The organism is Streptomyces sp. NPDC051020 (genome assembly GCF_040683105.1).
Classification (GTDB): Bacteria; Actinomycetota; Actinomycetes; order Streptomycetales; family Streptomycetaceae; genus Streptomyces.
Window position 1 is genome coordinate 1 of sequence record NZ_JBFBCG010000064.1, and the last position, 43,467, is coordinate 43,467.

At 70.7% G+C, this 43,467-nt stretch carries 30 protein-coding genes; 17 read left to right on the top strand and 13 right to left on the bottom strand.

The window, feature by feature from the left end:
• Positions 1 to 113 precede the first annotated feature (113 nt).
• Entirely contained in the window at positions 114 to 1,067 is a 954-nt protein-coding gene (locus tag AB0N06_RS28210) for an IS481 family transposase (protein WP_366137495.1), read from the bottom strand.
• 348 nt (positions 1,068 to 1,415) lie between these two features.
• Positions 1,416 to 1,595, bottom strand: a complete 180-nt coding sequence (locus AB0N06_RS28215) for a DUF6104 family protein (protein ID WP_023586593.1) — start codon at positions 1,593 to 1,595, stop codon at positions 1,416 to 1,418.
• A 197-nt stretch (positions 1,596 to 1,792) separates the two neighbouring features.
• On the opposite strand from AB0N06_RS28215, the gene AB0N06_RS28220 reads away from it, so the two are divergent.
• From AB0N06_RS28220 to fxsT, 8 genes are all read left to right on the top strand, one after another.
• Positions 1,793 to 2,428, top strand: coding sequence for a CU044_2847 family protein (locus AB0N06_RS28220; protein ID WP_366137496.1), 636 nt, complete (start codon positions 1,793 to 1,795; stop codon positions 2,426 to 2,428).
• 56 nt (positions 2,429 to 2,484) lie between these two features.
• Entirely contained in the window at positions 2,485 to 4,509 is a 2,025-nt protein-coding gene (locus AB0N06_RS28225) for a trypsin-like peptidase domain-containing protein (protein ID WP_366137497.1), read from the top strand.
• Positions 4,510 to 4,623: 114 nt separating this feature from the next.
• Positions 4,624 to 5,670: a MoxR family ATPase gene (locus AB0N06_RS28230; RefSeq protein ID WP_366137498.1), complete on the top strand. Its 1,047-nt coding sequence runs from the start codon at positions 4,624 to 4,626 to the stop codon at positions 5,668 to 5,670.
• Between the two features lie 7 nt (positions 5,671 to 5,677).
• Positions 5,678 to 9,121: an SAV_2336 N-terminal domain-related protein gene (locus AB0N06_RS28235; protein WP_366137499.1), complete on the top strand. Its 3,444-nt coding sequence runs from the start codon at positions 5,678 to 5,680 to the stop codon at positions 9,119 to 9,121.
• Between the two features lie 217 nt (positions 9,122 to 9,338).
• Entirely contained in the window at positions 9,339 to 9,551 is a 213-nt protein-coding gene (gene fxsA, locus AB0N06_RS28240) for an FxSxx-COOH cyclophane-containing RiPP peptide (RefSeq protein WP_366137500.1), read from the top strand.
• A 241-nt stretch (positions 9,552 to 9,792) separates the two neighbouring features.
• Positions 9,793 to 10,992, top strand: a complete 1,200-nt coding sequence (locus AB0N06_RS28245; protein WP_366137501.1) for an FxsB family cyclophane-forming radical SAM/SPASM peptide maturase — start codon at positions 9,793 to 9,795, stop codon at positions 10,990 to 10,992.
• Complete coding sequence (locus AB0N06_RS28250; RefSeq protein WP_366137502.1) at positions 10,989 to 12,377, top strand: HEXXH motif-containing putative peptide modification protein; 1,389 nt, start codon at positions 10,989 to 10,991, stop codon at positions 12,375 to 12,377. The genes AB0N06_RS28245 and AB0N06_RS28250 overlap by 4 nt, the downstream gene beginning before the upstream one ends.
• Before the next feature lie 103 nt (positions 12,378 to 12,480).
• Positions 12,481 to 15,477 (top strand): FxSxx-COOH system tetratricopeptide repeat protein, encoded by a 2,997-nt coding sequence (gene fxsT, locus AB0N06_RS28255; RefSeq protein WP_366137503.1) that lies wholly within the window; start codon positions 12,481 to 12,483, stop codon positions 15,475 to 15,477.
• An 88-nt stretch (positions 15,478 to 15,565) separates the two neighbouring features.
• Here fxsT and AB0N06_RS28260 read toward each other — a convergent pair whose 3' ends face one another.
• From AB0N06_RS28260 to AB0N06_RS28280, 5 genes are all read right to left on the bottom strand, one after another.
• Positions 15,566 to 19,348 (bottom strand): multifunctional oxoglutarate decarboxylase/oxoglutarate dehydrogenase thiamine pyrophosphate-binding subunit/dihydrolipoyllysine-residue succinyltransferase subunit, encoded by a 3,783-nt coding sequence (locus AB0N06_RS28260; RefSeq protein WP_366137505.1) that lies wholly within the window; start codon positions 19,346 to 19,348, stop codon positions 15,566 to 15,568.
• A 260-nt stretch (positions 19,349 to 19,608) separates the two neighbouring features.
• Entirely contained in the window at positions 19,609 to 20,685 is a 1,077-nt protein-coding gene (locus AB0N06_RS28265) for an ATP-binding protein (protein ID WP_366137506.1), read from the bottom strand.
• On the bottom strand, positions 20,682 to 21,419 hold the full coding sequence (locus AB0N06_RS28270; RefSeq protein WP_366137507.1) for a response regulator transcription factor: 738 nt from the start codon (positions 21,417 to 21,419) through the stop codon (positions 20,682 to 20,684). The genes AB0N06_RS28265 and AB0N06_RS28270 overlap by 4 nt, the downstream gene beginning before the upstream one ends.
• 234 nt (positions 21,420 to 21,653) lie before the next feature.
• Positions 21,654 to 22,346: a spermidine synthase gene (locus AB0N06_RS28275; protein ID WP_366137523.1), complete on the bottom strand. Its 693-nt coding sequence runs from the start codon at positions 22,344 to 22,346 to the stop codon at positions 21,654 to 21,656.
• Positions 22,347 to 22,678: 332 nt separating this feature from the next.
• The gene (locus tag AB0N06_RS28280) at positions 22,679 to 23,098 is read right to left on the bottom strand and encodes a hypothetical protein (protein WP_366137508.1); all 420 of its coding nucleotides are present in this window, start codon (positions 23,096 to 23,098) and stop codon (positions 22,679 to 22,681) included.
• 40 nt (positions 23,099 to 23,138) lie between these two features.
• Here AB0N06_RS28280 and lon point away from each other — a divergent pair, with 40 nt between their 5' ends.
• Positions 23,139 to 25,559 carry an endopeptidase La gene (gene lon / locus AB0N06_RS28285; RefSeq protein ID WP_366137509.1) on the top strand — a complete coding sequence of 807 codons (2,421 nt, stop codon included), beginning with the start codon at positions 23,139 to 23,141 and terminating at the stop codon, positions 25,557 to 25,559.
• 235 nt (positions 25,560 to 25,794) lie between these two features.
• On the opposite strand, the gene AB0N06_RS28290 is transcribed toward lon, so the two are convergent.
• Positions 25,795 to 26,646: a lysozyme gene (locus tag AB0N06_RS28290; RefSeq protein WP_366137510.1), complete on the bottom strand. Its 852-nt coding sequence runs from the start codon at positions 26,644 to 26,646 to the stop codon at positions 25,795 to 25,797.
• A gap of 242 nt (positions 26,647 to 26,888) precedes the next feature.
• On the opposite strand from AB0N06_RS28290, the gene AB0N06_RS28295 reads away from it, so the two are divergent.
• Positions 26,889 to 27,371, top strand: coding sequence for a MarR family transcriptional regulator (locus AB0N06_RS28295; protein ID WP_366137512.1), 483 nt, complete (start codon positions 26,889 to 26,891; stop codon positions 27,369 to 27,371).
• Between the two features lie 108 nt (positions 27,372 to 27,479).
• Here AB0N06_RS28295 and AB0N06_RS28300 read toward each other — a convergent pair whose 3' ends face one another.
• Positions 27,480 to 28,265, bottom strand: coding sequence for a hypothetical protein (locus AB0N06_RS28300; protein WP_366137513.1), 786 nt, complete (start codon positions 28,263 to 28,265; stop codon positions 27,480 to 27,482).
• Positions 28,266 to 28,630: 365 nt separating this feature from the next.
• Here AB0N06_RS28300 and AB0N06_RS28305 point away from each other — a divergent pair, with 365 nt between their 5' ends.
• The 5 genes from AB0N06_RS28305 to AB0N06_RS28325 all read left to right on the top strand — a co-directional run bounded on the left by AB0N06_RS28305 (position 28,631) and on the right by AB0N06_RS28325 (position 34,377).
• On the top strand, positions 28,631 to 31,489 hold the full coding sequence (locus tag AB0N06_RS28305; RefSeq protein WP_366137524.1) for a nitrate- and nitrite sensing domain-containing protein: 2,859 nt from the start codon (positions 28,631 to 28,633) through the stop codon (positions 31,487 to 31,489).
• A complete protein-coding gene (locus AB0N06_RS28310) occupies positions 31,486 to 31,968 on the top strand; it encodes a roadblock/LC7 domain-containing protein (RefSeq protein ID WP_366137514.1) in 483 nt (160 codons plus the stop codon). The genes AB0N06_RS28305 and AB0N06_RS28310 overlap by 4 nt, the downstream gene beginning before the upstream one ends.
• On the top strand, positions 31,965 to 32,378 hold the full coding sequence (locus AB0N06_RS28315; protein WP_366137515.1) for a DUF742 domain-containing protein: 414 nt from the start codon (positions 31,965 to 31,967) through the stop codon (positions 32,376 to 32,378). The genes AB0N06_RS28310 and AB0N06_RS28315 overlap by 4 nt, the downstream gene beginning before the upstream one ends.
• Positions 32,359 to 33,009 carry an ATP/GTP-binding protein gene (locus AB0N06_RS28320; RefSeq protein ID WP_366137516.1) on the top strand — a complete coding sequence of 217 codons (651 nt, stop codon included), beginning with the start codon at positions 32,359 to 32,361 and terminating at the stop codon, positions 33,007 to 33,009. Before AB0N06_RS28315 ends, AB0N06_RS28320 begins: the two co-directional genes overlap by 20 nt.
• Before the next feature lie 129 nt (positions 33,010 to 33,138).
• Positions 33,139 to 34,377, top strand: coding sequence for a styrene monooxygenase/indole monooxygenase family protein (locus AB0N06_RS28325; protein WP_366137517.1), 1,239 nt, complete (start codon positions 33,139 to 33,141; stop codon positions 34,375 to 34,377).
• 931 nt (positions 34,378 to 35,308) lie between these two features.
• Here AB0N06_RS28325 and AB0N06_RS28330 read toward each other — a convergent pair.
• The 4 genes from AB0N06_RS28330 to AB0N06_RS28345 form a co-directional block, all read right to left on the bottom strand.
• On the bottom strand, positions 35,309 to 36,478 hold the full coding sequence (locus AB0N06_RS28330) for an NlpC/P60 family protein (protein ID WP_366137518.1): 1,170 nt from the start codon (positions 36,476 to 36,478) through the stop codon (positions 35,309 to 35,311).
• 196 nt (positions 36,479 to 36,674) lie between these two features.
• Positions 36,675 to 39,284 (bottom strand): PQQ-binding-like beta-propeller repeat protein, encoded by a 2,610-nt coding sequence (locus AB0N06_RS28335; RefSeq protein ID WP_366137519.1) that lies wholly within the window; start codon positions 39,282 to 39,284, stop codon positions 36,675 to 36,677.
• A 100-nt stretch (positions 39,285 to 39,384) separates the two neighbouring features.
• Entirely contained in the window at positions 39,385 to 39,651 is a 267-nt protein-coding gene (locus tag AB0N06_RS28340) for a hypothetical protein (RefSeq protein WP_327244355.1), read from the bottom strand.
• Between the two features lie 238 nt (positions 39,652 to 39,889).
• Positions 39,890 to 40,825 (bottom strand): diiron oxygenase, encoded by a 936-nt coding sequence (locus AB0N06_RS28345; RefSeq protein ID WP_366137520.1) that lies wholly within the window; start codon positions 40,823 to 40,825, stop codon positions 39,890 to 39,892.
• Between the two features lie 178 nt (positions 40,826 to 41,003).
• Between AB0N06_RS28345 and AB0N06_RS28350 the strand changes: the two genes are divergently transcribed.
• Both AB0N06_RS28350 and AB0N06_RS28355 read left to right on the top strand, forming a co-directional pair.
• Positions 41,004 to 42,107, top strand: a complete 1,104-nt coding sequence (locus tag AB0N06_RS28350) for a ferritin-like domain-containing protein (RefSeq protein WP_366137521.1) — start codon at positions 41,004 to 41,006, stop codon at positions 42,105 to 42,107.
• A gap of 90 nt (positions 42,108 to 42,197) precedes the next feature.
• Positions 42,198 to 42,662 carry a hypothetical protein gene (locus AB0N06_RS28355; RefSeq protein ID WP_366137522.1) on the top strand — a complete coding sequence of 155 codons (465 nt, stop codon included), beginning with the start codon at positions 42,198 to 42,200 and terminating at the stop codon, positions 42,660 to 42,662.
• Positions 42,663 to 43,467 lie beyond the last annotated feature (805 nt).

Genomic DNA, 43,467 nt, shown 5'->3' on the forward strand with positions numbered 1-43,467 from the left:
TCGGGCCGCCCCGGTACGCCCAGTATCGGGGCGGCCCTCCGCCTTGCGATCGCACGCACCAGACGCCGCCCGGCCCGCCCTACGGGCGGACGACGCTCCTTTCGAAACACGCCCTAGGTGTACTGACCCGTGAGGTTGGGGACGCGGCTGACGGGTGGCTGGCCCTTGAGCGCGGTGTGTCCGCGGTGGTGATCGTAGGTGTGTAGCCAGGCCGGGTAGGCGGCACGTCTGTCGGCCTCGGTCCGGTAGGGCCGCGCGTAGGCCCATTCGTCCAGGAGGGTGCGATTGAACCTCTCGACCTTCCCGTTGGTCTGGGGCCGGTAGGGGCGAGTCCGCTTGTGTGAAATGCCCTGAGCGGTGAGGGAGTTGCGCCACAGGTGACTCTTGTAGCAGGAGCCGTTGTCGGTCAGGACGCGTTCGACGGTGATCCCGGCCTGGGTGAAGAAGGCGTGGGCCCGCTGCCAGAAGGCGACGGCGGTCTCTTTCTTCTCGTCGGCGAGGATCTCGCTGTAGGCGAGGCGGGAGTGGTCGTCGACGGCGTTGTGGAGGTAGCTGTAGCCGGCGCCGGAGCGGGTTTTGCGGCCCGCCTGGCGCCCGAGGGTTTTGTGTCCGCCGCCGTCGGGGATGTTGCCGAGCTTTTTGATGTCGACGTGTACGAGTTCGCCGGGCCGGTTGCGTTCGTAGCGGCGTATGACGCGGCCGGTGGCACGGTCCAGGTGGGTCAGGCGGGCCAGGTGGTAGCGGGTCAGGACCCGGTGGACGGTGGCCGGGTTCAGGCCCAGGAGGTAGGCGATGCGGGCCGGTCCCCAGCGGCGCAGGACGCGGACCTTGATGATCCTGCGCTCGGTGCGGGTCGGGGTCCGGCGCGGGCTGTGGTGCGGGCGGCTGGAGCGGTCACTCATGCCCGCCTCGCCCAGCTCGCGGTAGCGGTCGGCCCACCGCTTGGCCGTGGTCGGGGAGACCTGGAAGCGTTCGGCGGCCGAGCGCAGGGGCCAGCCGTCCTCGACCACGCAGCGGGCCAGACGCAGCCGTCCGGTCTCGGTCAGGGGTGCATTACGGTGGGGCACGAGGGCCTTTCTGGTCGCCGGTGCAGATGTCGCAATCCACACCAGGCCAGAAGGCCCTCACCCATTTCAAGACCAATCAGCCGTGAACCCTGTCACCAACCTCCGTGGACAGAACACCTAGGCCCCAAGGCGCGTGCGCTCGCCACCGCCCAGCTCGCCGCGGGAGTACCGCTCGTCACCCGGGGGATCGGGCGCCGCAGCGGAGGGTGGGCGTTCGCGGGAGCGCTGCTGATCGTGTACGGGGCACTCGGTCTTGCGTACGACCGGATCCGGGCCGACGGTCGCTGATCCGGGACGAGGGGGCTGATCCGGGCCGACGGGGCCCGGCGGACGCCCCTGGGCGTCGCCCTATTCCTCGTCCTCGTCGTCCAGCCGGGCCAGCCAGGTGGCGAGGCGCTCGACGGGCACCTCGAAATCGGGATTGAGGTCGACGAACGTACGCAGCTGCTCGGCGAGCCACTCGAAAGTGACCTCCTCCTCGCCGCGCCGCTTCTCCAGCTCCTCGATGCCACGGTCGGTGAAGTACATGGCCGCAAGTTTAATGCCTGGTGGCAGCCCCCAGGGGGCTGGGAGCGCGGGCGCCGGGACCCTCGGCGGGGGGCGACGGAAGCCGGCCGGGAAACATCCGAGAACCGGCGCGCCCGGCCCCGGCGTCCTGACGGATGTGCATCGCATCGATCGCGTACTGCCGTTAACCTGCCGGGAGTTCGGGGAACGGGGGTGTCATGAGTGACAGCGGGGCCCGTATTGCACGCATTGAGATGCCGGACGGCACACCGGTCTGGGCCCGCATCTCAGGGGCCGAGGAACTTGAGCGACCGCCGGCCGGGAACGGGCTGTCCTACACGGACACCGGCTTCTCGGACTTCGCCGACCAGGTGCAGGCCCGGGTGGAGAGCCTGCAAGGGGTGGTGACCAGCGTCGCACGGTCGCTCGCCGAGCCGCTGCGGGCCGTGCGGCCGGACGAGGTCAGCGTCGAATTCGGCATCGAGCTCACCGCCAAGGCCGGCAAGGTGGTCGGACTCCTCGCGGACGGGGAGGCCAAGGGCGCCATCAAGGTCACGCTCACCTGGAGCGGTGGCGGCCCGCCCGTCGATCCGCCGATCACGCCGCAGGTGCCCGCACAGGCCGGCGCGCCACCCATGCCGTCCGCCCCGCCCGCACCCGCCGCCCCGCCCGCACCACCGGTGCCGCCGGGCCCGGCACCCGCGGGGCCCGCGCAGCCGGGGTCCGTGCGGCCCGGCCCCGCGTCCCCGCCGTCGCACGCCCCCGCATCCTCGGACGATGCGTCCGCCGGAGCATCCCCCGGCGCACCGGCGCACCCCGGCGGTGCCGCGACCGCCGACGGCGGCGGGTCATGACGGAGGAGACCGCCGGGGGCGCAGAAAGGGGCCCGGGGCTGGAGGAGGCTGCGCTCATGGACCTCGTGCGGGATGCCACCGTACGCATCCATCGCCGGGGGGACGGGTATGCCACTGACGGACCCGGCCCGGGCTTCCTCGGGAGTGGCTTTTTCATCGCCCCGAGCTGGGTCCTCACGTGCGCACATGTCGCCATGCAGGGGGAGGGGCGCGAGGTGAACGTGCTGTTCAGGGCCGACCCCTACGACGCCGGGCTGACCGAGGTCCCCGGCGTGGTGCTCGCCGCGCTGCCCGAGAACCGGCCGGCCGGCGCCCAGGGCTGGCCCGCGCCCGACCTCGCGCTCATTCAGCTGCGGCGGCCCGTCGAACACCCCTGTGTGTACGTCACCGAGCGCTCGGAGGCCATGCTCCGCGGCCGCAAGGTCCGCGTCGTTGGCTGGGCGCCCGCCCCGGGCGGCGGACTGACGACGCTCAGCGGCGACTGCGAGGTGAAGGGCACCTTCGGTGGCTGGGCCGATGCCGACCAGCAGATCCGGCTTGCCGAGGACTGGCTGGCGCCCGGGATGTCCGGCGGGCCCGTCGTGGACGTCACCCGCGGCGAGGTCGTCGGCGTGATCAAATCGCGGCTCGACGGCCACCAGGGCGGCACCGCCATCGGAATCGAGCGGCTCCGCTCCCTCACCGTGCCCGCCGGACCCGTGGAGACCGAGACGGACGACACGTACCAGGCTGTCTTCCACGCCCACGACCGCTACCACGCCGACCGGCACAACAGCCCCGCGTCCACCGAGCGGACCTGGGCCGATGTGCAGAGCGAGCTCCCCGGCCCGCCCGGCCGGGTGCTCAGCCCCAAGCGGCGGATCGATCTCCTGGGCAGGCTCGCCGAGTTCCCGCCGCCGGTCAGCACCCGCAATCTGCTGCGGCTGCTCGACGGCCTGCCGAACGTCCATGCGCGCGATCTGCGACCGGCGCCGCGCGGCTGGCGGGACGGACTCGGCGCGCTGTATGACGCCCGCGTCCGCGACCGCGACGCCGCACTCGAACTGATCCTGCGCTACTGCATGGGCGTCCTCGCCGCCGACCGCCCGTACGACGTGCCGTCCACCCGGGCCGCCACGAAGTCCCTGTGGGAATGGGTGAAACGGATCGCCGACGAGGACCTGTCCCGCGACTTCCGGCAGGAACTCGTGCTGCACTGGCGCGCCGTCCGGCAGAGCCGGGACCAGGAACACCAGCGGGCCCCCGAGCCGAGGGGTGAGCCGACCCGGTACGGCGAACGCGCCGTCGTCCTGCTGGAACTGGAACCGAGGGGATGGGAACGGGACCGTTACGACTGGCGGATCGGCGTCGCCCGCCGCACCGGGGAGGTCCTGCCCGTCGCCGAGGACAGCCAGGGCACGGGGCTCGGCGCGCTCCCGGACCGGCTGGCCGCCCCGCTCGCCGAGGCGTTCCGGCGGTGCGACGAACCCGACAGCCCCGCCATGCTCCAGGTCGCGATCCCACCGGCGCTGCTCGGCCTGGACGTCGACCACTGGAAGGTGACCCCCGACGGGCTGCCGCTCGGAGCCGTGCGCCCGGTCGTCGTCCGCCGCTCGGCGCGGGAGCAGCCGCCGGACGACGACGTGGAAAGAGTGCGCAGGGCCCGCTGGAACGGCACCCGGAACTCCTCGGTGCAGGGCGAAGTCGTCGACTGCGAGGACGGAATGGGGGTGCGCGTACCGGAGGTGGCGAGGCTGCACTCCCTGGCGTACGAGACCGTGCCGGTCCTCTGCCGGTACGGCGGCCGGCCGGACCCCGAGACCACGGCCGGGCTGGTGCGGATCCTCGACGGCGGCTTCGGGGTGGCCCTGTGGCGGCGGACGGGGGAACCGGACGGGGTCTGCTCCGAATTCCATCGGCGCGCCCTCAACACCGTCGCGGAGACCCGCACCGCCGACCGGTTGCCGCAGCGGATCCACGAGCTGAGAAGGGACGTGAAGGCGGAACGTGCCGATGCCTTCTGGTCCTACGGCGTCGTGCTGTTCTATGACGATCCGCACCATATGCCCCCCGGTTCCGATCAGCTCCTGGAGGCGCCGTAAACAGCGCCGCCGGCCTCTTACCGGGGAGTTCACGGATCGATACCGTGAGGTGCGTTCGACGGCTGCTGCCCCTCACACCGGACCTGGCGGACGAGTGACGACGAGGAACACGCTATGAGTGAACCCAGCGAGTGGCTCATCTACCGAGGGGCCGGTGAACCGCACGACGGCATCGATCAGCTGCCGTCCCCGCCGCCCTGGCGGGACTTCGCGGCCCGCGAGGGCCCGGACCTCGGCGACGACGGTACCGGGAGCGACCGGACGGACGGGTCCGCCACCCGGCGTCTCGGCGGCCACCGGCACATCGCCGAACTCCACCGGCCCGGCGCCGAGGAACTCGAAATGATCAACGCGGCGCTGTATCTGCGGCGCCCGCTGCTGGTCACCGGCAGTCCCGGCGCCGGAAAGAGCACCCTGGCTCACTCCGTCGCCCATGAACTCAGGCTCGGCCGGGTCCTGCGCTGGCCCATCGTCAGCCGGTCCACGCTCCTCGACGGCCTCTACCACTACGACGCGATCGCCAGGCTGCAGGACGTCCAGATCGCCGCGCACGGCGCAGCGGCCGGGGCGGCCGGCTCCGGCGCGGCGGAGAACGTCGGCAGCTACATCCGGCTCGGCCCGCTCGGCACCGCGCTGCTGCCCTCCGACCGGCCCCGCGTGCTGCTCATCGACGAACTCGACAAGAGCGACATCGACCTGCCGAACGACCTCCTCAACGTGCTGGAGGAGGGCGAGTTCGGCATTCCGGAACTGGAGCGGATCGCCGACCGGCTGCCGGGCGGGGAGGCCGAGGTGCTGACCGACGACGGCACCAAGGTGACGGTCAAGGGCGGTCGTGTGCAGTGCGGGGCGTTCCCGTTCGTCGTGCTCACCAGCAACGGCGAGCGCGACTTCCCGGCCCCGCTGATGCGGCGCTGCATCCACCTGGAGCTGGGCCGCCCAGACCACCAGCGGCTCGCCACCTTCGTCCGCGCCCACCTCGGCGACGAGGCGGCGCGCTCCGGAGACGATCTCATCGCCCATTTCCTGGAGCGGTCGCGCAGCGAACTTCTCGCCACCGACCAGCTGTTGAATGCCATCTACCTCACCGACGCTGCCGCCCCCGCCGGCCGGGACCGGCTCGCCGACCTGCTCATCCAGCGACTCGACAGGCCGAGGTGATGCGCTGATGCCCGACGCCGCGGCACGCCACGGCCCGGACGGAGCAGGGGGAGGGCGTCCTGCGGAACCGGAGCCGTACGACGGAGGCCTGCTGCCCGCACTCGTCGCCCGGCTGCGCGAGGCCGGGCTCGACCCCGACGCCGAACAGCTCTGCGACGCCCTGTGGCTCGCCCAATGGACGCGTCGCGCCGACACGCCGGAAGGAGCCGAGGAGCAGGGCGGCCCCGCCGTGCCGTTCTCACGCACCGAGCTGTCCGACGCGGGACCGGCCGCGCCGTCCGCCCGCACCATGGCCGGGCGCGCTCACGGCACGGGCGCCGCACCGGACGACGACGAGCCCGCGGAGCAGGGGGATCCCGCGGCCGCCGACCGCCGGATAGCTCTGTATCCGGTACCTCCCGCGGACTCCATCCCGCACCGCGACGGGCAGCGCGAGGGAGACGGGCCGCACGGCCATGGGAGCCGCGGCGCCGCCACCCTCACCCTCGGCGTGCCCGCTGCCCCCGCCCTGCCCGCACCTCTTGAAATCCAGCGAGCCCTACGCCCCTTGCAGCGCTATCGCCCTGCCGCGCCACCCCTGCGCCGCACCCTGGACGAGACGGCCACCGCCGAACTGAGCGCCCGCGCAGGAGGGTTGATCATCCCGGTGTTCCGCGGGGTGTCCCGCGCCGACGCGCTGCTGCAGTTCGTCATGGACGCCTCCTCGTCGATGCGCGTCTGGGGCCGGATGTTCAACGAACTCCAGCAGATCTTCGGCCAGTTGGGTGCCTTTCGGGATGTCCAGGTGCGCTATCTGCACCGTGGCCCCGACGGTTCCTGCGCGGTCAGTCGCAGTCCCGACCCGGCCGCCGCCCCGTTGAACTCCGCGGACCGGCTCAGCGATCCGACCGGCCGCCGCGTCACCGTCCTGGTCAGCGACTGCGCCGGACCGCTCTGGCACAGCGGGCGCGCCCACCGGCTGCTCCACCAGCTGGCCCGGCAGGCCCCCACCGCCGTACTGCAGCCGCTGCCGCAGCGGATGTGGAACCGCACCCGGCTGCCGGTGACCTTCGGTGCGCTCTCCCGCGGCGAAGGGCTCTCCGGTGCCGCGGTCCTGAAGGTCACCGAGGAGGCGGGCGGGGCACCCACCGCGCGTCCCGGCGCCCTTGCCGTGCCCGTACTCCCGCCCGTGGCGGGCGCGCTCGCCGCCTGGGCGCGACTGCTCTCCGGCACCGGCGCCGACCGGATCTCCGGGGCGGTCGGCTGGGTCAGGGCCGACCAGCCCGCCGCGCCCGCACCACGCCCCGGCGACCGGTTGTCCTCGCTCCAGCTGGTCAGCCGCTTCCGCTCGGCGGCCTCGCCGGTCGCCGGGCAGCTCGCGGTCTATCTCGCCGCGGCGCCGCTCTATCTGCCGGTGATGCAGCTGGTGCAGCGGACGATGCTGCCCGACTCCGGCCCCTCCGAACTCGCCGAGGTGCTGCTCAGCGGACTGGTCTCGCGGAGCAAGGGCGACGGTGCGGGTGACGGGCAGTGGTACGAGTTCGCGCCCGGCGTCCAGGAGGCGCTGCTCGGACCGCTGGGACGGGACGAGGCGCTGCTCGTGCTCAAGCACTGCTCGGAGTACATAGAACAGCGGTTCGGCAAGGCCGGTCCGAACTTCCCCGCGCTGGCGTTCGCCCAGCTCGGAGACGGCCGGCGCGCCTCCTCGTACGCCACCGACCTCGGCCGCCACGCGCAGGGCGGCGGCTTCGGGGAGAACGACGAGGGTGACGAGAACGGGGAGAGCGACAGAGGCGGCGGGTCGCGCGTTCCCCATCCCTTCGCCGAGGTCGCGGCGCGCGTACTGGAGCGCTTCATGCCCCTGCCCGAGCAGTTCGCGCTCTACGGCGACCGGGGCGGCCGCGACGCCCCCGGCCGGACGACACATACGGCGGTGGAGAGCGCCCGCGCACTCCTGCGCCAGTTCGACTCGGACAGCATGGTGCAGTACCTGATCGACGCCGTGCAGCTGCTCCGGGGCGCGACCGAGCGCGAGCGGTACCCGGGCGCCGACCCCGAACTGTGGGCCGAGTACGCGCGCTGCGTGCTGCGGCTGTGGGAGGTCCAGGGCGGCGACGACCTCCTGCGCGAGGCCGAGAACGCGGCGGAACGGGCCGCCGCGCATCCCGGGGCGGTACGCGAACGGGCGGTGCTGGCCAAGGTGCTGCACGCCGCGGCCGACGACCGGCGCAGGCGCGGTGACCGGCGCACGGCGCTGAGCCTCCTGCGCCGCGCCGACGCCGAGTACACGGTTGCCTGCGCGGCGCCCGGCCTCGACCCGGACGAGGCGCTGCGGCTCACTCTGGAGCGGGTACGCGCCCTGGAGGCGCAGTGGCGCCTCGGCGGTGACAGCGCCCTGCTGCAGGCCGCGGCCGGAATGCTGGAGGCGTTCGCCGACGTCTGGCCCGACCAGGAGAACCGTCCGGCCACGCTGCCACTGGCGCACGGCCGGGCGCTGCTCAAACTGGCCGGGGCGACCGTCGACACCGAGCAGGCCCGGGTGTACGCGGGGCAGGCGGCCCGCTCGCTGCGCACCGCGTTCGGGGCCGGCGGCGGCCGGCACACCCTGGGCACCGAGGTACGGATCCTGCTGGACCTGGTGGACGCCCTGCTGGCCTCCGGCGGCGAACCGGACGAGGCGGCGACCCTGATCGACCAGGCGCTGGTGACCGTCAGGGAACAGCGTCAGCGCGCCGCGCTCCAGACCAGGGCGGGCCGGGTCCGGGTCGCCCGCTACGAACAGCTGGACGCACCGGACGAACTCGTGGCGGCCGCCGAATGGTTCGCCCGCGCCTCCCGCGGCGTCCCGCGCGACTCCCGGGCCCATGCGGATCTGCTCGCCGAATGGGGCGGGACCCTGTTGCGGCGTGCCGAACTGCCGGACGGACGCGAATACATCGGCGCGGCGGTGCGGGTGCTGCGCGACTGCCGTACGGAGACGCCGTCCGGCAGCGCGCGCCAGGCCGAGCGGCTGCTGACGCTCGGCCGGGCCCTGATGCTGCGGCACCGGGCCACCGAGGACCGGGTCGATCTGCGGGAGGCCGAGCACCTCTTCGGTCTCGCCGCGCAGGAGGCCCGCGATCCGCTGACCGCGGCGCGCTGCTGGCTGGCACTGGGCCGGTCCCATCTCGATGCCTCACGGGTGCTGCAGCGGCCGACCAGGCTCGACGACGCGGCCGAGGCGTTCCGGGACGCGGCCGAGTCCGCCCGCACAGCGGAAGCGGAGCTGGAGAGTCCACAACAGTGTCAAGAGGCAGTGGAGTTGGGTGCTATGGCCAACCACTGGCGGGGTATGACGTATGAGAAGGCGGGGCGTCCCCGGGCCGCGCGCGAGGCCTACCGGGCGGCCGGCCTCGAATGGCGCAAACTGCCGAACGGCGGCGGCGCGGCGGGCGAGTCGACCGCCGAGCGGCTGGCCGAGCTGGAGCGCTGAGCGCACGACGGCGTGCGCTCGGCGGGCGGACGGGGTGCGTCGGGCTGCCTGAACCGGGGCGCCCGGTGCGGGAGGTCCGGTCCTGGGCGTCCGGTCCGGGCACGGGGTGCGAGGCAGCGGTACGTACGTGGGAAAGAACGCGAGCCCGACGGTGGGCGCTCAACGGCGAGCGCGCGACGGCGAGCCCGCTGCAACGGTAACGGGAACGGGAGGCGTGATGGGCGAGTCGCGTGAGGTGTACGAGCCGAGCCGATCGGCAGCCGACGGCGGGCCGGGCAGTGAACTGCCGGAACTGCCGGATCTGCTGGAGCTCGACCTGGAAACCCTGCGGACGCTGGACCATCCGGTCCTCGCGGCCGTGGTCGCGGATCTGCAGGGCCGGGCGAACCAGCCGCGGGAGATGCTGTGGGGATTCACCAGCGCGCTGTGAACGACCGCTGAGCCATCCGGATCGGCCACGAATTGCTTCCGGAGCCGACCCGACCCGCACGGTTTCGGCCCCGGACTCCGCCGAACAGGACGTCGCGGCCCGACCGGGTTTGCCCTCCCGGGGGCCAGGCATACTCGCTTCGGGCCGCCACCGAGGGCCGTCGACGCGGCCATACGCAGGAGTCGTCCCAAGGGTCCGTGCAACAGGGGGTGCCAGGTTGTCCCGACAGGCGACCCCTCGCGTGCCGTGGCACACCGGCCCTGTAAGCCGCCCCCCCGTCCCTTTCGGACAGTTCATCGTCAAGGTGCACGGCCGCTGCAATCTGGCCTGCCGCTACTGCTATCTGTACGAGGGCCCCGACCGGTCCTGGCGCGACCGCCCGTCCGCCGCCCCGCACGCAGTCCTGGAGCGCACCGCCTCGCGCATCGCCGAACATGCAGCGGCTCACCGGCTGCGGGAGCTCGCCGTCGTGCTGCACGGCGGCGAACCCTTGCTCGCGGGTGCCGACCTGCTGGCCGCCTTCGCCGACCGGGTACGAGACCGGGCTCCGGCCGACTGCACCGTACGCGTCACTGTCCAGACCAACGCCACTCTGCTCAGCGACGCGCGCATCGCCACATTGGCCCGCCACCGCATCAGCGTCGGTATCAGCCTGGACGGCGGTCTGCCCGCCCACAACACCCTGCGCACCGACCATGCGGGACGCCCCTCCTGGCCGGCGGCCTCGCGCGGCGCCCGGCTGCTCGCCGACCGGCATCCCGAGGCGTACGCGGGCATCCTCACCGTCGTCGACCCGCGGACCGACCCGGTCGAGATGTACGAGTCGCTGCTCGCCCTGCGCCCACCGGTCCTGGATCTGCTGCTGCCGCACGGCAATTGGACAGCCCCGCCGCCCGGCCTGCCCGCCACGCACCCGGCACACTCCGCGCACCCCGGCGGAATCGGTCGTCCCACCCCCTACGGCGACTGGCTGTGCACCGTCTTCGACCGCTGGTGGCCTGCCGGGCGACGGGAGACCAAGGTCCGGCTTTTCGAGGAGTGCCTCGCCCTCCTGCTCGGCCTACCCGCCGCGACCGAATCGCTCGGACTCGACCCGGTCAACGCCATCGTGGTCGAGACCGACGGCGCGATCGAGCAGATCGACTCCCTCAAGTCCGCCTACGACGGAGCCACGGCCACCGGACTCGACGTCTTCCGCCACACCTTCGACGCCGCTCTGCGGCACCCCGGCGTCGCCGTCCGCCAGGCCGGCGCCGATGCACTCGCCGCCGTCTGCCGCTCGTGCCCGCTGCTCACCGTCTGCGGCGGCGGCCACTACGCCCACCGCTACCGCGCAGGACACGGCTTCGCCAACCCCTCCGTCTACTGCGCCGACCTCGACCGGCTGGTCCGCCATGTGGCGGCCCGGCTGGCCGAAGCGACTGCAGGAGACCCCCCATGAGTCCCGCCCTCCCTCCTCGCGCGCTGCGCGAACTCGGCCGCACCGAAGGCGATGCCGAGGCCCTGGAACTGCTCGTCCGTGACCAGGACACCCGCCGCCTCGTCCTGCTGCGTGCACTGCTCGACGCTGCGGCGGCCGCCTCCGTGACCGTCTGCCCGCCGGACCTGCTCGACCGGCTCCACGAGGACTGGGCGCTGCTGGCGGCGGTCGAACGTACCGACCGCGCCGCCGCACGCTCCGTGCTGCTCTATCCGCTCGTGGGCCCCTGGGCCGAGCGCTGCCTGAATGCTCTCACCGCCGGCGTACCGCTCTCGGAACTCCGGACCGATCTCGGCCACTTGGGGGCGCTGGCCGCCGCGGCCGCAATCCGCGCCGGGCTGGCCTTCTCGACCCGGCTCACCGCACGCGGCGCGGTGCTGCATCTGCCGCTGCTCGGCGCTGCCCACCTGGGCCCGGGCTCGGTCGATCTCCGTGCGGACGGCGAGGAGGTGAGGCTCCGCCAGGGGCGTTCGGATGACGTCTTCGTGCGGGTGGACTCCGGTGTCGCGAGCTCCTTGGACCCGCGCTGGCTGCCCGTGCCCGCGCTGCACGCCTTACTGCCGGGCGGCAGCCCCGTACCGCTGGACGATCTCGACCCGTACCGCGCCGCGGGCGGCGGTCTCGAGCGCCATGGGCTGAGTGACACGACCCGTCTCGACGACGACGGCCGCAAGACGTGGGCCGTTTCCTGGTCGGGCGTGGAGCCCGTGCTCCGGATCGGCGGCGACCACCGGTCGGCCGAGGCGGCCGCGCTGCTGCGCTGCCTGGTGCCACTTGCCCCGCCACCCGGGTCCGCCTCCGGCGAGGGCGCGGCGCACTGCAGTGGCACCCGGCGCGAGGCGTTCGGGGCCGTCCTCAGCAGCAGGCCGACAGACGCCATCCACTTCGCCTCGACCCTCGTGCATGAGCTCCAGCACACCAAACTGGCCGCGCTCAGCGCCCTCGTACCCCTGCACCACGAGGACCCCGTACCCCGGCACTTCGCACCCTGGCGCCCCGACCCGCGGCCCTTCGACGGGCTGCTCCAAGGGGCCTATTCGCACATCGCGCTCGCCGACTACTGGCAGCGGTTCGCGCTCGGCGCGGAACGTGCCACGTTCAGCCAGCGGGATCTGGCGTGGTCCGAGCACGCCCGCCGCCGTGAGCAGGTCGGCGCCGTTCTGCCCGTTCTCGCCGGATCCGGTGCCCTGACTCCCGAAGGCCGCGTGATCGTCAACGAAATGATCACTCTTTACCACCGTCTGGCGGATTGGCCGCCCCCAATGGGGCACGTGGCTCGCGCGAGGGCGTACGTGGCCACGGCCAGGGTGATATGGCAGCAGAGGAACCATTCGCAACGAGCGTGACAGGGGGGCCGCGGATCAAGCGGCAACAGACTTCAGAAGTGAGGTCCGACCCGGTCAGCGATGTATTTTAATAGGGCTTATATCGATGCAGGGAGACGGTTGAATGCCCGTAGCGCGTAAGCAAGTTGGAGGAACGGGGGCGTCCACCGTCACCATCAGTTTCGCCGGGTTCAACCGGGCCTGGGCGGCCTGGATCGGGGACCGTCTCGAGCGGCGTGGCGTGCGGGTCGTGTTCCAGCGCTGGGACCCCCCGGTCAAGACGCCGCTGGAGGAATCGCTGCAGGACCTGATGCTCGCTCCCGGCCGCATTCTCGTCATTCTCAGCGACTGGTACTTCCAACTGGGCCCCCGCAGTCACAGCGAGTGGAACACGGCCCTGCGAGAGGTGGTCGCCCCCGACGCCGAGCGCTTCGCAGCCGTCTCCATCTCTGCCGCCGCCATGCCCGGCGCCACCTCGGTCTTCGCTGCGGCCGACCTGACCAACGTCGGTGCGGAAGAGGCCGAGCGGCGCATGCTCGCCCGCCTCGACCTGACCGCCGACCCGGTGTCGCAGTCCGTCGAAGCGAAGCCCGGCCCCCGCTTCCCGGCCGACACCCCCGAGGTGTGGGGCGGAGTACCGCGCCGCAACACCCGGTTCACCGGCCGTGAGGGGCTGCTCACCGACGCCTACCACGCACTGCAGGAGGCAGGCCCCGGCGCGGGTGTCGTGACGCTGCACGGCATGTCCGGCGTCGGCAAGACACAGCTGGCCGCGGAGTACGTCTACCGGTTCGGCTCCGAGTACGACGTCGTGTGGTGGGTGCCCGCCGACCGCCGCGCCCTCTACCGGCAGAAACTGGCCGAACTGGCCCCGGAACTGGGCCTGTCCACCGGCGCCGAGTACGGCGAACGGCTCCGCGCGGTCAGGGACTCGCTGCGCCGTGGCGAACCGTACTCCCACTGGCTCCTCGTGCTCGACGGAGCCGACGATCCCGAACAGATCTGGGACCTGGTGCCGACCGGTCCGGGACATGTTCTGATCACTTCACGCAACCCGGAGTGGGGCGAGCACAACAGCAACCTGGTCGAGGTGCCGATCTACAGCCGGGACGAATCGGTTGCCTTCATCCGCCGCCGGGCCCCACGGCTGACGCACGCCGAGGCCGCTCAGCTGGCCGAGGCGCTGGAGGACCTCCCGCTGCTGCTCGACCAGACAGCGGGCTGGCTCAACGACTCCGACATGTCGATCGAGGAGTACATCGACCTGCTCCAGGGCGGCATCGACCAGGACGTCGTCAAGGTCTCCAAGGACTTCCCGATCGCCTTCCAGACTGCCTGGTCAATACTGCTGAACAAGCTCAAGGAGACCGTTCCCGAGTCCATCGACCTGCTGCGGCTGTGCAGCTTCTTCGCGCCGGGCTCCATTCCCGTGAGGCTGTTGAAGGAGATGCCGCCCGGTGAGCTGCCGGAACAGCTCACCGGCCTGATGAACGACCCGCTGCTCTGGAACAGGGCGATCGGCCAGCTGCGGCAGTACTCCGTGGTCCGGCTGGAGTCCCACGAGTCGGTGGGCGAGGAGGCCTCGTCCTCGGGGGAGTCGCTCTATCTGCACCGCATGGTCCACCAGATCGTGGGCAAGGACATGCCGGAGCGGGACCGCGAAGAATTCATCGACGTCGTCCGCCGGGCTCTCGCAGCCGCCGATCCCGGACGGCCCATCGACGCCACGCAATGGCCCGCGTACGCCGAGATCACCCCTCACCTGAAGTGGGCCGGCGTCCTGGAGAGCACCGATCCCGCGGTGCAGACCCTGGTCCTCAACTGCCTGCGCTACATGTACTTCTCGGGCGAGTACAGGGCGGGCATCAAGCTCGGCGGCCGCGCCATGAGGGCGTGGCGCGAACTGCTGGGCGAGACCCACCCCAGGCTCTGGGACCTCAGCTACAACTACGCCAACCTGATGCGGGCCGTCGGCGACTACGCGGGCACCGAGGCCATGGAGCGGGCCGTGGTCGACTATCTGCGCACCGAGCGAGGGGGACAGGACCTCGAACATCTGCGCGCAGCCAGTGGTCTCGCTGCGGACCTGCGGGGTCTCGGCCGCTACGAGGAAGCGCTGGAGATGTCCGGCTCGATCCTCGAGACCTACCGCGAGCTGCTCGGGGACCAGGACTCCCGCACCGTCAACGCCCAGAACAACCTGGCCATTTCGCTGCGGCTGCTCGGCCGGTACGAAGAGTCACGGGAGCTCAACCGGCGCACTCTGGAGGCACGGCGGCAGCTGTTGCGAGCCCGGCACGGCTGGACCCTCCTCTCCGAGATCAACTACGCCACGGATCTCCGGCTGCTCGGCCGCTACAGCGAGGCCGAATCGCTCCAGGCGCAGAGCGCCAGGGTGCACCGCATCGTTCTCGGCGACGACAACCCCCAGACGCTGCTCGCCGAGCACAACCTCGCGCTCTGCCGCTATCGCAACGGCGAACGCGGCAAGGCCGCACCGGCGTTCACCCGGGTCCTCGAGCGCGGCGAGCGGGTACTGGGTGAGGACGACCCGCTGACCTTGATGTTCGCGGCCAGCCAGAGTTTCTTCGCGCGCGAGCACGCCGACGTCGACCAGGCCAGGACCATAAGCGAATACGTCGTCGACGGATACACCACGATGCTCGGCGAGGACCACCCGTACGTGGCCGGCACCCGCGCCAACCATGCCTTGATCCTGCGCAATGTCGGCGAACGGGACCACGCCCACCTGCTCACCGAAGAGGCACTCGACCGGATGACGCGTGCCGTGGGCGAGAACCACCCGTGGACGCTGGGCTGCGCGATCAACGCGTCGGCACTGCGCAACCTGGTCGGCGACCCGGAATCAGCCGCCGCGCTGACCGACTCCTGCGTCGCACGGGCCATCGAGACCCTCGGCCGGACCCATCCGCTCACGCTCTCCGCCCGGATCGCCCACGCGGCGGACCTGCGCGGCATGCGGGAGAGGCAACGGGCCGAGAAGATCGAGAGCGAGGCGTTGGGAGACCTCGTGACGACCTTGGGCGCACAGCACGTCCACACGGTTTCGGCGCGGTCCCGCAACCGCCCGTTCTGGGACTTCGAGCCGCAGATCATCTGATCCGGTCACCGAAGCAACGGCGACATGCCGGAGGGCCCGGTCCCGCGATCGCTCGCGGGGCCGGGCCCTCCGTACGTACAGCTGCCGGTCAGGCCTCGAAGACCTCGGCGACCAGCTGTGCCTGCTCGGCCTGGTGGCGCTTGGCCGAGCCGACCGCCGGGGAGGAGCTGTGCGGACGCGAGATGCGACGCAGGCGCTCACCGTGCGGGACGTCGGCGCCGACGGCCAGGTCCAGGTGGTCGATCAGGTTCAGGGCGATGAACGGCCAGGCACCCTGGTTGGCCGGCTCCTCCTGGGCCCAGAGGTACTTCTCGGCGTTCGGGTACTTGGCGATCTCGGCCTGCAGCTCGGCACCCGGCAGCGGGTACAGACGCTCCAGCCGGATGATGGCCGTGTCCTTGACGCCGCGCTTCTCGCGCTCGGCATCCAGGTCGTAGTAGACCTTGCCGGCGCAGAAGACGACCTTGCGGACTGCATTCGGGTCGACCGAGTCGTCGCCGATCACCGGGCGGAAGCCGCCGGTGGTGAACTCCTCCGCCTTGGACGCCGCCGCCTTGAGGCGGAGCATCGACTTCGGGGTGAAGACGACCAGCGGCTTGTGGTGCGGGTTGTGCACCTGCCACCGCAGGAGGTGGAAGTAGTTCGACGGGAGCGTCGGCATGGCGACCGTCATGTTGTTCTGCGCGCACAGCTGGAGGAAGCGCTCCGGGCGGGCGGACGAGTGGTCCGGGCCCTGGCCCTCGTAGCCGTGCGGCAGGAGCAGCGTGACGCCCGAGGTCTGGCCCCACTTCTGCTCGGCCGAGGAGATGAACTCGTCGACGACGGTCTGCGCGCCGTTGACGAAGTCACCGAACTGGGCCTCCCAGACGACCAGCGACTCCGGGCGGGCCAGCGAGTAGCCGTACTCGAAGCCCATCGCCGCGTACTCGCTGAGCAGCGAGTCGTAGACGTTGTAGCGGGCCTGGTCGTCGGAGAGGTAGAGCAGCGGGGTGTAGTCCTCGCCGGTCACCTGGTCGACGAGGACCGCGTGGCGCTGGCCGAAGGTGCCGCGGCGGGTGTCCTGGCCGGCGAGCCGGACCGGGGTGCCCTCCATCAGCAGCGAACCGATGGCCAGGGTCTCGCCCATGCCCCAGTCGATCGTGCCGTTCTCCACCGAGGCGGCACGGCGCTGCATCTGCGGCATCAGGCGCGGGTGGACCGTGATCCGCTCCGGAATGTTGACCTGGGACTCGGCGATCCGCTTCACGACCTCCGCGGAGACCGCGGTGGTGACGGCGACCGGGAACTCGGGCTTCGCTTCCGGGACAAGGGTCTGGGCCGGGTGCGAGGTGGCTTCGCGGACCTCCGCGAAGACCTTCTCCAGCTGGCCCTGGAAGTCCTGGAGCGCCTGCTCGGCCTCTTCCAGCGTGATGTCGCCGCGACCGATGAGGGACTCGGTGTAGAGCTTGCGCACCGAGCGCTTCTTGTCGATCAGGGTGTACATCTGCGGGTTGGTGAACTCCGGGTTGTCGCCCTCGTTGTGACCGCGGCGGCGGTAGCAGATGAGGTCGATGACGACGTCCTTGTTGAACGCCTGCCGGAACTCGAAGGCCAGCCGGGCCACCCGGACGACGGCCTCGGGGTCGTCACCGTTGACGTGGATGATCGGAGCCTCGATCATGCGCGCCACGTCGGTGGCGTACATCGAGGAGCGGGAGGACTCCGGGGCGGCGGTGAAGCCGACCTGGTTGTTGATCACCACGTGCACGGTGCCGCCGGTGCGGTAGCCGCGCAGCTGCGACATGTTGAGCGTCTCGGCGACGACGCCCTGGCCCGCGAAGGCCGCGTCGCCGTGGAGCGCGACGGGCAGGACCGTGAAGTCCGTGCCGCCCTTGTTGATGATGTCCTGCTTGGCGCGGGCGATGCCCTCGAGGACCGGGTCGACCGCCTCCAGGTGCGAGGGGTTGGCGGCCAGCGAGACCTTGATCTGTTCGCCGTCCAGGCCGGTGAAGGTGCCTTCGGCGCCCAGGTGGTACTTGACGTCGCCGGAGCCGTGCATCGACCGCGGGTCGAGGTTGCCCTCGAACTCCCGGAAGATCTGCGCGTACGACTTGCCGACGATGTTCGCCAGGACGTTCAGACGGCCGCGGTGGGCCATGCCGATGACGACCTCGTCGAGGCGGGCCTCGGCGGCGGAGTCGATGACCGCGTCGAGCAGCGGGATGACGGACTCGCCGCCCTCCAGCGAGAACCGCTTCTGGCCGACGTACTTGGTCTGCAGGAACGTCTCGAACGCCTCGGCGGCGTTGAGGCGGCGCAGGATCCGCAGCTGCTCCTCGCGCTCCGGCTTGGGGCGCGGACGCTCCACCCGGTCCTGGAGCCACTTGCGCTGCTTCGGGTCCTGGATGTGCATGAACTCGATGCCGGTGGTGCGGCAGTACGACTCACGCAGCACACCGAGGATGTCGCGGAGCTTCATCAGCGTCTTGCCGGCGAAACCGCCGACCGCGAAGTCCCGCTCCAGGTCCCACAGGGTGAGGCCGTGCTCGGTGATGTCCAGGTCGGGGTGCTTGCGCTGGCGGTACTCCAGCGGGTCGGTGTCGGCCATGACGTGGCCGCGGACCCGGTAGGAGTGGATCAGCTCGAAGACCCGCGCGGCCTTGGTGACATCGTCGTCGTGCGAGGCGTCGATGTCCTTGAGCCAGCGGACCGGCTCGTAGGGGATGCGCAGCGCCTTGAAGATCTCGTCGTAGAACTCGTTCTCGCCGAGCAGGAGCTGGGACACGATCCGCAGGAACTCGCCGGAGGCGGCGCCCTGGATGACGCGGTGGTCGTACGTCGAGGTCAGGGTCATGACCTTCGAGATGCCCAGCTTGTTCAGCGTGTCCTGGGAGGTGCCCTGGAACTCCGCCGGGTAGTCCATCGCGCCGACACCCATGATGAGGCCCTGCCCGGGCATCAGGCGGGGCACCGAGTGGACGGTGCCGATGCCGCCGGGGTTGGTCAGCGAGGCGGTGACTCCGGTGAAGTCGTCCATGCCGAGCTTGCCGATGCGGGCGCGGCGGACGATGTCCTCGTACGCCTGCCAGAACTCGAAGAAGTTGAGCGTCTCGGCCTTCTTGATGGCCGCGACGACCAGCTGGCGGTCGCCGCTCGGCTTCACCAGGTCGATGGCCAGACCGAGGTTGACGTGCTCCGGCTTGACCAGGGTCGGCTTGCCGTCCTTCTCCGCGAAGGAGTAGTTCATCGACGGCATGGCCTTGAGGGCCTGCACCATCGCGTACCCGATGAGGTGGGTGAAGGAGATCTTCCCGCCGCGGGCGCGCTTGAGGTGGTTGTTGATGACGATGCGGTTGTCGAAGAGCAGCTTCACCGGAACGGCGCGGACGGACGTGGCCGTCGGCAGTTCCAGGGAGGCGTTCATGTTCTTCGCCACGGCGGCGGACGGGCCGCGCAGCGTCACGTACTCGGGGCCCTCGGCGACAGTGGCCGGGGCCGCCTTGGCGGGCGCGGCGGCCTTCGCTGCCGGAGCGGCGGGCGCGGCCGGAGCGGCGGGCGCGGCCGGGGCCACCGGGGCAGCGGCCGGAGCGGCAGCCGCGGGCTTCGCCGGGGCGGCGGCCGGGGCCTGCGCCGGCGCGGTGGCGGCCGGGGGCACCACAGCCCCCGCGGCTGCGGCGCCGGGAACGGGCTTGTCCGCCGTGCCGGACGTACCCGGCTTGTAGTCGGCGAAGAAGTCCCACCAGGCGCGATCGACCGAATTGGGATCCTGGAGGTACTGCTGGTAGATCTCGTCGACAAGCCACTCATTGGGGCCGAAAGCCGCAGCCGGGCTCGTGCCCGGGCTGGCTTGGTCGGTCGAGATGCTTGAGTTACTGGGGGACTGAGACGACACGGCGGCAACCGCCCTCTTCCGCTTCACAAGGTGATGGACAGCGGAAATCAAGGCTACGCCTCCCTGACCGTTCCATGCAGGCCGGGCCGGTCTTCGTCGTGCAAGTCACATCAAAGAGCGGGTTTCGATGCAGGAAATGGCGGGAAACAAGCTTGGTTCCGCTTCAGTCCGGGTACGCGAGGCCGTGGCTACGGCCACATGGACCGTATCCCCCTCGTGGGACGACACGTAGAACGCGCCCTTCCGGTTCGAACCCTATGTCAACTGCGTGGCGAAGGAATCCCCGGAAGAGTGACTTGGATCCGGCAGCCGCGAGCTGATTCAGCCACTCCGATGCGGCCGCCGTGCAGATCCACCGCCCAGCGGGCGATCGCGAGCCCCAGACCCGTACCGCCGTCGCTGCCCGGACCGTGCGGCGACGGCACCTCGCCCCGGTTGAAACGCTCGAAGACCCGGTGCCACTCGGACTCGGGGATGCCCGGGCCCTCGTCCAGGACCTCCAGATCCAGCGACTCCGGCTGCGCGCCGCGCCGTGCCCGCACCGTGACCCGGCCGTGCGGCGGGCTGTGCTTGACAGCGTTGTCGATCAGATTGGCCACCACCTGGTGGAGCCGCTCCGCGTCCGCATGCGCGGTCAGCTCGGGCGGCGACACATCCAGATGCAGATGTACGTCCTTGCGGCTGTGGTTCCCGGAGCCGGAGGAGAGCCGGCGGTGCGAGGCAGCCAGGTTCGCTTCCTTCAGCACGCCCGAGAGATACGGCCACACCTCGAAACGGCGGGCCTTCAGGCTGACCACCCCGTGGTCCAGCCGGGAGAGGTCCAGCAGCGTCTCCACCAGCCTGCCGAGCCGCTCCGTCTGTTTGAGCGCCGTGCGCATCGTCTCCGGATCGGCCGCGGATACCCCGTCCACGACGTTCTCCAGCACCGCTCTCAGCGCCGCGATCGGCGTACGCAGCTCGTGCGAGACGTTGGCCACCAGCTCCTTGCGGTGCAGGTCCACGGCCTCCAGATCGTCCGCCATGAGATTGATCGTCTGCGCCAGGTCGCCGAGCTCGTCACGCCGGTCGGCGCCCCTCACCCGTCTGGTGTAGTCGCCGTGCGAGATCGACCGGGCGACCTTCGTCATCTCCTCCAGCGGCGCCGTCAGACCGTGCGCCACGAACTGCGTGATCAGCAGCGTCGCGATCACCGAGAACACGGTGATGAACCGCAGCTCGGTCCTGGTGCGCAGCGCCACCATCAGCAGCCCGGTCGTGATGAACACCGAGACCACGACGAGCGTGCCCAGCTTGGCCTTGACCGAGAAAGGACGCAGTCGCGAGCCGGGCCGGGTCATGGCGCCGGGGTCTCCAGGGCGTAACCGACGCCGTGCACGGTGCGGATCCGCTCCGCACCGATCTTCCGGCGCAGCGCCTTGATGTGGCTGTCGACGGTACGGGTGCCGGAGGCGTCCGCCCAGTCCCAGACCTCCGCGAGCAACTGCTCCCGGGAGAGCACCGCGCGCGGTGTGCCGGCCAGGCAGACCAGCAGATCGAACTCGGTCGGCGTGAGGTGGACGTCCTCGGCGCGCACCCGCACCCGGCGCTGCGCGTGGTCGATCTCCAGCTCGCCGAGGCGCAGGATGCCGCTGCGCGGTGTCACCGCGGCCAGTGCGGCACGCTCCACCCGGCGCAGCAGGACATGCACCCGGGCGGCCAGCTCACGCATCGAGAACGGCTTGGTCATGTAGTCGTCCGCGCCGACACCGAGGCCGACCAACATGTCGGTCTCGTCGTCCCGGGCGGTCAGCATCAGCACGGGCACCGGCCGGGTGGCCTGCACCCGGCGGCACACCTCCAGGCCGTCGAAGCCCGGCAGCATGATGTCGAGCACCATCAGGTCGGGCTGCCAGGACTCGGCCGCGTCGACGGCCGCGGGGCCGTCGAGCGCGGTCTCCACCAGGAAGCCCTCGGCCCGCAGGCGGGCGGAGATGGCATCGACGATCGTCGCGTCGTCCTCGACCACCAGTACCCGGCGCTGCGCGCCCGGGGTCGCCGCGACACCGTTGTGGGTGGTGTGTGTGTGTTCCATCGCCCCGCCCTGCCCGTTCTCGCGGGGGCCAATCCCCCGGACGCACGGTGTTCGCTTGTGAATTTCGTGGGTGATCCCGTTTGCCGCTCAGCAGCGTAAAGCCACCGGACGGCTCCCGGCTACGCAGGGTGTAACGGCACAGGAACAGGTTGGACCCGAGGAAGAGGCAGAGTGTCTGCCTTGTGGCGCTTGGCCCCCGGGCGTCCGGGGGCCGCGCATACCCGGTGGGGGACCTCAGGCGGTCCGAAGTGCGAGATGAACCACGTCGGGCACACCTCGGGCAACCTGCACCTCTTCCGTCCTTACGCCGCTGAATCCGGCATTGCGCAAGGCCTGTTCGAAGTGGGCGGACGGTTGCGCGGACCAGACCGCGAGTACTCCGCCCGGATTCAGCCGCTCCCGGCAGTCGGCGAGACCGGCGGGCGAATACAGGCTGCCGTTGTCGTCGGTGACGGTCCAGTCCGGTCCGTTGTCGATGTCCAGGCACAGGGCGTCGTAACGGTCCGTAGTCGTGCGGAGGTACGCCATCAGATCCGTCGCCAGGATCTCGGTCCGCGGGTCGGCGAGCGCGGCACCGGTGATCCGGGCCAGCGGGCCACCCCGGTGCCAGTCGATGATCGCCTGCTCCCGCTCGACGACCGCGATCCGCCCCCAGCGCGGCTCGGCTGCCGCGTGGGAGAGGGAGAAGCCGACCCCGAGACCGCCGATCAGCACCGACGGGTCCGGCCGCCCGGCGGGCAGCGCGGCAAGCGCCGCGTCGATCAGCAGCCGCTCGGAGCGGCCGTCCGCGGTGTCCATCAGGAAGCAGCCGTTGGCGATGATCTCGAAGTCGTCACCCCGCTCCCGCAGGACTACCTCTCCGTATGGTCCTTCGCGGCGGTCGAGCGTGACGGGGCTGTGAGCGGTGCGGCGGTCGGCGGTGGGCATGTCCTCGGCCTCCGGTAGAGGGTGGGTGAGTCCCTGCCATCCTCGCCCGGCCGCGCGGCCGGGACCAGCGAGTTGCCGGATCCGTACGGGGCGCGGGGAGGTGAAAGGCGTGGTCACACGGGCTCCGGCCGTGCGCCGCGCACCACGGGGAGCGCCCCGCCGGCCGCGTACGCCGCCACGCTACGGGGGGCGATGCGTTCGGGACCCCGGCCGGCCGGGAGAGCATGCCGCCCAGTGCGGCCGACTGCTGCGCCGGCATCGGGCTCCCGCCTGCGTTCGCACAGATCTGCGGGACGCCGTCCGTGCAGATCCGGCGGACCGCCACGGGTCGGTCAGGCGGCCTCGACGGACCGGGCCGTGGCCCGGTCGGCCTCGGTGGGTCCGGCGCGCAGGGTGAGCAGCAGGTCCGGATCGGAGACCCCGGGAATGGCGGTGCCGCGCGGAATGCTGCCGTAGAGGTAGGTGAAGTGCAGCTGCGTGGCGTCGAATGCGTCGGCGAACCGGGCACGGGCCGTCTCGACGACGGGGGTGAACGCCGCCGGCCGGCGGCTCCGTGAGCCTCCGCGTCGGATCGTCCCGTCGTCGGCCAGTCCTCTGTCACCGGGAGATCCACGAGGGCCGTTGTCGGTCATACGGGCGCCGTGCTGGGTGCGCGCCGCGGCTGCCGAGTGGTTTTCGCAGGTGACGGGCAGGTGGACGAAGATCGCTGAGAGCGAACACGGCCCCGGGAACATAAAGTCGGTCAGGAGCATTGAGCCGGTATAGCTCAACTTGACTGCTGAAGGGGAGATCATGGCTACTGAGTCCAACGCGGTCACTCCGCTCACCTTGCCTGTGCTGCCACTCGACGACGAGGTGGTGCTGCCCGGAATGGTGGTTCCTCTGGACCTGTCCGACACCGATGTCCGGGCCGCCGTCGAGGCTGCTCAGGCCGCCGCCCGTCCGGGTGGCGGCAAGCCCGAGGTGCTGCTGGTGCCGCGGATCGACGGGACCTACACCGGGACTGGTGTACTCGGCACCGTCGAGCAGGTCGGCCGGCTCTCCGACGGAGACCCGGGCGCCCTCATCCGCGGCCGTGACCGCGTGCGGATCGGGGCCGGAACCACCGGACCCGGAGGTGCACTCTGGGTCGAGGGGACCCGCGTGGACGTCTCGGCTCCCGAGCCGCTCCCCGGCGCCGCCGCCGAGCTGGTCAAGGAGTACAAGGCCCTCGCCACCAGCTGGCTGAAGAAGCGCGGTGCCTGGCAGGTCGTGGACCGGGTCCAGCAGATCGACGACATCTCCGCGCTTGCCGACAACTCGGGTTACTCACCGTTCCTCACCACCACCCAGAAGGTGCAGCTCCTGGAGACCGCCGACGCGGTCGCCCGGCTGAAGCTCGCCATCCAGTGGCTCGGCGAGCACCTCGCCGAACAGGACGTCGCCGAGTCCATCGCCAAGGACGTCCAGGAGGGCGTCGACAAACAGCAGCGCGAGTTCCTGCTGCGGCGCCAGATGGAGGCCGTACGCAAGGAGCTGTCCGAGCTCAACGGCGACGCGGAGGACGAGTCCGACGACTACCGGGCGCGCGTCGAGTCCGCCGATCTTCCCGAGCACGTCCGTGAGGCCGCGCTCAAGGAGGTCGGCAAGCTGGAGCGCTCGTCCGACCAGAGCCCCGAGGGCTCCTGGATCCGAACCTGGCTGGACACCGTCCTCGAACTGCCGTGGACCGAACGGACCGAGGACGCGTACGACATCCGCGCGGCGAAGGAGATCCTCGACGCCGAGCATGCGGGCCTGGAGGACGTGAAGGAACGGATCACCGAGTACCTCGCGGTGCGCAAGCGCCGTGCCGAACGCGGCCTCGGGGTCGTGGGCGGGCGTCGGGGCGGTGCGGTGCTGGCCCTCGTCGGACCGCCCGGCGTCGGCAAGACGTCCCTCGGTGAGAGCGTCGCGCACGCCATGGGCCGCACGTTCGTCCGCGTCGCGCTCGGCGGTGTGCGGGACGAGGCGGAGATCCGAGGCCACCGGCGTACGTACGTCGGTGCGCTCCCCGGACGCATCGTCCGCGCCATCAAGGAGGCCGGTTCCATGAACCCGGTCGTCCTGCTCGACGAGATCGACAAGGTCGGCTCCGACTTCCGCGGCGACCCGGCCGCGGCGCTCCTCGAAGTCCTCGACCCGGCGCAGAACCACACCTTCCGTGACCACTACCTGGAGGTCGAACTCGACCTCAGCGACGTCGTCTTCCTGGCCACCGCCAATGTCCTGGAAGCCATCCCGGAGGCGCTGCTCGACCGCATGGAGCTGGTCAGGCTCGACGGATACACCGAGGACGAGAAGGTCGTCATCGCCCGCGACCACCTGCTCCCGCGCCAGCTGGAGCGGGCCGGTCTGGAGAAGGGTGAGGTGACGCTCGACGAGTCGGCGCTGCGCAAGCTGGCCGGCGAGTACACCCGTGAGGCGGGCGTCCGCAACCTGGAGCGGGCCGTCGCCCGGCTGCTCCGCAAGGTCGCGGCCCAGCACGAACTGGGCGACCGGGAGCTCCCGTTCACCGTCACCGACGAGGACCTGCGGGGTCTTGTCGGACGGCCGCACCACGTCCCCGAGTCCGCCCAGGACCCGGCCGAGCGCCGCACCGCGGTGCCGGGCGTGGCGACCGGACTCGCGGTGACCGGCGCCGGTGGCGACGTGCTGTTCGTCGAGGCGTCGCTGGCCGACCCGGAGACCGGCGCGGCCGGACTGACCCTCACCGGTCAGCTCGGCGACGTCATGAAGGAGTCCGCGCAGATCGCGCTGAGCTTCCTGCGCTCGCACGGCGCCGAGCTGGAACTGCCCGTCGCCGACCTCAAGGACCGGGGAGCGCACATCCACTTCCCGGCGGGCGCGGTGCCCAAGGACGGTCCGAGTGCCGGTATCACGATGACGACGGCGCTGGCCTCGCTGCTCTCCGGACGGCTCGTCCGTACGGATGTGGCGATGACCGGTGAGGTGTCGCTGACGGGACGGGTGCTGCCGATCGGCGGGCTGAAGCAGAAGCTGCTGGCCGCCCACCGGGCCGGTATCACCACCGTGGTGATCCCCAAGCGGAACGAGGCCGATCTGGACGACGTCCCGGCGGAGGTCCTGGAGAAGCTGGATGTCCACCCGGTGACGGATGTCCGCCAAGTGCTGGAGATCGCCCTCGCCCCGGCCACGGCCGAGGCGGAGGAGAGGGTCCCGGCCGCGGCGTGAGCGCCATGGCGTGACGGGCGTGGCATGACGTGCGCGGCCGGTCGGACGGCCCGCGCCTCCCGAGAGGGCGGTGCGGGCCGTTCCGCCGCTCCGGGTGCCGGAACGTGCCGTTCCGCGTCCGGGCGGGGCGCGGCAAGGACACGCTGCTGGGATCTTGTGCGAGCGGAAGCGATGGTGGAGGCGTGCGGGAGCCCCGGTGACGGGGCGCGTCACCGGGGCTCCGGAAAGCGGAGGCTCAGCCGTTGGCGAGTGCCTGTACGCGGTCGAGGGCACCGTTGAAGTGGTTGTGGTCGCCGACGAAGGGGCCGGACGACGTGTACTGCCACATCGTGTAGTAGCCCCAGCCGGCCGGGAGCGCGCCGACCGTGGTGTCGTAACGGGCCACCCACAGCGGGTTGGTGGTGCCGAAGCCCGCGTTGTTCCCGGTGCAGGTCGTCCACCAGCTGGTCGCGGTGTAGATGACCGCGTCACGCCCGGTGCGCGCCTTGTACGTGTTCACGAAGTCGCGGATCCAGGAGACCATGCCGGCCTGCGTCTTGCCGTAGCACTGCGCGCCGTACGGGTTCCACTCGATGTCGAGCACGCCGGGCAGCGTCTTGCCGTCCTTCGACCAGCCACCCCCGTGGTCCACGAAGTAGTTGGCCTGGGTGGCGCCGCTCGTGGTGTCCGGGGTGGCGAAGTGGTACGCACCGCGGATCATGCCGACGTTGTACGAGCCGTTGTACTGCTGCGCGAAGTAGGGATTCGTGTAGTACGTGCCCTCGGTGGCCTTGGCGTAGGCCCACCGGACGCCGCTGTTCCAGAGAGTCGCCCAGGCGACGTTGCCCTGGTAGCTGGCGACGTCCACGCCTTCGGTCTGGGCGACAAGCGTGCCGCCCGGCAGGCCGCCCCGGCCGTCGTGGGCGATGACGCCCATGCCCATCGTGGCCGACCCGCGCACGGGCTTCTTGGCGGCGGCCGTGGGGGAGTCGGCCGCGATGGCCGCGCTGGGCAGGGTGAGCAGAAGCGAAAGTGCTGCGAGGAGGGTTCCCAGTGCCGCCAGGCGTGAGCGGCGGGTCGTTCCGGATCCGGATCTGTGCACGGGCATGTGCGTGCCTCCGAGGCCTCGGTGGGGGGATCTGCAGACCCAGGGGGGCGGCTCGGCGCACCCCCTGTGGCATGTCATGGTGTGGACATGCCAGTAGTGACGCTACGCACGTAGACCCGCGCGGCGGAAGAGGGCCTGGGTGGTGCCGTTGGTCTACGCCTGCGAAATACTGGTGGAGCTGCGGCGATGACCGGCGGTGGAAGAAATTTTCAGCGGCAGGAAAGCTCATGAGGAGTGTTGACGTGCACGGGAGCGAAAGCGGTAGTGAACCCGGCGCGACCGGAGGAAGTGGTGCAGACCACGAATTCCTGGCACTGGAGCGGGAATTGGCGGTCTTTCTGCGCCGCGCGCGGGCCAGTTCCGGTGAGATGGCGCGGGAGGTCCATCCCGAGCTGGAGGCCGCGGCTTACGGACTCTTCGTACGGCTGGAGTCGGTGGGGCAGCAGCGGGCCACCGACCTCGCCGCGTACTTCGGCGTGGGGAAGGCGACCATGAGCCGTCAACTGCGCGCCCTGGAGGAGCTCGGACTGGTGGCGCGCGAGCCCGATCCGGCCGACGGGCGAGCCTTCCTCGTCCATCTCACCGACGAGGGGCTTGCGCGCTTCCGCAGCGTCCGCGACGCGCGCCGCGACCGGTACGTGAGCAAGCTCGCCGACTGGGACCGGACCGAGGTGGCGGAATTGGCACGGCTGCTGCACCAATTGAACGCGCGGGCCGAGGACTGACGCCGACCGGGCCCGAACCGGCCCGGCCGGGCATCCCCGGGTGCTCTCCGGCCCCGCCCCCTGGAAACCGCCCACGCCGCGGGTGCGGGCCGACCCCGCACCCGGGACCTACAGCACGACGTAGACCGCCGTCGCGTCGTCGTGCGTCTTGCTGCGCCGCAGATGCGCACGCTCCGTGTCCGCGTCCTCCAGGGCCCTGACCCGGTCGATCAGCCCCTGTGTGCCCTCCTTGCGGAGCACCGCGAGGCAGGCCGCCCAGTCGCCCTCATGGAACATCTCCGTCCAGCGGCTCGCCCCGTCCGTCAGCGCGGCCACCGCCCGCACCTCGGTGAGCGGCGTGCGCCCGGTCACGGCGCGGACAGCCACCCCGGGGTCTGCGGCGGCGGTGAAGAAGCCGCCCTTTTTGTTCCGCACCCGCGTATCGGCGATCGCCTCGGTGGCCAGCGAGCCCGGCGGCAGTCGGTCGAGCCGGTCGTCGAGCAGCGCGCGCACCGTTCCGTCCGGTGACTCGAACAGTAGTACGGAGTCGGAGAGCACCAGGTGTTCGATCTCTTCCCCGTCCCAGCGCACCACGACAACGGTCGCCTGGGGGGTGCGCACGTGAGAAAGGTCACACAGGGTGCGATGTGTGTCGGCGGTGCGCCGGATGGACTCGGCGAGGATCTCGGTGAGCGTCAGATCCCGCCGCGAACCCGACAGTTCGACCAACGATCCGCCCAGCCGCGCGGTGAACCAGGGCACGGAGTGCACACAACCGTCGTCCCCCCGTGGCGGAGTGACTCCGTCGAGCAGAACCAACGTGCCACCCCCGCCGGAAGCGGGGAGCGAGGTGGCTGCCCAGTCCTCGTTGGGGCGCTCCGGACTACCGGGGACCGAGGTGAGTTCTATGCGCATACGGCCAGTCTGCACGACGCCTTCACGGGGCCTGCACGATCGTGGCGTTGAGCCGTACCGGCAGGTCAGCGGGGAGGCTTGAGCGGAAGGAGTGGCTCCGTGCCGGGTGCGGGCGGGCATCCTGCCAAAGCCCGGGCGGAAGTTCCAGCCGGTGATCCAGGCGTGGTCTGCGGCGCCCGGGGGAGACTTGTTCGTCAACTCCGGAGTGATGTTCACTCGTTCAGGTGGCGGAGCGGTTGATGCGTGCCCCCCTCTCAAAAGCACTGGAATGGTCAGAAGCCGTACCAGGGGTCGGGGTGTCCTTCCACATATGACCGTGCGTCACCTCTGCTTCAAGGGTGGACGAGTCAAGATTGCGAGCACCGGTGCAGAAGAAGCGGCCGCGGAGCAAAGGCAGCGAGCAAATCAGTACCGGGGCGACACCTCCGGCGCCGAGCGGGAGTGAGCCGGCCCGGCGCACCGTCCGCGTACGCAGTCGGCTGGTCGCCGGCGTCGCGGTCGTCGGCATCACCGTCATCGCCGCGGGCGCGCCCGCGGCCCTCGGCGCCTACACCGAACTGACCGAGTCCCAGCGGTTGGTCACCCTCGCCCAGCTGAACCAGCAGGCGGTGGCCCTCGCCCACTCCCTCGCGGACGAGCGCGACGAAGTCACCGCCTATATCGCGGGCGGCCGGGACGGGAAGCCCGGCGCGAAGAACGACGGTCCCAGCGCCCGCGTCGACCAGCAGATCGACGAGATCCGTGCCACGGCTCCCGCCGCGCTGCGCCGCGACCTCTCCACGATCCCCTCCCTGCGCCGGACCGCCCTCACCGGCAAGGGCTCGGCACTCGACGCCCACCAGGCGTACTCCGAGGTCATCGCCAAGCTCCACGACCTCGCCGACGACCTCGCCGAGAAGACCCCGCCGCGGGCCGCCGAGGCGACCCGTGCACCCCTCGCCCTCGGCCGGGCCGCCGATCAGGCCTCCGCCACCCGCGGGCTGCTGATCGCCGCGCTCTCCGTGCCCCGCGAAGAGGCCACGGCCTCGCAGATCGACCCGTTCACCGGGCTGCCCGTCCAGACCCAGGACGAGGGCAGCAGCGAGGACGACCGCAACCGTGACGCGCTGAGTGCGGCCGCCCAGCAGGCCAGGGTCCGCGAGCTCTCCTCGCTCGCCGATTTCGACCAGGCCGCGGGCAACACCGCCCGCGACAAGCTCTCCTCCACCGTCACCGGGCCCGAGGTCAACCGCGCGGAGAAGTACCTCGCCGCACTCACCGACCGTCCCGAGCTGTCGGACTCCGACCAGAAGGCCGACCGGAAGAAGGTCGAGGCGGCACTCTCCGCCCGCGTCGACCGGATGCGCAGCGTCGAGTCCGCCCTCGGCACCGCCCAGGTGCAACGTCTGGAGCAGCTGCGCGACGACGACGTCACCGCTCTCGAACTGCGCATCGCGCTCCTCGGCGGCTGTCTGCTGATCGCCGTCGGCGTCTCCACCGCCGTGGCCCGTACGCTGACCCAGCCGCTCGCCGTCCTGCGGATCGGCGCCGCCCGCCTCGCCGCGGAACCTGCGACCGCCGAGCCGGTCCGCTACACCGGCCGCAACGACGAGTTCGCCCAGGTCGTTCGATCCCTCAACGCCCTGCACGGCAAGCTGCACGGGTTGCTCCACGAGTTCAACGGCCGGTTCGAGAATCTGGAGAACGAGCGCGGCGAACTGATCGCCGGACGCGAGGCCCTCACGCTCCAGTGCGCCGAACTCCAGGTCCGCACCGCAGATCTGACCGCCCAGCTGGAGCGGCTCACGAACACGGTCCATCACACCTTCGTCAACCTCTCGCTGCGCACCCTCGGCCTCGTCGAGCGCCAGCTCGGCGTCATCGAGAGCCTGGAGGATCGCGAGCAGGACCCGGAGCGGCTCGCCACCCTCTTCAAGCTCGACCACATGGCCACGGTCATGCGACGCCACAGCGAGAACATGCTGGTCCTCGCGGGCGCCGAGCACAGCCACGGGCACTCCGGCCCGATCCCGCTGGTCGACGTGTTGCGTGCGGCCGTCAGCGAGATCGAGCGGTACGAGCGGGTCACCATCCAGTCCCTGCCGTCGCATGCCCAGATCGCCGGTTTCGCCGCCGACGACCTGAGCCACCTGGTCGCCGAACTCCTGGAGAACGCCACATCCTTCTCGCCGCCCGACTCGCAGGTCGAGCTCTCCGGCTGGCTGCTGGAGACCGGCGAGGTGATGCTCTCCGTGCAGGACGAGGGCATCGGCATGTCGTCCGTACGGATGGGTGAGCTCAACGCCCGCCTGGCCGACCCGTCCTCGTTCGAGGCGGGCGAGCAGAGCGCCGACGGCGCGGGCCTCGGACTCCAGGTGACGTCGCTGCTCGCGGCGCGCCACGGGGTGCGGGTCCAGCTGCGCGAGCACAAGGGCAGCGGGGTGACGGCGGTCGTCGTGCTGCCGCAGGCGCTGCTGCCGAAGGCGCCGCCCGGCGCCGCGCCGCCGCCGGTGACCGTGCCGGGGGACGCGCCCGCGCTGAACCTGCCCGGATCGGTCGCCGAGGCCAACTCCAATGCCCTGCCGGGGCGGACGCTCGCGCTGCCCGGTGACCCGCTGATCGCCGCCGCCGAGCAGGCGATCCGTGAGTCGGCGCCGGACCCGGCCCAGGAGGAGGCGCCCGCTCCGGCGGAAGCCGAGCCGGTCGCCCCCGACGAGTCCGAGTCCGAGACCACGATGCAGGTCCGGCTCCCGGAGCTCCGGGACGTCCCCGCGGCTCAGCCGGTCCCGTCGGCCGCGCCGGCCCATGAGACCCCGGCGATCCCCGACCCGTACGCCATCGGCCCCGACCGCCACGAGCGCACCGCGGACGAGACCCCGGAGCCCTTCACTACCCCGGCTCCTTCCCCGGCGCCCACCGCCGAGGCCCTTCCCGGCCCCCGGCAGCCGGAGCCGCAGGCCGAACGCATCACCGACAAGGGCCTTCCCAAGCGCACCCCCAAGGTCGTCAAGCCCGCCGCCCCCACCGCCGAGCGCAAGGGCAGTCTGGACAAGGACGAGCTGCGCCGCCGCCTCGGCGGTTTCCACCAGGGGGCGAAGGACGGCCGCCGCGACGTCGAGGCGGAGATCGCCGACGGTGCCGTCACCGGTGCCGACACCGCACAGACCGAGCAGCCCGAGGGGGCAGACCGTTTCGGCGGTCGAACCGATGAGACGGGGGACACAGTCGAGGAGGCACGCAGTTGACTGCGCCCAGCACATTCGGGCTGAGCACCGAGGCCCGGAATCTTCACTGGTTGCTGAGCAATCTCGTCGAGGAGGTGCCAGGGGTCCATTCGGTCACCGTCGTCTCGTCCGACGGACTGATGCTGCTCTCCTCCGACCCAGGCCGCCAGACAGCCGCAGCGACAGGCGGCCCGCAGGACGGCCCCCGAGGCTCCAGCGCCGACCTGGCGACCATCGTCTCCGGTATCGGCTCCCTCACCGTCGGCGCCGCGAAACTGATGGACGGCGGCGGCGTCAAGCAGACCATGGTCGCCATGGACGAGGGCAGCGTCTTCGTCATGTCGATCAGTGACGGTTCGCTGCTCGGCGTGCACGCCACCCCCGACTGCGACATGAGCGTCATCGCGTACCACATGGCGCTCTTCGTCGGCCGTGCCGGACACGTACTCACCCCCGAACTCCGCAGTGAACTGCGCAAATCGATGGAGAGCGCCCAGTGACGCCCGCTGCTGAACCCGCCCCCAGGCTCCCGGTCCGCGGGTCCGACCGACGGCCCGCCCGGGTCCGCCCGTACTCGCTCACCCGCGGCCGCACCCGCTTCGGTCACGTCCTTCTCGTCGAGACGTTCGTGGCCGCGCTGGAAGCGCCCGAGGAGCGCCGCGAGCTCACCAACGGCAACCTCGCCACTCGGGTGATGCCGGAGCTCCAGGCCATTGTCGAAATCTGCCGCCGCATGCGTACGGTCGCGGAGATCTCGGCCCTGTTGAAGATGCCGCTCGGCGTGGTCCGCGTGCTGCTCAGCGACTTGGCCGACCAGGGAAAGATCCGTGTGTACGGGACCGGTCACGGCACCGGCCAGCCCGACCGCGCACTGCTCGAAAGGGTGCTGAATGGACTCCGTCGTCTCTGATCCGCTTCTGTCCGCCCCGCATCAGCCGGGACCGGAGGACCAGGCCGAGGAGTCGATCCAGGCCTGGCAGTTGGATCACACCAGGGCCCCCATAGCCACGAAGATAGTGGTCGCGGGCGGGTTCGGGGTCGGTAAGACGACCTTCGTGGGATCGGTCTCCGAGATAACCCCGCTGCAGACCGAAGCACTGATGACCCAGGCCAGCGAGGAGACCGACGACCTCACCGCGACGCCCGACAAGGTCACCACGACCGTGGCCATGGACTTCGGCCGTCTCACGCTCGACGACGACCTCGTGCTGTACGTGTTCGGCACGCCCGGACAGCAGCGCTTCTGGTTCATGTGGGACGACCTGGTGCGCGGCGCGATCGGTGCGGTGGTGCTCGCCGACACCCGGCGGCTCTCCGACTGCTTCCCCGCGCTCGACTACTTCGAGAGCTGCGGACTGCCGTACATCGTGGCCGTCAACCACTTCGAGGGGACGCCCGGTTACGAGGCGGAGGACGTCAGGGAGGCCCTGACCGTACCCCCGGACGTGCCTGTTGTGATCATGGACGCGCGTAACAGGATCACTGTCATCGAGGCGCTGCTGGCCCTCGTGGGTCACGCTTTTGACGCGGCCCCCGCCTAAGGGCTGTCCCGTAAGGGCGTGAAAGTCCCGCCTGCCATGCGGCAAACGTTGCCGGTCACGGCACTGGTGCCCCTCAGCGCACCAGACACACCTTGCGCACGTACCACGTAGACGTAACGGAGAACCGCGATGCGGAAGATACTCATAGTCGGAGCCGGCCAGTCCGGCCTCCAGCTCGCCCTCGGACTGCAGTCCCATGGGTACGAAGTCACCCTGATGTCCAACCGCACCGCCGACGAGGTCCGGTCCGGCCGGGTCATGTCGACGCAGTGCATGTTCCACACCGCGCTGCAGCACGAGCGCGACCTCAAGCTCAACTTCTGGGAGTCCCAGGCCCCGCGCATCGAGGGCCTCGGCGTCTCGGTCGCCGCCCCCGACTCCTCGCGCGCCGTCGACTGGGTCGGCAAGCTGGACGGCTTCGCCCAGTCCGTCGACCAGCGCGTCAAGATGGCCGGCTGGATGGATACGTTCGCCGAGCGTGGCGGACAGCTCGTCATCCACGGTGCGGCCGTCTCCGACCTCGACTACTTCTCCCGCACCTACGACCTGGTGATGGTCTCCGCGGGCAAGGGCGAGCTGGTCTCCATGTTCGGCCGGGACGCGTCCCGTTCGCCGTTCGACGCCCCGCAGCGCGCCCTGGCCGTCGCGTACGTCCACGGCATGGGCCCGCGCCCCGAGCACCCCGAGTTCGACGCGGTCCGCTGCAACCTGGTCCCCGGTGTCGGCGAGCTCTTCGTGATGCCGACCCTGACCACGTCCGGCCGCGCCGACATCCTGTTCTGGGAGGGCATTCCGGGCGGCCCGCTGGACGTCTTCCAGGGCATCAAGGACCCCTCCGAGCACCTCGCGAAGACGCTGGAGCTCATGAAGCAGTTCACGCCGTGGGAGTACGCGCGCGCCACCAAGGTCGAACTGACCGACGCCAACGGCACCCTGGCGGGCCGTTACGCCCCGACGGTGCGCAAGCCGATCGGCCGGCTGCCCGGCGGCGGCCTGGTGCTCGGCGTGGCGGATGTCGTCGTCGCCAACGACCCGGTCACCGGCCAGGGTTCCAACTCCGCCTCCAAGTGCGCTGACGCGTACCTGAAGTCGATCACCGAGCACGGCGACCAGCCCTTTGACGCGGACTGGATGCAGTCCACGTTCGACCGCTACTGGGACACCGCGCAGCACGTCGTGAAGTGGACGAACGCCATGCTCGGCGTACCGCCGGAGCATGTGCTGAACCTGATCGGCGCCGCCGGTCAGCTGCAGCCGGTCGCCGACCGGTTCGCCAACGGGTTCAACAACCCGGCGGACTTCGACAACTTCTTCTTCGACCCGGAGAAGACGAACGCGTACCTCGCCTCGGTCTCTGCCGCCGTGTAAGCGTCTGACCCGCATAGCAGTGGTCAGCGTTGGTGAACGTCGGGGATGGTGGGCCGCCCTCGGACGGCCCACAGACGGCCCGGTCGTCGCCGTGGCGTCCTGCCTTCCACCGACTGACGAGCCAACGCGCTGCGACCTTCGAGCCCTGTGATCGCTACCGGGTTGTGGGGTGTCCTACCGGGGACCTCATCACCCGGTAGCGATCGCGGGCCGGGCGCCTACGGCGGGAGCTCCCAGATGCTCGTGGGCGCCTGCGGGACACAGGTACTCGCGGACCGGCCGCTGATACACCCGCCGCGCACTGAGCGGTCGCCCGTACGCTTCCCGCCGTAGACTTGTCAGGGAGCTTGAGCCTTGCCAGACGTCCAGTTCAGGCGGGCCCCGCGAGATTGATCCCGCCAAGGGCGGCGGGATGGGAGTTTCCCACGGCTCCAGCCATTGCAGGCTCTCTCCCATGAGCGGAAGCCCCTGCCTCGCTTTGCGAGCGGTGGAATCCCCTCAGGAAGGACGTGGGCCATATGAGCCACCTTGTGAGCCAGGTGCCCATCAGTGACATCACACTAGCCGCTTCGGCTGTGCGCTGGATTTTCCCCCTCGGTATAGCAGTGGGCGTAGTCGCTGTTCTGCTGGGCCTCCTCTGGTGGGACGCGCGCCGTCGGTCTCGGGCACGACAGCCGGGACCACAGGCCGAACCTTCCTCGCGAAGCAGCGAAAACTTGAGGGCTGCAGATGATTTCGGGGAAGGTCTCAGCCCCTATGAGATCAACCGGCCCTCTTCGCCAAGGGACGTACCCAAGGATGACCACGGTGGGGCTTTTGGCAGTGGAAGACCCGGCGGCTGACGGGTCGGCGACATCGGCGGCACGTGCCGAGATCACCGCGCGGTCGAGATCTACTGTCGATACACGCCCCTGGGGCGCACAGCTACTGGTTACTCGTCGCCCGGCTCGGACGAGGAGTCGTACCCCGCGTCCGAGCCGTCGGACGTGTCCCGGGCCGGCTCCGGGAGGCTGTACGTACTCAGCGACGGGCTCTCCGGATCCGGACGCACGGCGCCCAGCAGCGGATTCGACGCCACCGGCGAGATCTTCACCTGCGATCCGGGCCGGGGCGCCTGCACCACCAGGCCGTTGCCGACGTACAGGGCCACGTGCGTGGCCTTCGGGAAGTAGATCACGAGGTCACCCGGGCGCAGCGCGTTCAGCGGTACCTTCCGCAGCTGCTTCCACTGCTCCTGCGAGGTCCGCGGAATCGCGTGCCCCGCGTTCGCCCAGGCCTGCGAGGTGAGCCCGGAGCAGTCGAACGACCCCGGGCCCTCCGCGCCCCACACATACGGCTTGCCGAGCTGCCTGACCGCGTACTTCACCGCCTCGTCGCCCTCCTGGGACGGCGGCCGGGCCAAGGACAGGGCGCCCGAGGTGACCAATGTGTCCTGGGCCTTGTCCGTGGTCTGCTGCTCCAGCTGGGACACCTGGGCGATCTGCTCGGCGGAGAGCTTGGCCAGCAGCGCCTCCACCTTCCTCAGCCGCGACTGCGCGGTGTCGCGCTGCTTCTTCTGCCGCGCGGCCAGCACCCGCTGCTTCTCGAGCGCCTTGCGGGACGCGGAGGCCAGCCCGTCGGCGCGCTTCTCGGCGCCGGTGAGCCGCTTCACGGTCGCGGCCCGGCCGGCCGCCACCCTCTGAATGACGTGTTCCTGGTCCAGGGCGTGTTCGGGATCGCGGGACAGCATCAGCTGGACGTACGGGGAAAAGTCGGACTGCCCCTGGTACTGCTCCCGGGCCAGCCGCCCCGCGTCGTTGCGGCTGCGGCCCAGCGCGGTCCGCGCCACGGCGAGAGCGGTGTCCAGCTTCTTCGCATCCGCCTTCCGCTTCTTCAGCTTCGCCGTGGTTCCGTTGTACGCCTCGCTGGCCTCCTCGGCCTGCTGGTACAGCTTTCCGAGCTCGGTCAGCAGCTCGGCGACGCTCTTCGTGGCGCGTGGCATGCCGGAGGGGGCGGCGGGGCCGGGACTGCTCGGGTCCGCGTGGGCGGCGACGGCGGGCGAGGCCGTGACCACCGCGGTGAGTGCCGCCGCGCAGACGGTGCGCAGAACCCTGGACGACACGGGATCACCTCCGATGACGGGGCGATCGCGGGACCACCCCATGAGTGAGCGCAACGCGTCCATACGGTCACTCACGGGCGGGTGACACAAGAACCGTGCGGCGTGGCGGCACCCGGATTCGCCCGGACGGCGGGACGACCCTCAAGGGGCCTGGCGGATCACGGCCAGGGCCCTGATCCGCCGGACACCTCCGAGGTCACGTCACCGGGAACGCGTAGAACATCCGTTCCCGCTGGACGACGGCGGACTTCTTGAAGGCCAGCACCCGGTACGGGGCGGTGACCGTGGCGCCCTTCGGGTCCTGCACCCCGATGTCCTGGAACTTCCACAGCCGCCGGCCGTCCGCCGCGGCGAACGCGGTGACCTGTGCGGCCCCGGCCGCAAGCACGGTTCTGCCGCTGGAACTCACGGTGACGACCGGCGCCCATCCGCCGGGCACCGCCTCGGTGGACCGCCGCCAGCGCAGCTTTCCGGACTCCCGCTCGACCGCACCCACCTCCTGGTTGCGGCTGGTGGTGTGCAGCAGGTTCCCGGCCGGGACCGGTGTTCCGAACGCGGACCCGGGCGTGCCGTTCAGCGTCCACTCCGGCTTGCCCGCGGGCATCTCGAACGACTGGAGGGCGTCGCCCACCGCCGCGTACAGCAGTCCCCGGTCATCCCCGACGGCTGCCCCGTCCGGACCGACCGTGCCGAACGACTTGGTCCACAGCAGTTTCCCGCTCCTGCGGTCGAACCCACGGAAGACGGCCTTGCCCTTGGCGGCCTTGACGTCGCCAGGGGTGAGCGTCGAGCTCTTCTGGCGTACGACGATGTCGTCGGGGCGGACGGCGATCAGCTGGTAGGCGGGGGTCGTCGATTCCCGGCCGGTGGGTACGGGGGTCCGCCACAGCTCCTTGCGCTGCACGATGTCGTAGGCGAACAGGAACGACGTGACGACCTGCGTGTCCTTCCCGGGCTTCTTGCCCTTCTTCGGCTTCTTGGCCCTCACGGTGACCTTGTGCGAGCCGGTGAACCAGATCGCCGGACCGGACTGGCCGATGACGTCGGACACCGTCAGGAACGGTGCACCCTCGAACTGGTTCTCGTACGCCACCCGGTGCGCGACCGTTCCGTCCTTCGGCGACAGCCAGAGGAACTCGGACGGCCCGGCGACGAAGCAGAACGCGTCACCGGCAGCCAAAACCGCCTGCCCCTTCGCCGCGTCCGGGCACTCCCAGAGGCGGTGGCCGGTCCGCAGATCGACGGCGGAGGCCTGTGTCTCGCCGGTCAGTACGAGCAGCCGGTCGCGCCAGAGCGCGGCGGTGAGCGGCGCGGGTTCGGCCGCGGGGTGGCTGTACACCCAAAGCGGCTGCGGCGGCAGCCCGGCCACGGTGGGACCGCTGGGGGACGGGGCGGGCTTGCCGTCGTCCGGGGCGTCGGAGCCGTCGCTCCCGAGGGCGAGCACACCCCCACCGCCGACGATCAGCCCGGCCGCGCCGGCGGCCGCACCGAAGAGCAGGGTGCGGCGGTCGAGCGCGGCGGAGGGGGACGAGGAGGAGGGGGCGGGTGGGGGCGTGGGCGTCACGGGCGGCGGGGGCGAGGCGGGAGCCGCCGGGGCCGGGTGGGGGCGTGGCACGAGCGGCGCGACGGGTGGGAGGACGGCGGGCAGCCGGTCCGGGGGACCGGTCCGTTCACGCGGGATGGACAACTGGGTGGTCGGCCGGTCGGGCTCCGGGGCGCGGGGGCTGCCGACACTTCCGATCCGGGTGGTCCGGGCGTCTTCTCCGAGGCCGCCGTCGCCGGGCGCGTCGGTGGCGGGGCTGTCAGGTGTGGCGTCGGCCGGTTCGGTGAGAGACCCGTGCGGGGCTGTGCCGACGGGGCTGTCCGCCGGCTCGCCGGCCGCGCCTGCGGACACCGCCTCCCTGACGCGGGACTCCTGTTCCGCAAGCGTCTTCGACAACTGCTCCGGCAGCCAGCCGCCCCTCGCGAGGCCCGCCGCGCCTTCCAGTGCCAGTTCCGCCGCCACCGTCCCGGAGCTCGGCCGCTCGGCCGGGTCCTTGGCCAGGCAGCGCGCGATCAGCCCGCGCAAGTCCTCCGGGACCGCGCTCAGTTCCGGCTCCGCATGCGCGATCCGCTCGGCTGCCTCCGCCGCCGGGCCGTCCGCGAGCGGGGTCGTGCCGGTGGCCGCGTACGCCAGCAGCAGGCCGAGCACGAAGAGGTCGGAGGCCGGTCCCGCCGTCTCGCCCTCGACCTGCTCCGGGGTGAGATATCCGAGCCGTACGGAGAGCTGCCCGCCCGCTCTGGCCTCGGCATCGGCCGCCGCGCCCAGCGGGCCGAAGGCGGTGAGCCGCGGTCCGTCCCCGGCCAGCAGCACGGTCCTCGGGGCGAGCCCCTCCAGTACGGCCCCGGTGGCGTGTACCCGGGAAAGCGTCTCGGCGATGCCGGCGCCCAGTATCCGCACGGCACGCTCGGGGAGGGGCCCCGCTGCGTCGATCGCCTCGGCGAGCGTCAGCGCCGGTACGTACGCCACGGCCGTCCACAGCTCCCCGTCGTCCGTACGGGTGGCGAGCTGCGGCTGGACCCAGCCACCCGCCAGCCGGTCCGCGGTGCGCGCCTCCGCCTCGAAGTGGCGGCGGAAGGCGGGCAGTGCGGCAAGCTCGGGCCGGGCCGCGGTGATCACGACGGTCTGGTCCGCGGCGCTGTCCGTGGTGTCGGCAGCGCTCGCGTCGTGCGCGAGGTACTGGACAGCGCTCGCCGTCTCGCGGAACCGCGCCAGCACGGTGTACGGACCGAGGCGGCGTGGATCGTCCTGACGCAGCGCCTCCATGGCGCACCCCCTTGTGACCGTTCTCGTGACCATGGATCCGTCGATCCTAGAGGGTCCATCAATCAAGAGGCGGCCGACGCACCCCGCCCGGACCAGCGGGTCAGCTCGGTTTCGACCAGGGCCACTTGAGAGTGTGGCGCTCGCGGCCCTCGGGGGCGTACTCGTACACCCAGCCGCGCTGCACACCCAGCCGCTTGGAGTATCCGGCCGGGACCCGTCGGTACGCGTACACGGTGGCCGGTCCGCCATCGGCATCCGGCACCGGGACCTCGTACCACTTGGGCGGGTGGCCGGTCGAGCCGACGAGGACGGGGAGGACCCGCCCGTCCAGCGGGCCGCCCCGGAAGGTGGTGTTCTCGCTTCTCACGACCCCAGTCTGACCCAGGGCGTGTTCCGGGGCTCACGGGGACCAGCCGGGCCGCCGGCTTCCCGGCCGGACCGGAGGAGGTCTCCAGCGGCAGCAGTGCCGCCACCGCGGATGCCGTCTCCTCGTCCCCCGCCGCGGTGGCCGCGAGCAGGGCGATCAACTGTGCCCGGTCGATCAGGGACGGACAGGCCGCGGCTCCCGGCCATGATCCGCCGGGCAGTCCCTGCGCCGGTCGGTCTCAGGCCAGCAGACCCGAGCTCTTCCACAGCCTGCGCCCCACCCCGTTCAACACGCCGATGTCGTCGAGGAAGTCCGTCAGCCGCTTCGCACCCGACTGCATGACCTCCGCCCGGTGGCCGCTCGCCTTCACCTGGGCGACGGCCTCGCGGCGGTCCAGGCCGACGTTCTCGTACACCTGCGGGTTGATGAAGCAGACAGAGAAGACGCGCGCCGCCTCCCCGCAGCTCAGCCGGGTGAGCTCGCGCTCCCAGCGGGGTGACGTGACCATCTGGCGGCGCAGCTCCTCGCGGGCGTAGCGCACGTGCCGTGCTTCCTCGACCACATGAATCCGGGTCACGCCGCGCACCAGCGTCTGGACGCGCTCGTCCGGGAACGTCAGGCGCTGCATCCAGTCGAGGATCTCCTCGCCGAGCAGGGTCGCGGCGAACGAACCGGGCGTCGTGGACACGGTCTTCAGAACCCGCGCCAGGTTGTGGTAGACGCGCGGCACGGGATAGCTGGGCGCCCGCCCCCACTGGATCATGCGGCCGAACATCATCGAGTGCCGGCACTCGTCGGCTATCTCGGTCAGCGCGTAACGGACATGATTGCTGGTCACCGGCTTGTCGTAGATGTGCCGGACCAGCAGTTGCATCAGGATGATCTCGAACCAGATGCCGAGCGAGGCCAGCGACGCCGCCTCGTGCCGGGCCAGGTCCATCCGCTGCTCCTCCGACATCCTCCGCCACAACGGGGTGTCGTAGAGGGAGACGAGCTCGGGCGGCCAGAACCACTTGCCGTCCTCGACCGCCGCATCCCAGTCGAGCTCGGTGTCCGGATCGAAGGAGTGCTTGGCCGAGGACTCCAGGAGGCGCCCGGCGATCTGCTCGCGGTCCCGTAGCGGGCCGAGTGCGTCGCGGAGCACCCGCACGTCGCGTCCGGTCACTGTCGTCATGGCTGAGGGCACCTCACACGTGGGTTACCGAGGGTCACTCCTTATAAGACTGCTTGTCAGTAAGGTAGTCAATCCCTGGCGCACGACTTGTTGACCCGGTGTCCAGCAACGTGTGAACCTGCCAACTGACGTAACCGCAGCGGAACTTGTCCGAGCATGCGAGGCGAAGGAGCCGTCCGTGTCGACGCACGACCTCTACACCACCGCCCCCGACACGCCCCTCTGGCAGGTGCCCGCCTCCGGCGCGGCCCGCTTCAACTGGGATTACGACGACGGCCGTGAACGCCTTCTCGCCCTCTACCAGATGGGCAAGGACAAGCAGTGGGACGGCAACAAGCGCATCGACTGGTCCCTGGAGGTCGACCCCGCCGACCCGCTGGGCACCCCCGACGAGGCCCTCACGCTGTACGGCACCCCGCACTGGGCCAAGATGACCGAGAAGGACCGGGGTGAGCTGCGCAAGCACTACACCTCGTGGCAGTTCAGCCAGTTCCTCCACGGTGAACAGGGTGCGATGGTCTGTGCCGCCCGGATCGTGGAGTCGGTCCCCGACCTGGACGCGAAGTTCTACTCGGCGACCCAGACCATGGACGAGGCCCGGCACGCGGAGATATACGGCCGGTTCCTGCACGAGAAGGTGCAGATGCTCTACCCGATCAACGACAGCCTCCAGGGACTGCTCGGCGACACCCTGCGCGACTCCCGCTGGGACATGCCCTACCTGGGCATGCAGGTCCTGATCGAGGGCCTGGCGCTGGCCGCGTTCGGCATGATCCGCGACACCACGACCAAGCCGCTGCCCAAGCAGATCCTCGCCTACGTCATGCAGGACGAGGCCCGGCACGTCGCCTTCGGCCGGATGGCGCTGCGCGACTACTACAAGCAGCTGAGCGACGCCGAACTGCGCGAGCGCGAGGAGTTCGTCATCGAGGGCTGCTACCTGATGCGCGACCGCCTCAGCGGCGTCGAGGTGCTGGAGAACTTCGGCATAGGCACGCAGGAGGCCAAGGAGCTCTCCGAGCACTCGGAGTTCCTGCAGCTCTTCCGCAAGCTGCTGTTCAGCCGGATCGTCCCGTGCGTCAAGGACATCGGTCTGTGGGGCGAGCGGCTGCAGAAGGCGTACGTCGACATGGGCGTCTTCGAACTCGGCGACTCCAGCCTCGACCTGCTCATGGCCCAGGACGAGGAGATAGCCGAGCAGCTGGACCGGGACCGGTTCGCGGCGGAGGAGCAGGCGCGGGTCGCGGAGGTCGAGGAGGCGATAGCGGAGGGCGCCGCCTAGGGCGCGTATTTGGTTGTGATCAATAGGTGGTCCGGGTGAGGTGCTCGAGCCAGATAAGGTGCCCCCGAAGTCAGGCATGAGGGGGGCGCGTTGGAACGACGGAAGCTAATCGGGATAGGGGCGGGGCTGGCGGTCTTACCCGCCTGGTGGGCCCTGCGTCAGGTGGCGAACGGGGCCAAGGGGGACTGGCGCACCGACACCGCACCGCTGGAGCGGGCGTTCCCGCTGCTGGGCCCGCTCGCCGACGCCAAGTGGGTGAGCAGCCGGGGCAACGACCGGGGCGTACCGTCGCCGGAGCTGGTGATCTCGGGCTTCGCCCTGTTGACGCCGGGGAAATTTGCCGAGCTGACGGCGTCCCACGCCTTCGTCTCCGAGGGGCCGGCCGATGACTTCTCCTCGTGGATCGAGAAGCTGCTCAAGGGCGAGGGGCCGGAGAACCCGCAGTGGGTCCGGTCGCACGAGCTCGACCGCGACGGCAGCGGCTACTCCACCAACCTGTGGTTCGACCGTCGCAGCGACACCGTTCGCTTCTGGGCACTCAACCCGTACGGCTAGGCGCGTATCGGGTGCGATCAGTTTGTGGCTTTCGCCCTCACGGTCGTGGCCTGATCCGGTAGATCATGGTGTGTGACGCGAATACAACGTCCTGCCCACCTCATAGTCGCCCGGCGGTTCAGAAGCGATTGCGTAGAGTGGCGACCCAGTAACCGTGGCGAATCATCTCCACTTCGTCGGTCTTGTCGACCACGAACCGCATAGAGCGGCCCTCGGCGATCGAGTCAAAGGGGGCATCTGTCCTCTCGACAGTTCGGTTCAGAACGTGTACGCCTTCCTTCCCACCGTGTCCGGCTCCAGGCGGGGGCGGACAGCGGACCCCTGACTCGACGCCGAGCTCGCGCGGATCGAGTACGCGACCAACGAACGGCCCGACCGCGCCTTCGCCTTCGATCAGTTGGCGAGCGGGGAAAACGGCTTGACCTGGCGGGGTTGACACGCCCCCTGCCTGATCCGTAAGGTCCTTCGAGTTGTCATGGAGCCGAAACGGTTCTGTGGCAGCCGATCCCGCCGCGAACGCGGCAACCAAACTCTGCACGATCTCCCGTCCGGGATGATTTCAGCATGCCGGAATTCATTTCGAAGGTTCGATTATGAATGGCCGGGAAAAACCGCTAAAGTTTGGGACGTCGGAACGGCTCAACAGTCGGGAAGGCGAAACCCGCTGACTGGGAATCAGGCACGAAAGAGTCTGATAGAGTCGGAAACGCAAGACCGAAGGGAAAGCCCGGAGGAAAGCCTGAGAGGGTGAGTACAAAGGAAGCGTCCGTTCCTTGAGAACTCAACAGCGTGCCAAAAGTCAACG

What these genes read in the sequence shown, in the direction of transcription:
- AB0N06_RS28215 (WP_023586593.1), bottom strand. Translation starts at nt 1,595, where the DNA reads ATGTACTTCACCGACCGTGGCATCGAGGAGCTGGAGAAGCGGCGCGGC.
- AB0N06_RS28265 (WP_366137506.1), bottom strand. Translation starts at nt 20,685, where the DNA reads ATGACCCGGCCCGGCTCGCGACTGCGTCCTTTCTCGGTCAAGGCCAAG.
- AB0N06_RS28280 (WP_366137508.1), bottom strand. Translation starts at nt 23,098, where the DNA reads ATGCTCCTGACCGACTTTATGTTCCCGGGGCCGTGTTCGCTCTCAGCG.
- AB0N06_RS28335 (WP_366137519.1), bottom strand. Translation starts at nt 39,284, where the DNA reads ATGGAGGCGCTGCGTCAGGACGATCCACGCCGCCTCGGTCCGTACACC.
- AB0N06_RS28275 (WP_366137523.1), bottom strand. Translation starts at nt 22,346, where the DNA reads ATGCCCACCGCCGACCGCCGCACCGCTCACAGCCCCGTCACGCTCGAC.
- fxsT (WP_366137503.1), top strand. Translation starts at nt 12,481, where the DNA reads ATGCCCGTAGCGCGTAAGCAAGTTGGAGGAACGGGGGCGTCCACCGTC.
- AB0N06_RS28345 (WP_366137520.1), bottom strand. Translation starts at nt 40,825, where the DNA reads ATGACGACAGTGACCGGACGCGACGTGCGGGTGCTCCGCGACGCACTC.
- AB0N06_RS28235 (WP_366137499.1), top strand. Translation starts at nt 5,678, where the DNA reads ATGCCCGACGCCGCGGCACGCCACGGCCCGGACGGAGCAGGGGGAGGG.
- fxsA (WP_366137500.1), top strand. Translation starts at nt 9,339, where the DNA reads ATGGGCGAGTCGCGTGAGGTGTACGAGCCGAGCCGATCGGCAGCCGAC.
- AB0N06_RS28270 (WP_366137507.1), bottom strand. Translation starts at nt 21,419, where the DNA reads ATGGAACACACACACACCACCCACAACGGTGTCGCGGCGACCCCGGGC.
- AB0N06_RS28320 (WP_366137516.1), top strand. Translation starts at nt 32,359, where the DNA reads ATGGACTCCGTCGTCTCTGATCCGCTTCTGTCCGCCCCGCATCAGCCG.
- AB0N06_RS28230 (WP_366137498.1), top strand. Translation starts at nt 4,624, where the DNA reads ATGAGTGAACCCAGCGAGTGGCTCATCTACCGAGGGGCCGGTGAACCG.
- AB0N06_RS28290 (WP_366137510.1), bottom strand. Translation starts at nt 26,646, where the DNA reads ATGCCCGTGCACAGATCCGGATCCGGAACGACCCGCCGCTCACGCCTG.
- AB0N06_RS28220 (WP_366137496.1), top strand. Translation starts at nt 1,793, where the DNA reads ATGAGTGACAGCGGGGCCCGTATTGCACGCATTGAGATGCCGGACGGC.
- AB0N06_RS28325 (WP_366137517.1), top strand. Translation starts at nt 33,139, where the DNA reads ATGCGGAAGATACTCATAGTCGGAGCCGGCCAGTCCGGCCTCCAGCTC.
- AB0N06_RS28300 (WP_366137513.1), bottom strand. Translation starts at nt 28,265, where the DNA reads ATGCGCATAGAACTCACCTCGGTCCCCGGTAGTCCGGAGCGCCCCAAC.
- AB0N06_RS28225 (WP_366137497.1), top strand. Translation starts at nt 2,485, where the DNA reads ATGGACCTCGTGCGGGATGCCACCGTACGCATCCATCGCCGGGGGGAC.
- AB0N06_RS28250 (WP_366137502.1), top strand. Translation starts at nt 10,989, where the DNA reads ATGAGTCCCGCCCTCCCTCCTCGCGCGCTGCGCGAACTCGGCCGCACC.
- lon (WP_366137509.1), top strand. Translation starts at nt 23,139, where the DNA reads ATGGCTACTGAGTCCAACGCGGTCACTCCGCTCACCTTGCCTGTGCTG.